The 56,888-nt window shown below is 46.2% G+C and carries 57 protein-coding genes, 2 tRNA genes and 1 pseudogene (1 of these 60 running past the window's edge); 30 read left to right on the forward strand and 30 right to left on the reverse strand.

What is annotated here, in order from left to right:
• Nucleotides 1-223: 223 nt before the first annotated feature.
• Nucleotides 224-1,195 carry a hypothetical protein gene (locus tag ACP2WE_RS19420; RefSeq protein WP_425217197.1) on the forward strand — a complete coding sequence of 324 codons (972 nt, stop codon included), beginning with the start codon at nt 224-226 and terminating at the stop codon, nt 1,193-1,195.
• Here ACP2WE_RS19420 and ACP2WE_RS19425 read toward each other — a convergent pair.
• Nucleotides 1,188-2,312 (reverse strand): hypothetical protein, encoded by a 1,125-nt coding sequence (locus ACP2WE_RS19425; protein ID WP_425217198.1) that lies wholly within the window; start codon nt 2,310-2,312, stop codon nt 1,188-1,190. The genes ACP2WE_RS19420 and ACP2WE_RS19425 overlap by 8 nt on opposite strands.
• A 147-nt stretch (nt 2,313-2,459) precedes the next feature.
• Complete coding sequence (locus ACP2WE_RS19430) at nt 2,460-2,654, reverse strand: hypothetical protein (protein WP_425217199.1); 195 nt, start codon at nt 2,652-2,654, stop codon at nt 2,460-2,462.
• Nucleotides 2,655-2,656: 2 nt separating this feature from the next.
• On the opposite strand from ACP2WE_RS19430, the gene ACP2WE_RS19435 reads away from it, so the two are divergent.
• A complete protein-coding gene (locus ACP2WE_RS19435) occupies nt 2,657-3,265 on the forward strand; it encodes an AAA family ATPase (RefSeq protein WP_425217200.1) in 609 nt (202 codons plus the stop codon).
• 42 nt (nt 3,266-3,307) lie between these two features.
• Here the strand turns inward: ACP2WE_RS19435 and ACP2WE_RS19440 are convergent, their stop codons facing one another.
• Together ACP2WE_RS19440 and metK are read right to left on the reverse strand one after the other, a co-directional pair.
• Nucleotides 3,308-4,381, reverse strand: a complete 1,074-nt coding sequence (locus tag ACP2WE_RS19440) for an NADH:flavin oxidoreductase/NADH oxidase (RefSeq protein ID WP_425217201.1) — start codon at nt 4,379-4,381, stop codon at nt 3,308-3,310.
• A 623-nt stretch (nt 4,382-5,004) separates the two neighbouring features.
• Complete coding sequence (gene metK, locus ACP2WE_RS19445; RefSeq protein WP_425217202.1) at nt 5,005-6,243, reverse strand: methionine adenosyltransferase; 1,239 nt, start codon at nt 6,241-6,243, stop codon at nt 5,005-5,007.
• Nucleotides 6,244-6,512: 269 nt separating this feature from the next.
• On the opposite strand from metK, the gene ACP2WE_RS19450 reads away from it, so the two are divergent.
• Nucleotides 6,513-6,938 carry a hypothetical protein gene (locus tag ACP2WE_RS19450; protein WP_425217203.1) on the forward strand — a complete coding sequence of 142 codons (426 nt, stop codon included), beginning with the start codon at nt 6,513-6,515 and terminating at the stop codon, nt 6,936-6,938.
• A gap of 14 nt (nt 6,939-6,952) precedes the next feature.
• On the opposite strand, the gene ACP2WE_RS19455 is transcribed toward ACP2WE_RS19450, so the two are convergent.
• A complete protein-coding gene (locus ACP2WE_RS19455) occupies nt 6,953-8,173 on the reverse strand; it encodes a glycosyltransferase (protein ID WP_425217204.1) in 1,221 nt (406 codons plus the stop codon).
• 178 nt (nt 8,174-8,351) lie between these two features.
• Between ACP2WE_RS19455 and sat the strand changes: the two genes are divergently transcribed.
• The 10 genes from sat to ACP2WE_RS19505 all read left to right on the forward strand — a co-directional run bounded on the left by sat (nt 8,352) and on the right by ACP2WE_RS19505 (nt 18,349).
• A complete protein-coding gene (sat, locus tag ACP2WE_RS19460) occupies nt 8,352-9,554 on the forward strand; it encodes a sulfate adenylyltransferase (protein ID WP_425217205.1) in 1,203 nt (400 codons plus the stop codon).
• Nucleotides 9,555-9,827: 273 nt separating this feature from the next.
• Nucleotides 9,828-10,487 carry a ribonuclease H-like domain-containing protein gene (locus ACP2WE_RS19465; RefSeq protein WP_425217206.1) on the forward strand — a complete coding sequence of 220 codons (660 nt, stop codon included), beginning with the start codon at nt 9,828-9,830 and terminating at the stop codon, nt 10,485-10,487.
• A 178-nt stretch (nt 10,488-10,665) separates the two neighbouring features.
• Nucleotides 10,666-12,561 (forward strand): tetratricopeptide repeat protein, encoded by a 1,896-nt coding sequence (locus ACP2WE_RS19470; RefSeq protein ID WP_425217207.1) that lies wholly within the window; start codon nt 10,666-10,668, stop codon nt 12,559-12,561.
• 236 nt (nt 12,562-12,797) lie between these two features.
• Complete coding sequence (dapB, locus tag ACP2WE_RS19475; RefSeq protein WP_425217208.1) at nt 12,798-13,619, forward strand: 4-hydroxy-tetrahydrodipicolinate reductase; 822 nt, start codon at nt 12,798-12,800, stop codon at nt 13,617-13,619.
• A 142-nt stretch (nt 13,620-13,761) separates the two neighbouring features.
• Entirely contained in the window at nt 13,762-13,986 is a 225-nt protein-coding gene (locus tag ACP2WE_RS19480; protein WP_425217209.1) for a hypothetical protein, read from the forward strand.
• Between the two features lie 54 nt (nt 13,987-14,040).
• A complete protein-coding gene (locus ACP2WE_RS19485; RefSeq protein ID WP_425217210.1) occupies nt 14,041-14,403 on the forward strand; it encodes an NINE protein in 363 nt (120 codons plus the stop codon).
• A gap of 34 nt (nt 14,404-14,437) precedes the next feature.
• The gene (locus tag ACP2WE_RS19490; protein WP_425217211.1) at nt 14,438-15,154 is read left to right on the forward strand and encodes a helix-hairpin-helix domain-containing protein; all 717 of its coding nucleotides are present in this window, start codon (nt 14,438-14,440) and stop codon (nt 15,152-15,154) included.
• A 74-nt stretch (nt 15,155-15,228) separates the two neighbouring features.
• Nucleotides 15,229-16,998, forward strand: a complete 1,770-nt coding sequence (locus tag ACP2WE_RS19495; protein ID WP_425217212.1) for an ABC transporter ATP-binding protein — start codon at nt 15,229-15,231, stop codon at nt 16,996-16,998.
• A 75-nt stretch (nt 16,999-17,073) separates the two neighbouring features.
• Entirely contained in the window at nt 17,074-18,114 is a 1,041-nt protein-coding gene (locus tag ACP2WE_RS19500) for an NADP(H)-dependent aldo-keto reductase (RefSeq protein ID WP_425217213.1), read from the forward strand.
• Nucleotides 18,077-18,349: a hypothetical protein gene (locus tag ACP2WE_RS19505; protein ID WP_425217214.1), complete on the forward strand. Its 273-nt coding sequence runs from the start codon at nt 18,077-18,079 to the stop codon at nt 18,347-18,349. The genes ACP2WE_RS19500 and ACP2WE_RS19505 overlap by 38 nt, the downstream gene beginning before the upstream one ends.
• Nucleotides 18,350-18,407: 58 nt before the next feature.
• Here ACP2WE_RS19505 and rnc read toward each other — a convergent pair whose 3' ends face one another.
• The gene (gene rnc / locus ACP2WE_RS19510) at nt 18,408-19,088 is read right to left on the reverse strand and encodes a ribonuclease III (RefSeq protein ID WP_425217215.1); all 681 of its coding nucleotides are present in this window, start codon (nt 19,086-19,088) and stop codon (nt 18,408-18,410) included.
• Between the two features lie 44 nt (nt 19,089-19,132).
• On the opposite strand from rnc, the gene ACP2WE_RS19515 reads away from it, so the two are divergent.
• Genes ACP2WE_RS19515 through ACP2WE_RS19530 form a run of 4 tightly spaced genes read left to right on the forward strand, consistent with a single transcriptional unit; the run spans nt 19,133 to nt 22,371 of the window.
• A complete protein-coding gene (locus tag ACP2WE_RS19515; protein WP_425217216.1) occupies nt 19,133-20,284 on the forward strand; it encodes an aminotransferase class V-fold PLP-dependent enzyme in 1,152 nt (383 codons plus the stop codon).
• 60 nt (nt 20,285-20,344) lie between these two features.
• Nucleotides 20,345-21,262, forward strand: a complete 918-nt coding sequence (locus ACP2WE_RS19520; RefSeq protein ID WP_425217217.1) for an NAD(+) kinase — start codon at nt 20,345-20,347, stop codon at nt 21,260-21,262.
• A 9-nt stretch (nt 21,263-21,271) separates the two neighbouring features.
• Nucleotides 21,272-21,823: a restriction endonuclease gene (locus tag ACP2WE_RS19525; protein ID WP_425217218.1), complete on the forward strand. Its 552-nt coding sequence runs from the start codon at nt 21,272-21,274 to the stop codon at nt 21,821-21,823.
• Nucleotides 21,820-22,371, forward strand: a complete 552-nt coding sequence (locus tag ACP2WE_RS19530; RefSeq protein WP_425217219.1) for a hypothetical protein — start codon at nt 21,820-21,822, stop codon at nt 22,369-22,371. Before ACP2WE_RS19525 ends, ACP2WE_RS19530 begins: the two co-directional genes overlap by 4 nt.
• 57 nt (nt 22,372-22,428) lie before the next feature.
• Here the strand turns inward: ACP2WE_RS19530 and ACP2WE_RS19535 are convergent, their stop codons facing one another.
• The 6 genes from ACP2WE_RS19535 to ACP2WE_RS19560 all read right to left on the reverse strand — a co-directional run bounded on the left by ACP2WE_RS19535 (nt 22,429) and on the right by ACP2WE_RS19560 (nt 27,072).
• Nucleotides 22,429-23,559: a 5-(carboxyamino)imidazole ribonucleotide synthase gene (locus ACP2WE_RS19535; protein WP_425217220.1), complete on the reverse strand. Its 1,131-nt coding sequence runs from the start codon at nt 23,557-23,559 to the stop codon at nt 22,429-22,431.
• A gap of 72 nt (nt 23,560-23,631) precedes the next feature.
• Entirely contained in the window at nt 23,632-24,093 is a 462-nt protein-coding gene (locus ACP2WE_RS19540; RefSeq protein ID WP_425217221.1) for a hypothetical protein, read from the reverse strand.
• 200 nt (nt 24,094-24,293) lie between these two features.
• Nucleotides 24,294-25,040, reverse strand: a complete 747-nt coding sequence (locus ACP2WE_RS19545) for a Uma2 family endonuclease (RefSeq protein WP_425217222.1) — start codon at nt 25,038-25,040, stop codon at nt 24,294-24,296.
• 126 nt (nt 25,041-25,166) lie between these two features.
• Nucleotides 25,167-26,240: a fatty acid desaturase gene (locus tag ACP2WE_RS19550; protein WP_425217223.1), complete on the reverse strand. Its 1,074-nt coding sequence runs from the start codon at nt 26,238-26,240 to the stop codon at nt 25,167-25,169.
• A gap of 3 nt (nt 26,241-26,243) precedes the next feature.
• Nucleotides 26,244-26,459 (reverse strand): hypothetical protein, encoded by a 216-nt coding sequence (locus ACP2WE_RS19555; RefSeq protein WP_425217224.1) that lies wholly within the window; start codon nt 26,457-26,459, stop codon nt 26,244-26,246.
• 259 nt (nt 26,460-26,718) lie between these two features.
• Nucleotides 26,719-27,072 carry a hypothetical protein gene (locus ACP2WE_RS19560; RefSeq protein WP_425217225.1) on the reverse strand — a complete coding sequence of 118 codons (354 nt, stop codon included), beginning with the start codon at nt 27,070-27,072 and terminating at the stop codon, nt 26,719-26,721.
• A gap of 379 nt (nt 27,073-27,451) precedes the next feature.
• On the opposite strand from ACP2WE_RS19560, the gene pipX reads away from it, so the two are divergent.
• Together pipX and ispE are read left to right on the forward strand one after the other, a co-directional pair.
• Nucleotides 27,452-27,721, forward strand: coding sequence for a transcriptional coactivator PipX (gene pipX / locus ACP2WE_RS19565; protein WP_425217226.1), 270 nt, complete (start codon nt 27,452-27,454; stop codon nt 27,719-27,721).
• Nucleotides 27,718-28,638, forward strand: coding sequence for a 4-(cytidine 5'-diphospho)-2-C-methyl-D-erythritol kinase (gene ispE / locus ACP2WE_RS19570; protein ID WP_425217227.1), 921 nt, complete (start codon nt 27,718-27,720; stop codon nt 28,636-28,638). The genes pipX and ispE overlap by 4 nt, the downstream gene beginning before the upstream one ends.
• A 78-nt stretch (nt 28,639-28,716) precedes the next feature.
• Here ispE and ACP2WE_RS19575 read toward each other — a convergent pair whose 3' ends face one another.
• Nucleotides 28,717-29,169, reverse strand: a complete 453-nt coding sequence (locus tag ACP2WE_RS19575; RefSeq protein ID WP_425217228.1) for a universal stress protein — start codon at nt 29,167-29,169, stop codon at nt 28,717-28,719.
• A gap of 158 nt (nt 29,170-29,327) precedes the next feature.
• Between ACP2WE_RS19575 and ACP2WE_RS19580 the strand changes: the two genes are divergently transcribed.
• Both ACP2WE_RS19580 and mutT read left to right on the forward strand, forming a co-directional pair.
• Nucleotides 29,328-30,335 (forward strand): cysteine synthase A, encoded by a 1,008-nt coding sequence (locus ACP2WE_RS19580; protein ID WP_425217229.1) that lies wholly within the window; start codon nt 29,328-29,330, stop codon nt 30,333-30,335.
• Nucleotides 30,332-30,742, forward strand: a complete 411-nt coding sequence (gene mutT, locus ACP2WE_RS19585; protein WP_425217230.1) for an 8-oxo-dGTP diphosphatase MutT — start codon at nt 30,332-30,334, stop codon at nt 30,740-30,742. The genes ACP2WE_RS19580 and mutT overlap by 4 nt, the downstream gene beginning before the upstream one ends.
• A gap of 31 nt (nt 30,743-30,773) precedes the next feature.
• Here the strand turns inward: mutT and ACP2WE_RS19590 are convergent, their stop codons facing one another.
• Both ACP2WE_RS19590 and ACP2WE_RS19595 read right to left on the reverse strand, forming a co-directional pair.
• Nucleotides 30,774-31,436: a glutathione S-transferase family protein gene (locus ACP2WE_RS19590; RefSeq protein WP_425217231.1), complete on the reverse strand. Its 663-nt coding sequence runs from the start codon at nt 31,434-31,436 to the stop codon at nt 30,774-30,776.
• 37 nt (nt 31,437-31,473) lie between these two features.
• Entirely contained in the window at nt 31,474-32,076 is a 603-nt protein-coding gene (locus ACP2WE_RS19595; protein ID WP_425217232.1) for a Uma2 family endonuclease, read from the reverse strand.
• Between the two features lie 397 nt (nt 32,077-32,473).
• Between ACP2WE_RS19595 and ACP2WE_RS19600 the strand changes: the two are divergent.
• A pseudogene (locus tag ACP2WE_RS19600) lies at nt 32,474-33,082 on the forward strand (DedA family protein); the annotation flags it as partial.
• Nucleotides 33,083-33,359: 277 nt separating this feature from the next.
• On the opposite strand, the gene ACP2WE_RS19605 reads toward ACP2WE_RS19600, so the two are convergent.
• Nucleotides 33,360-33,444: transfer RNA gene (locus tag ACP2WE_RS19605), tRNA-Ser, on the reverse strand.
• A 110-nt stretch (nt 33,445-33,554) separates the two neighbouring features.
• On the opposite strand from ACP2WE_RS19605, the gene ACP2WE_RS19610 reads away from it, so the two are divergent.
• Entirely contained in the window at nt 33,555-34,643 is a 1,089-nt protein-coding gene (locus ACP2WE_RS19610) for an AI-2E family transporter (protein ID WP_425217233.1), read from the forward strand.
• A 167-nt stretch (nt 34,644-34,810) separates the two neighbouring features.
• Nucleotides 34,811-36,208 carry an aspartate ammonia-lyase gene (locus ACP2WE_RS19615; RefSeq protein WP_425217234.1) on the forward strand — a complete coding sequence of 466 codons (1,398 nt, stop codon included), beginning with the start codon at nt 34,811-34,813 and terminating at the stop codon, nt 36,206-36,208.
• Nucleotides 36,209-36,291: 83 nt separating this feature from the next.
• Here ACP2WE_RS19615 and ACP2WE_RS19620 read toward each other — a convergent pair whose 3' ends face one another.
• Together ACP2WE_RS19620 and ACP2WE_RS19625 are read right to left on the reverse strand one after the other, a co-directional pair.
• A complete protein-coding gene (locus tag ACP2WE_RS19620; protein WP_425217235.1) occupies nt 36,292-36,858 on the reverse strand; it encodes a hypothetical protein in 567 nt (188 codons plus the stop codon).
• A 35-nt stretch (nt 36,859-36,893) separates the two neighbouring features.
• Complete coding sequence (locus ACP2WE_RS19625; RefSeq protein WP_425217236.1) at nt 36,894-37,298, reverse strand: NIL domain-containing protein; 405 nt, start codon at nt 37,296-37,298, stop codon at nt 36,894-36,896.
• A gap of 144 nt (nt 37,299-37,442) precedes the next feature.
• On the opposite strand from ACP2WE_RS19625, the gene tftA reads away from it, so the two are divergent.
• The gene (tftA, locus tag ACP2WE_RS19630; protein ID WP_425217237.1) at nt 37,443-38,813 is read left to right on the forward strand and encodes a hormogonium tapered terminus morphoprotein TftA; all 1,371 of its coding nucleotides are present in this window, start codon (nt 37,443-37,445) and stop codon (nt 38,811-38,813) included.
• Nucleotides 38,814-39,043: 230 nt separating this feature from the next.
• Nucleotides 39,044-39,520 carry a hypothetical protein gene (locus ACP2WE_RS19635; protein ID WP_425217238.1) on the forward strand — a complete coding sequence of 159 codons (477 nt, stop codon included), beginning with the start codon at nt 39,044-39,046 and terminating at the stop codon, nt 39,518-39,520.
• Nucleotides 39,521-39,539: 19 nt separating this feature from the next.
• On the opposite strand, the gene ACP2WE_RS19640 is transcribed toward ACP2WE_RS19635, so the two are convergent.
• Genes ACP2WE_RS19640 through ACP2WE_RS19655 form a run of 4 tightly spaced genes read right to left on the reverse strand, consistent with a single transcriptional unit; the run spans nt 39,540 to nt 42,733 of the window.
• Nucleotides 39,540-39,743 carry a DUF8621 family protein gene (locus ACP2WE_RS19640; RefSeq protein ID WP_425217239.1) on the reverse strand — a complete coding sequence of 68 codons (204 nt, stop codon included), beginning with the start codon at nt 39,741-39,743 and terminating at the stop codon, nt 39,540-39,542.
• A 47-nt stretch (nt 39,744-39,790) separates the two neighbouring features.
• A complete protein-coding gene (locus ACP2WE_RS19645) occupies nt 39,791-41,356 on the reverse strand; it encodes a pyruvate kinase (protein WP_425217240.1) in 1,566 nt (521 codons plus the stop codon).
• A gap of 45 nt (nt 41,357-41,401) precedes the next feature.
• Nucleotides 41,402-42,454: a CHAD domain-containing protein gene (locus ACP2WE_RS19650; protein WP_425217241.1), complete on the reverse strand. Its 1,053-nt coding sequence runs from the start codon at nt 42,452-42,454 to the stop codon at nt 41,402-41,404.
• Between the two features lie 42 nt (nt 42,455-42,496).
• Complete coding sequence (locus tag ACP2WE_RS19655; protein WP_425217242.1) at nt 42,497-42,733, reverse strand: hypothetical protein; 237 nt, start codon at nt 42,731-42,733, stop codon at nt 42,497-42,499.
• 16 nt (nt 42,734-42,749) lie between these two features.
• Between ACP2WE_RS19655 and ACP2WE_RS19660 the strand changes: the two genes are divergently transcribed.
• Nucleotides 42,750-42,878 (forward strand): hypothetical protein, encoded by a 129-nt coding sequence (locus tag ACP2WE_RS19660; RefSeq protein WP_425217243.1) that lies wholly within the window; start codon nt 42,750-42,752, stop codon nt 42,876-42,878.
• Between the two features lie 138 nt (nt 42,879-43,016).
• On the opposite strand, the gene ACP2WE_RS19665 is transcribed toward ACP2WE_RS19660, so the two are convergent.
• From ACP2WE_RS19665 to ACP2WE_RS19690, 6 genes are all read right to left on the reverse strand, one after another.
• A tRNA-Pro gene (locus ACP2WE_RS19665) sits at nt 43,017-43,090 on the reverse strand.
• A gap of 461 nt (nt 43,091-43,551) precedes the next feature.
• A complete protein-coding gene (locus ACP2WE_RS19670) occupies nt 43,552-44,151 on the reverse strand; it encodes a Uma2 family endonuclease (protein WP_425217266.1) in 600 nt (199 codons plus the stop codon).
• Between the two features lie 46 nt (nt 44,152-44,197).
• The gene (locus ACP2WE_RS19675; protein WP_425217244.1) at nt 44,198-45,082 is read right to left on the reverse strand and encodes an acyl-CoA desaturase; all 885 of its coding nucleotides are present in this window, start codon (nt 45,080-45,082) and stop codon (nt 44,198-44,200) included.
• A 158-nt stretch (nt 45,083-45,240) separates the two neighbouring features.
• Entirely contained in the window at nt 45,241-45,840 is a 600-nt protein-coding gene (locus ACP2WE_RS19680; protein WP_425217245.1) for a Uma2 family endonuclease, read from the reverse strand.
• A gap of 544 nt (nt 45,841-46,384) precedes the next feature.
• Complete coding sequence (locus ACP2WE_RS19685; RefSeq protein ID WP_425217246.1) at nt 46,385-49,081, reverse strand: CBS domain-containing protein; 2,697 nt, start codon at nt 49,079-49,081, stop codon at nt 46,385-46,387.
• A 53-nt stretch (nt 49,082-49,134) separates the two neighbouring features.
• A complete protein-coding gene (locus ACP2WE_RS19690; RefSeq protein ID WP_425217247.1) occupies nt 49,135-51,009 on the reverse strand; it encodes an AAA family ATPase in 1,875 nt (624 codons plus the stop codon).
• Between the two features lie 289 nt (nt 51,010-51,298).
• Between ACP2WE_RS19690 and ACP2WE_RS19695 the strand changes: the two genes are divergently transcribed.
• Nucleotides 51,299-51,883 carry a dihydrofolate reductase family protein gene (locus ACP2WE_RS19695; RefSeq protein ID WP_425217248.1) on the forward strand — a complete coding sequence of 195 codons (585 nt, stop codon included), beginning with the start codon at nt 51,299-51,301 and terminating at the stop codon, nt 51,881-51,883.
• Between the two features lie 51 nt (nt 51,884-51,934).
• Here the strand turns inward: ACP2WE_RS19695 and ACP2WE_RS19700 are convergent, their stop codons facing one another.
• Nucleotides 51,935-53,047 (reverse strand): ABC transporter ATP-binding protein, encoded by a 1,113-nt coding sequence (locus ACP2WE_RS19700; RefSeq protein ID WP_425217249.1) that lies wholly within the window; start codon nt 53,045-53,047, stop codon nt 51,935-51,937.
• A gap of 182 nt (nt 53,048-53,229) precedes the next feature.
• Between ACP2WE_RS19700 and ACP2WE_RS19705 the strand changes: the two genes are divergently transcribed.
• Together ACP2WE_RS19705 and ACP2WE_RS19710 are read left to right on the forward strand one after the other, a co-directional pair.
• Nucleotides 53,230-54,912 (forward strand): ABC transporter permease, encoded by a 1,683-nt coding sequence (locus ACP2WE_RS19705; protein ID WP_425217250.1) that lies wholly within the window; start codon nt 53,230-53,232, stop codon nt 54,910-54,912.
• A 168-nt stretch (nt 54,913-55,080) separates the two neighbouring features.
• Complete coding sequence (locus ACP2WE_RS19710) at nt 55,081-56,187, forward strand: Fe(3+) ABC transporter substrate-binding protein (protein ID WP_425217251.1); 1,107 nt, start codon at nt 55,081-55,083, stop codon at nt 56,185-56,187.
• A 407-nt stretch (nt 56,188-56,594) separates the two neighbouring features.
• On the opposite strand, the gene ACP2WE_RS19715 is transcribed toward ACP2WE_RS19710, so the two are convergent.
• Nucleotides 56,595-56,888, reverse strand: partial view of a sensor histidine kinase KdpD gene (locus ACP2WE_RS19715; RefSeq protein ID WP_425217252.1) — the final stretch only. It continues 891 nt past the right edge of the window; 294 of the gene's 1,185 nt are visible here — the last part of the coding sequence; its start codon lies beyond the right edge, outside the window; its stop codon occupies nt 56,595-56,597.

A 56,888-nucleotide genomic window follows, 5' to 3' on the forward strand; every position in this document is an offset into this window, starting at 1 on the left:
GCCATTTAGCTTCTAATTCTCTTTTCATGTTTGAGCTTGACTTAGCCTTTGCAATTTCTTGCTCTATTTTCTCGTGCCTTTCTGTTGCTCTTGCCTTGCTGCCGATTAGTCCAAACTAAAGTATATTGGTTCAGGTGGAAATATTGTCGTTGATTCGGTACGTGCGGATAGTATCGGCGGTAGAGGTGGAGATATCAGATTAGATGCTAGTAAGACAGTTAGGGTGACAAGTGCTTTCTCGGTTAATGGTAAGGACTATAGTCTCTATACTGACTCAGTAGACGACGCTTCTGCTGCGAAGGGTGGGACTGTCACGATTCTGCATAGCTCTGGAATAACGAACACACTTTCACTATCACCCTTTATTATTGGAGATGCAAGTGTAAATGGAACCTTTGCTGGCGTGTCAGATGGCGTTTTAGGGCTTGTGACAAAGTCGGGTTCAGTTCATACAATTTCAGGAAGGTACACGTTTGACAATATCAAAATCATTGCTCCAGAAATTTTAGCGTCAGCAAATCCTCTAATCCCTGTAGAAAATATCAAAGATTTTGATATTTTTATTGGCTACGTATTTGACACCATTACCCTAACTGCTCGCACGGCTGCTTTTATTGCAGAAGGAACCCCAGGATTTACATTGCAACAGTTAATAGATATTGCAAAAGATGCTCCAGGCGGTGAAGTACTTCCTTCCCTAGATCAAAGTAATGCTCAGAAACTTCTTAATAATGGATTAGATCTCTATATGTACTTGTACGATATAACTACCCCTAGAACTAAGGGACAATTTATTGCTCAATCGTTAGCTGAAACTGGAAGTTTTCAGAATTTTTTTGAGATCTCAGGTCCAGGGCGAGGTCTTTTACAGCTAACTTTAGATGAAAATCTTGAGAGATTTGGTGAATATGTTGGAATTTCAGGTTTGTCAAAAAGGAAAGATATTGTAGCAAGTAACCTTGCATTAAATATTATGAGCGCAATGTGGTTTTGGTCCGTATTTGGCAAGGGGGGGAGTGAAGATTTAAATGCGATCGCGCAAAACGATCCACCAAATGCAGTTACGGTTGAGAAAATCTCCCGAATAGTTCGTGGAGATAGTCGTGATCCCAATGACCCGATACCAAATGCTGCTCACCTCCCAAGAAGGATAGAGTATTTTACAAATGCAGTAAATGTCCTAAGTATTACTTAGCTGGTTCTAGTGGAATGTTAGGAAATAAGATTGGATCGACAGCATAGCGAAAATCATCACATTCTTTTAATCCACCTTCTCTATGCCTAATTAGATCAAGTTTATCACCACCAATTTTATAGGTAGATATAGTTCCACAAGAACCTTTTCCCATATAAATACTCAAAGTCCTTTCTGCTGACTTAAAGAGATGCTCCATAGCAGGGGTGACAGTACTTTGGATATCTGTCAAAGCAACATAACCATTTTCTCCTATAATTGGCTTTCCACTTTTATAACGAGCAATTTTGGGAATATTCAGCAATTTGTAATTATATACATGATCTGATTCGGCGATCAGAAAGAAATTCAGTGCAAGGGCATATGCTCCTGGCCGGCAAGCTAGCTCTAAAAAGTATTTCTTATTATCAATTTTCCATAATCTAGAAGAAAAGTAGGCTGTATCCTTTCTGGCATCTATTGACTTACAAGCACCGAGTTTATCTTTGTTTTCAAAGATATAATTAATAAATTCTTCCCTTTTTGATTCATCTGACAATTTTGAATCTACTCTGCGCGTCAGTTCATCTGCTCTATTTATTTGTTTAAATCGATTTATTGCGTAGTAATTCTGAATACCCTCTTTCAACACTACTGGAGTAAATTCTTTTCCTGATAATATTGACAAGTTGAATTCACTAGAAGACGGCATTCGCAATCGGTAGCCATATTTCTCATCCATTCCTACAAACGAATCTTCTCTCCAACCCAACTGGGCTTTTCCCTCAATTTTTAAACTACCATCCTTCTTTGCTATTTTGATAAATGCAGGAACCTGTCTGTTGTTCTTGTCAGCACAGACACTAACTTTATAGTTTTGAGTATCGGCATAGACGATGGTTTCACCAACATCATCACAAGTTTTATCGTCTTTCAGTTCGCTGATATCTCCCACTTTCAACGCTGGCTTCTGCTCGTCAGTCTTTACAGGCTGCGTACTCTGCGCTATTGTCATTGACCGCTCTTGAGTTGCCAAAGCAGGGGAAGGTATCTGAGCCAAGTTTGTTGGGTTTGTGCCACATCCAGCAACAGTGAACCCAATACCTCCAAACAGCGATACTAAATGCAATAGTTTCATATCAAGTTGATTAGCTTCTTTGATACGATCTATTTTAGATGATTCTCACAAATAATAGACAAGTACACTCTAACAATGTTGGTACGGGTAGATTCGACAAAGATGACATCCATGCGATCATCAGCCCAAACTGAACATCATCAGGATTCACACCGATCGATCGCAGATAAACGGCAAGCCTCTCTTGTTGCTGATGCTCTTGAGTAGCGCCGCTTCAGTATCATTCTTAAAGCTGTGCTTGGCGTAACTACCCAAGATCTGAATACCAGTCAGTCCAGTAGCGATTGTCTTGAAAGACTTTACGGCACATGGAACTCGAATTCCATTCTGTCGTAAAGTCAAGTATGAATGGTATTATACATTTCATGAATATTGGGTTATGTGGCGGTCATCGCACGGGAAAGTCAACCTTAGCCAAGGCGATCGCAGATCGCATCGATAAACCATTTGTGGGCACGACCACCAGTCAGGTTTTCCAACAAATGGGGCTAGATCCAGCCAAGCCTATGGATTTTCCTACGCGGTTGCGCGTACAGCATCAGGTTTTACTCGCCGCAGAACAAGTATGGCAAGCAGAGCCAAACCCATTCATTACCGATCGCACGCCGATTGACATGATGGCATACACCCTAGCCGACATTCAGGGAACCACAGAAGTAAATTTTGTCGAGCTAGAAGCCTACATGCAGCGATGTTTTGTCAGTGCTAATCAGTTCTTTTCACAATTGTTCGTCGTACAACCTGGGATTCCGCTCGTATATGAGGTAGGGAAAGCCGCGCTCAACCAAGCCTACATCGAACACATTCATACCTTGGTGTTGGGATTATGCAGCGATCTGCGCCTTACCTGTCCGTTTTACTGCCTAGAACGCCAGGTAACTGACTTGGAGGAACGGATTCAAACAATCCTTACAGTTCTTGAGAATCTAGGTGATTGCCAACCCACAAAATAGCGAAGGTTAAGAAGCAGTGTTCTGGTACTTAACCTGATGTCTTTAAATCATAGAAGCATATTGTATGGGCAGTGTATTGACATCCTTTTTATGGAGTTCTTGGGCAGCGCGATAAGGCCAGTAAGGATCTCGCAGAAATTCTCTCGCCAAAAGAATAATATCGGCACGATGATTGCGAATGATTTCATCTGCCTGCATGGCATTTGTGATATAACCTACCCCTGCTGTGGCAATTCCAGCTTCCTTGCGAATTCTTTCTGAAAGAGGAATCTGCCAGCTCGCACCAAATGGGTATTGCTTATAGTCAGATGAATTGAACCCAGAACTACAGTCGATCAAATCTACGCCTTCAGCTTTGAGATGCTTCGAGAGTTCCACCGAATCTTCAATCGTCCAGCCCCCCTCTACCCAATCAGAACAAGACAAACGTGCCGCTAAAGGAAGCCGTTCGGGCCATACTTCTCTGACTGAGCGCGTTGTCTCTAAGGCAAAGCGAATGCGGTTCTCAAAACTGCCACCATAGGCATCAGTACGTTGATTTGTAAGTGGGGAATAGAAGCTATGTGCCAAATAGCCGTGAGCAAAATGGAGTTCTAGCCATTCATAGCCTGCTGCTAAACTCCGAATCGCCGCTGCCCGAAAGGCATCTTTGACTGTTTGAATATCCTCAAGGGTCATTTCCTTAGGAACTCGCCACAGTTTATCGCCAAAAGCGATCGGACTCGGTGCTAGAGTTTCCCAGCCACCTTCTCGATCTGCGAGCGAGCTATCTCCCTCCCAAGGGCGTTGGGCACTGGCTTTGCGACCAGCATGGGCAATTTGAATACCCGCGATCGCACCCTGAGATTTTAAAAACTGATTAATGCGTTGTAAAGGCTCAATATGGCGATCTGACCAAATGCCTGCATCTCCTGGCGTGATCCGTCCGCGTGGTTCTACCGCTGTAGCTTCCGCAATTACCAGTCCTGCGCCGCCTGATGCCCTCGCCCCTAGGTGAACGAGATGCCAATCATTTGCCATTCCCTCTTGAGAACTGTACTGACACATTGGGGAAACCCCAATACGGTTGCGCAGGGTAATGTCTTTAAGTTGATAGGGTTCAAATAAGTGTGGCATGAGTTTTTATTCCTACTAGCTTTATTCAATAGTTCGATTTTATTGAATGATTAGACTATAAACGAGCTAGTGAAATAATGCAACCGATGAAGTGTCTGGGGATACGGCGATCGCGATTTAACACTCAGGATACTCGATGATGCCCAAATTTCAGGATCGCAAGTTCTTTAAATATTGCGGCGCGATCGGGGCTTCTTATATATCTGGGTAGGGATACGCCGAAATTATGGCAAAAGCAACGGCATTTTCTGGTTTCTTTCCATTGAAGTGGTTGGAATAATGAGCGTTACTTGATTTCTTCTCACAATTCCGATTTATACAGAAAGCAATATGGCTAACCGTCTTAAGTGCTCGCAATGCGAAGGGGAATATATCTATCGAGTTAGACGCCGCTTTTGGGACAATTACATTTCTATTTTTTGGATTTTTCCCTACTATTGTTCAGACTGCGGTCACAGATTTTATGCATTTGGTCGCAAAAATGGACAGAAAATGAGCCGGACATTCCCTATCCATTTTTAAACGATAGAAACAATAAAATTTCCCCCCTTAAAGAGTTCAAGGGGGCTGAAGGCGCAAGTAGGAGATATAGCGTTTCAGATTTTATTAATTGCTAACTAATGTTAAACAGATTTTTGTAGCAGTTCTACTTTGTCAGTTTTTTCCCAAGGTAAATCTAAATCAGTACGTCCTAAGTGACCGTAGGCAGCAACATCCTGATAAAAACGCCCACCACGCTCGCCTGGTAATTTCTGTAGATTAAAGTTCTTGATAATTGCCGCAGGACGCAGATCGAAATGATCTTTCACCAGTCGCAACAGGGTTTCATCGGGGACTTTACCTGTGTCAAACGTATCAATATGCAGACTTGTGGGGCGTGCCACACCGATCGCATAGCTAATTTGCAATTCGCACATGGTTGCTAAGCCAGCCGCCACAATATTTTTGGCAACATAACGACAAGCATAGGCAGCACTACGATCTACTTTCGTGGGGTCTTTGCCAGAAAATGCACCGCCACCATGCCGAGAGTAACCACCATAGGTATCGACAATAATTTTGCGTCCTGTTAGACCTGAGTCACCTTGAGGTCCACCCACCACAAATTTGCCCGTTGGGTTGACTAAAAATCTAGTTTCTCGATCGGGAAAAACCTGAGAATCTGCAAACACAGGCAGGATCACTTTTTGCCAGAGATCAGCTTTGATTTGTGCCTGTACTTCTTTTTCGTCCGTCACGCCATCGATCTCAGCCGTATGTTGGGTTGAGACTAAAATCGTGTCGATCGCAACGGGGACGCCATTTTCATAGACGATCGTGACTTGGGTCTTGCCATCAGGGCGCAGGTAAGGCAATGTCCCATCTTTGCGAACAGCCGCTAGTTGACGCGCAATGCGATGGGATAAAGCGATCGGCATGGGCATCAGTTCGGGGGTTTCGTTACAGGCAAAGCCAAACATAATGCCTTGGTCACCTGCACCGATTGCCTCTAAAGCCGCATCGTCATCTAACCCTTCTCGCTTTTCCATGGCTTCATTAACGCCTTGGGCAATGTCAGGGGACTGCTCGTCTAGGGCAAGTAAAACCGTACAACTATTGGCTGAAAATCCGTTTTCGGCATGGGTATAGCCAATTTCAGCAATCTTTTTGCGGGCAAGCTCTACAAAATTCACATGGGCTTTGCTAGTGATTTCACCCGTGATCAAAACCAAACCTGTGTTGACAACGACCTCAGCTGCCACACGCGATCGGGGATCGGCAGTAAGCAGGGCATCTAAAATTGTGTCTGAAATTTGGTCACAAATTTTATCAGGGTGACCTTCTGTTACAGACTCCGATGTAAACAAGAAGCGACCAGTCAAATGTTTTTCCTCCGAGGCAAATACACGAACTTTATTGCACCCATGCAACATAGCATAGGTATTCAGAACACTTTAGCAAAATTACCTATGCACGCGTAGTAATGCTTTTTCACAGGATTTATAAAAGTTTGGTGCGTAAATCATGAGTTTTCGATCGCATTCTGCAAAGCAGCAGATATCAATTTCCTGATGAATATGTCATGCTAGGCAATATAATTGCGAACTTGTAACCCCGCCCTATTGAGACTACTGACCTCAAGTTACAACCAATGTCTCAACCTTTTCAACTCTATGCATCTTCTCTCACTGCCATTGAGAAATTGGTATTAGTGCAGTCTGACACCCTATATCTGGCTTTTTCAGTGAGACAGGTGCAGGAAGTATTGTTAAAAGCCTCTGTAACCAAACAGAAAACTAGTAGCGTTACACAATATAAAGACCACATTATTCCAGTTATATTCGGGCAACATGCTTGCCCAGAAACGGCTGCCATCTCTCTTGTTCTATTGCAATCAACCATGATTAAGGGCGGTTTGTTGGCGATCGCTTGCTCAGTACTGCCGAAACTAACGGAGATCGCTCCTCAAGACTGGATCGAGGTTCCCGCCCTACCCGCACCCTGGCAATCTAACGGCAAAGGTTGTGAATTCGAGCAGATTACCTATACCTTCACATCGGGAATCGGCAAAGGCTGAATAATTCTTTCGCTCTATTTTGTTTGTGTAACGCGCCAACTGAGTTTGAGATTAATCCAAAAATTCCAAATCGTCACCAGAGCGATCGCGATCAGATTTGCCAAATACTGATTGATCTTGAGGTAGTTATAAAGAAAGTTCAAGATTACGACATTCAGAAATACGCCTAAAAGGCAGACTAAGTTAAATTTGATAAAGCGTTTGAGGCGTTTACTCCAACCAGTCTGATGGCTAGAAATATCTCGAAACGTCCACAGGTCATTCCAGAGAAAGTTATTGAGAATCGCAAACTCAGCTGCAATCACTTTGCTACGCGTTAAGCCCCAATGCAATGTGGTTGGATCGCTGAGCAGATAAAAAATTGCCATATCGACAAACACACCACTAAAACCCACCAAGCCAAACCGCAAAAAACGCTTGATGGGCAAGCCATATTTTTGTCTAAATCTTGTAACTCGCCCGCGTGATCGCAGTTTCAACAGATGCAAAATATATTCCACATATTGCTTCCAAGTAACTTTGCTCTCACCCGCTTGGCGTTCTTGAAACACATAGCCAACTTCGGCAATTTCGCCCACATTGCCGCGCCCTAAAACCTCGATCAAAATTTTGTAACCAAAGGGGTTCATCTCGCAGCCTGCGATCGCACTGCGACGCACCATAAAGTAGCCACTCATGGGGTCAGAGACGCGCCCAATCACTCTTGGTAAAATCATTAGCCCTAGCAACTGCGCTCCACGCGAGAGCAGACGGCGCACAAAGCCCCAATCGCTTACACCACCACCTTCTATATGCCGACTTGCTACTGCCAGATCTGCCCCTTGCTCGATCGCTTGTAATAACTTCAGTAAGATCTCAGGAGGATGTTGCAAATCACCATCAATCACACCCAAGACATCACCTCGCGCAATCTGCCAACCCCGAATAACAGCGGTAGAAAGCCCCTTTTCCTGCTCGCGGCGCATTACCCGCAAATGCGAAAACTCAGGAATTAGCTCCTGTGCAATTTTCCAAGTGAGGTCGGGACTATTGTCATCTACCACGATCAGTTCGTAGTTATTAGGAATGAAGCGATCTAGTAAGTCCGTTAGGATTCTGAGAATATTCTCGATGTTCTTGCTTTCATTAAACGTGGGAATCACCAACGAAAAATAGCAATGCCCGTGCGTTGAGTTCGCAGAAAGCTCCTCAACTTGCAAAGCTCCAGATGGTACGGTTGCGAGAATATCAGTCATGATCGGTTTAGATTTTCTTAATATCTAACATCGTCTGAGGTCAATAAAGCCTTAACATAATGTAAAGGTACTCATGCAGAATGCGCGATCTTGCCCCTATTTAAACGGGGATTTTCCAGCAAACCGATCTGCTTTAGCTACCTTAAAAGCACTGGTATAACAGGAACAATTAACGTTAATGAGCCGGCAAATTAAGCAAATCGCACCTCACGGCGGCACACTGGTCAATCGCATCGTATCAGATCGGCAGCGGGAGGAATTTTTCAGCAAAGCAGATTTTTTACCTAGGGTGAGACTGTCTGAGCGATCGCTGTCAGATTTAGAACTCATTGCGATCGGTGGGTTTAGTCCCTTGACTGGGTTTATTGGCAAGGCAGACTATGAGTCTGTAGTCGTGAATATGCGTCTAGCCAATGGGCTACCTTGGTCAATTCCGATTACATTACCTGTAACTGAAGCCGAAGCTGAGCCCCTAAATATTGGTGCGACGATCAGACTAGATGACCCTAACGGTGAATTTATTGGCATCCTCGAATTGAGCGAGAAGTACACCTACGACAAACTCAAAGAAGCTTTACATGTTTACCGTACCAATGAAGACCGCCACCCAGGCGTTAAGGTGGTCTATCAGCAGGGAAATGTTTATTTAGCTGGGGATGTGTGGCTGTTATATCGTCGACCTCACGGTCTTTTTCCTACCTACCAAATTGACCCAGCCGAGTCAAGAGAATTATTTTTGCAAAAGGGCTGGCGCACCGTGGTAGGTTTTCAGACCCGCAATCCCATCCACCGCGCCCATGAGTACATCCAAAAATGCGCTTTAGAAATTGTCGATGGTTTGTTTTTGCATCCTCTAGTCGGAGCCACCAAAAGCGATGATGTGCCTGCCGATGTGCGGATGCGATGCTACGAGATCATGCTCGAACATTACTATCCTCAAGATCGGGTGATTTTGGCGATTAATCCAGCTGCAATGCGCTATGCAGGCCCCCGCGAGGCGATTTTTCATGCACTTTTACGTAAAAACTATGGCTGCACCCATTTTATTGTGGGGCGCGATCATGCTGGGGTAGGCGATTACTACGGCACCTACGATGCCCAGTATATTTTTGAAGAATTTGAGGCACACGAACTTGGCATTATTCCTTTGATGTTTGAGCACGCCTTTTTCTGTCTGCGCACAAAGACCATGGCTACGACCAAAACCAGCCCCAGTTTGCCAGAGGAACGCGTGCATCTCTCAGGTACAAAGGTTCGCGAAATGCTGCGACGTGGCGAAAGCCCACCCCCTGAGTTTTCTCGCCCCGAGGTTGCCGCAGAACTAGCCAAGATCATGCATGCCATGGCGATCGAAGAAGCAAAAACCGAGTTTCAAATTTAACCTGCGGTTCAATCAACCCAAATATCAAATTAAGAAAGGGTTAGAGGTTAGGCCTCAAGCCCTTTTTTGTGCTTTAGTGCAAGCAGTGGGTGAGATCGCAACTTTTGTGAATTCTTGATTGGGCACGATCCCATACCGTAGCTTTAGTGAATCGCGTCCTGCAAGGAAAGGGCAAAAGAGCTAAGATTTTTAAATGGTTAGAAGTTTAGGCGCGATCGCAGGGCAAGCCTTAGAGCGAGGGTCAGATCAAACGTAAATGCTGAATATAGTCGAATGTATAAGCAAGAATTTCAAGTTACTACAAACTATATCAACAACTTTTATGATGGCTCCATTCACGATTTAGTGTTTTTGGACTTGGAATGGTGTCGAGATTTTCGCAAAGAAGGGTTAGTGAATAACATGATCTTTGGCTATACCATCACGCGGATCTTAGAAGGTAGTAGCGAACAACATATAAAAATTCAGTTTATTGAATCGCGCCAACAAGAAAAACAAATCCTAGAAGATATTCTGGCTGATATTCAGTTTTTGCAGGGAAAATATTTTGTGGGATATGGAATTTCAACCAGCGATATTAGTTGCCTCAGAAAGAGGATATTTGATATGCGATTGCCCTTACATGTCAGAGAAATTAAGATACTCGATCTGCAAACAAAGAGTCGCAAAAAAGACCTAAATCAAGGACTCAATAGTTTATTTGAACATTTAGGTATTCAAATCAATAAAAAGATTAAAGGGGAATATGTCTATCGCAATGGTATTAAGGTATTGCGCAAAGAGATCGGTCACGAGCAGGTCTTAAACAATATTTATGAGTATTGTTTAGAAGACGCAACCAATTACTTCAACATTGTCACAAACTGGCAAGATCGCTTTCCATTAGTCCATCAAGCCAGTCATGTCACCCTACCACTTCGGTATAGTAATTAAACATAATAGATAAAAATACGCGATCGCAGCAGTCAAAACTTTCATGACAACTTCCCAGAAAATATTCTCAAAACCTGAATAGTTGTTCGATCGGACATACCATCAACTGCGCTCCTTGAAAAATCAAAACTTCCACCCTTTGATTCCATTCCCACTAGTTCCACTGATACAACGAACCATGTCAGATTCTTTAAGTGATTCGCCAAACCCAACAACGCACGATCGCTACATTGCCTTTATCCAGCAAACCATTACCGATATTAATACGGGCAAACTGCTGTCCAAGGAACATGTCTATCGCATTCTCAGCGATCGCCTAGAATCTGGAACGGGTGAAATCTTTGAGCGTGCGCTTGAAGAACAAACGAATGTGCTTCAGGCGCAGCTTGCTGCCCAAACCGACGAAGTCAAGCAAGCCAAGGTCAATCATAAAATCCGCGCTCTCAAAATTCTCAAAGATGCTTGGTCGCAGTGGCAAAAAAACTATCAAGTCCAAGATACCTGTGCTAGAGGTTTACAGACAATTCTCAAAGTAGAACCTCAAGAACGCCTATCTACGTTAATTCAAGTTCTCGACCCCAATCGTACGCCAGCCTTTGAACGCCAACATCTTCAACTGCTGGCGCAATTGTTGCAAAAATCAGCCGAAACCTTGCCAGAACAGTCTGAAGCCTTTGAACTGCGACAGTTTGCCCAAGGTCTAACCCGTGGCTTGGCTGACTTCGATCGCTTGGAAGGTTCCCTCGTTACGTGGCTGTATGGCGCACCCGCACAGGTTGGGTTTGAACCGACTAAAGTTGTTGGGCCTTGGCAAACTTGGTCGCAACAGGTTACGAGCCCTTTACCCAGAGAACTATTTGCGGGGCAGGCAAACAATCAATCAGCGGCAGCGATCGCCCAAGCACAACCGAGTATCGATGTCAGTGCTTGGGTTGAACTTTTAATCCTCCTGCAATACTTACAAAATGGTTTGGTGCGATGGTTCGATCGACAGCCCTATAATGCTCAGATCGGTCTACATATGGCGGGTGTAACCTTCGTTGCTTTTGCCATGATCTGGGGCGAACTCAATCAAGGCTTCCAACAGGCACAGCAGCTATCTGCCCGCGATCGCCAAACCCTCTCCAAAATTTGTTTCCGAATTAGCCTACAGATTTTGCGAACCTTTGCCCAGCGCGAAAATTTTCCACTCTATGGGGGCGTGTTTGCTTCCTTTTCGGGTGAGAGCTTCCGAGAAACGATCAACTACCTCGATCGCCCTCTCAAAGAATCTGAGAACACGCAGGAAAAAGCAAGAATTCTCACTGTTTTAGGCTATTCGCAAGCTTGGATGGGCGATCGCGAACGAGCGATTTCGCTCCATCAAGAAGCAGTCAACCTTGCCCGTGAAGTCGGCGATCTTCGCTGCGAAATCGCTAACCTCAATCATCTCAGCCGAATTTGTCTGTATCAAAAAGATTTCAGTATGAGCGAATCTCACGCACAAAGAGCCACGATCTTAGCGAGACAAACAGGCGATCGCCAAGGCGAAGCGAATGCTCTTGCCAACTTGGGCTATAGCGAAGTCACGCTCGCGCGGCAACAGGAATCCGTAACACCAGAAGACCTAGAAACCGCGATCGGTCATTTGGAACGGGGACAAAAACTATCCGAGAAGCTCAACGATCGGCAAAATCAGGCACTTTGTTGGGTTGGACTCGGCACTGCCTATGTTGCACTCCAGCAGCCAAGCCAAGCGCAGTTGGCTCTGGAGCAAGGATTGGCTTTAACCCTTCAGATCGGCGATCGTGATTTACAGGCCCTCAGTCATGCCAATCTCGGCGAGGCACTCTATCAGCTCCATCAACTGGAGGACGCAGTTTATCACGCCTGTTTGGGAATGTATCTTTTAGAGCAGCGGCATAGTAAGGCATGGCAGCAATCTGCGGCTTTGATCGCGATCTTGCAAGGCAAACTAGGTGCGGAGAATTTCTTTAGTCTATTACAACAGTTGCGATCGCCATTGATTTCCCAAATCGGTGTGGATGGATTTGACCACCTGCCAAATTTGATTGACCTCTATCGTCAAGGTTAGTTCGCTATCTGTGTTTAGGTGTACGCCATCCCATTGTGTTATTGCATAGAAACTACAAATTGCTATGGATGCGATCGGTTGCGAAATCACGAGTTTACCTTCAAGATGAGTGGAGAGGCGGGGTACCTATAATGGATTTTACCGTATAGCCGTCGAGCATCTTGCTCTCTGCGTCAAGGCGATCGCCCCACATAACTTAAATAAACTATTCACTGAATACCTGTTGGCTAATAACTATGTCTGAAAACCTACCTATTCCCGTTATTGTTGCTGGTGCGACTGGCAAAATGGGACGAGAAACGATCAAAGCGATCGCCAATGCCCCAGATATGACCTTGATCGGTGCGATCGATCGCACCCACATTGGTGAAGATATTGGCGAAGTGGTGGGGATCGGTGCTTTAGAAATTCCTGTGACCAATGACTTAGAGGTAATGCTTGCCCAAGGCGCGCAAGAGAAGCAACTGAGCGTGGTCGTAGATTTTACACATCCTGACGGGATTTACGATCGCACGCGATCGGCGATCGCTTATGGGGTGCGTCCTGTAATCGGCACGACGGGCTTAACCGAGGCACAAATTCACGACCTCACGATCTTTGCCGATAAAGCTAGCATGGGCTGTTTGATCGTGCCCAACTTTTCGATTGGCATGATTTTGTTGCAACAAGCGGCGATCGCAGCGAGTCAATATTTCCAGCATGTGGAAATTCTCGAACTGCACCACAATCAAAAGGCAGATGCCCCTAGCGGTACGGCGGTTAAAACTGCCCAAATGCTCTCAGAATTGGGTAAGACCTTTAACCCCCCTAGCGTCGTCGAAAAAGAGAATTTTGCTGGGGCAAGAGGCGCTGTGGTGGGCGAGAATATTCGCCTGCATAGTGTGAGATTACCGGGGTTGTTGGCGCACCAAGAAGTGATTTTTGGCGCACCTGGGGAAATTTATAGCTTGCGTCATGACACCAGCGATCGCGCCTGTTATATGCCCGGGGTACTCTTAGCAATAAGGCGGGTGCTGCAACTAAAGTCGTTGGTTTATGGTCTAGAAAAATTGTTGTAGGTTCGGTTCGGCTTTGCTCCCCAAATGAGTATGGAATAGTGAGCAGAGCTGCACCATGAAAATTGACCCACACTTGACGCTTCCAGTCAGTAGGATAATACTGAGGGTTATGATGAGATCTATGTAATCTAGCGTTTTAGGTATGACTGACCAAGCTACCCATAAAATCTATGGAATCGGAGCGCACAGACTTGCAAGTTTGCTGCGATCGCTGCCTTACTTAGTATTTGGTTTTGCTACGTTTACGATGATTTCTCGCATCGAGTTAAACCCAATTCTCAGTGCTTACTTAATCTTGCTGGAGGTGCAGACTGGCATTGCCTTGATTTTCTTTATTCAAAAGAAGCTGTCAAAGCGTGTCAACTAGTAAAATTCCTAGAAGCTCAAAATTACACTCATATTTTTAGGATCGCTACACTTTATGAAATCGAAAACCGCCGCCATTTTGCTTTGCTGGTTTTTGGGTGGAATAGGCGTACATAAGTTTTACTTAGGGCAAACAGGTGCAGGTGTACTCTATCTTCTCTTTTGCTGGACATTTATTCCAGCCATCATTGCCTTTTTTGAATTCTTTATGCTGATCTTTATGTCAGATGCGGAATTTAACCAAAGATTCAATGGAGCCCCAGCAACCAATGCCATGAATTCGTTTTACTCTGGCGGTGCCGTTTCGGCAGCCGATGCGACCAAGGCGCTATCCGATCTCAAAGGGCTGTATGATTCTGGGGTGATTACGGCTGAGGAGTATGAAGAGAAGCGTCAGAAATTACTTAAGCATCTATAAAGGCTTCGCAGTTCTATCTTAAACATTAGTGCCCATGTCAAAGTCTCCTTGGTTTCAGCAAACACCTAACTGGGTTTGGTATTCGTTCATCCCTTACTTTGGTGGATTATCGCTTGCCTATGCGGGTTCTAAAGCCAATGCGCCTACTTGGATCGGGGCGGGTGTAGGTTTAACTGTCATTTCATTCAGTATCGTGTCATTACCCACTGCAATTTTTACGCCCATATTTTTCGCGATTTGGGGCTGTCAAGTGGGGCTGGCTTTTTACTTAAAGCGATCGTTTCTGATCAAAACCTATCCTCAAGACTTGGCACTTCCAGCAGATCTGAGTTTGGCAAAAAGCCTTGCGGGTAGTCGTTCTAAAATCGACATCAATGCTTGCTCTAAAAATGACTTGGTGAATGGATTGGGCTTACCGATTGTCTATGCCAACGATATCGAGTCTTTACAGAATGAGGGCTATATTTTTACTAGTGCCGAAGAACTTATAGAAGTGGTGGGAATTCCACCCGCAACGATTCAACGCATTGAGCCATTAATTACGTTTAGCTATAACTACAGGCACGAAGCAGCGTTCTCATGGAAGCGCCTCAATGTACTCTCCGCCAGCGAATTGGTGGAAGTGGGGCTGACACCAGATGTTGCCGAAGCGATCGCTGCCGAAAGACAGCGACGGGGAGAATTTCGATCGCTCATGGATGTCAAAAAACGAACGGGTTTACCCTTGAGTTCCTATCGCCAACTTATGTAGATTTTGTTTGAATAGATTTTGCGTGAATTTCTCGATCGCATGTTAGAACCTTTATTCAATTCCTATCACCCTCTATGAACGATCGCCCCATTCTGTCTGTCAATCAGTTACAAGTGGACTTTAAGAGCGATCGGGATATCGTTCCTGCGGTCAGAAGTGTCAGTTTTGAGTTGATGCAAGGACAGACCCTAGGGATTGTCGGCGAGTCAGGTTCGGGTAAGTCGGTTACAGCCCTAGCGATTATGGGGTTGCTAGCCCAAACGGGGAAGATTACCCAAGGTGAGATTCTATTTGATACGGGTACGGAACAGGTCAACCTCGCTAATATGCCCTCAGAAAGAATGCGGCAGTACAGAGGCGATCGCATTTCCATGATTTTTCAGGAGCCCATGACTTCTTTAAATCCTCTGTTTACCTGTGGCTATCAGATTATCGAGGTGCTGCAATTACATCAGCATCTTAGCAAGCAAGCCGCTACAGGCAGAGCGATTCAGCTATTTACCGAAGTCAAACTTCCCAATCCCGAACAGATGATCAAACGCTATCCCCACGAGCTATCGGGCGGACAGTTGCAAAGGGTGATGATTGCGATCGCGATTTGCTGCAATCCGATGATTCTGATTGCCGATGAGCCGACTACTGCCTTAGATGTCACCGTGCAAGCCAAAATTTTAGACTTGTTGCGCCAACTTCAACAAGAACGGCAGATGTCCATCGTGTTTATCAGTCACGATCTGGGCGTGATCGCGCAAATTGCCGATCGCGTCGCCGTCATGTACAAAGGACAAGTCGTAGAGTTTGGACAAACCCAAGCCATTTTTAGGGAACCTCAACATTCCTACACCAAAGGATTGGTTGCCTGCCGACCCCAACCAGCGCTGCAACTCAAGTATCTGCCCACGGTCAGCGACTATATGGAAGAGGTGAACGGCGAAATTATTGCCCTAGAGCCCAATTCCCCTCGCATTAAGGAAGTGGTGACCCTCGCCGATAGTGAGAATCGTTTGAAAGCCTTGGAATCTCAACCCGCTTTACTCAAGGTCAGAGATTTGCGCGTTGACTTTCCCATTCGCGGCGTTTGGGGTGAAACGCGACGCTATTTTGTCGCAGTCAACAACATTAGCTTTGATGTTTATCCCGGCGAAACCCTAGGACTCGTAGGTGAGTCAGGTTGCGGTAAAACCACTACAGGTCGGTCAATTTTGCGCCTGATCAAGCCCACGGGCGGCGATGTCTGGTTTGAAGGCAAAAATGTCACCACTATGGGAGCAGAAGAACTGCAAAGACTGCGTTGCGAAATGCAGATTGTGTTTCAAGATCCCTATGGTTCGCTCAACCCGCGCATGAGCGTAGGCGATGCGATCGCGGAACCTCTAGAAATTCACGCCCATCAAGAACAGTTTAAAAGTTATCAGTCGGCGCTCAACCGTAAAAACCGCGTTGCCTATCTTTTGGAACGGGTAGGACTCGATCGCAGTGCCATGCGTCGCTATCCCCATGAATTTTCGGGCGGGCAACGGCAGCGGATCTGTATCGCCAGAGCCTTGGCACTCAATCCTAAGCTGATTATTGCCGATGAGTCGGTATCGGCGCTCGATGTATCGGTACAGGCACAGGTGTTAAATCTCTTAAAAGAGTTACAGGCAGAATTTGGATTGACCTATATCTTTATTTCCCATGATTTGAGCGTGGTGAAGTTTATGAGCGATCGCATTGTCGTGATGAACAAGGGCAAAATCGAAGAAATGGGTGCTGCCGATGCGATCTATAACCATCCCCAACAGCCCTATACCCAAACCCTAATCGATGCTATTCCCACGCTCGATCTCGCCACGACGGAATAAACCGCTGGCGAATCAAGTAGGGTAAAGCATTCAAGTATCAATTATTATGCACTCAATGGAGTCTAAATCGTTTTCATGAAATATAACCAACTCGGCGAAAGTGACTTAAAGGTGTCAGAGATTTGTCTTGGCACGATGACCTACGGACAGCAAAACACGATCAATGATGCCTATCAGCAACTAGACTACGCGATCGCGCAGGGGATTAACTTCATCGACACCGCTGAGATGTATCCCGTGCCCCCTCGCCAAGAAACGCAGGGCTCAACCGAGTCCTATATTGGGGAATGGTTGGCGCATCAACAACGCGATCGCCTCATTCTTGCCACCAAAATGATTGGAGCAGGACGTGCTTACAAATGGATGCGAGATGATTCTCAATCTGCGCTCAGTCGCCAAAATATCCTGCAAGCCGTGGATGATAGTCTCAAACGCTTGCAAACAGACTATATCGACCTCTATCAGATTCACTGGCCCGATCGCTATGTGCCCATGTTCGGTCAAACCATATTCGATCCGACGCAGGAACGGGAATCGGTTCCCATTGCCGAACAACTAGCCACGTTTGCCGAAGTGATGCAAGCAGGGAAGATTCGCTATTTGGGCGTGAGTAATGAAACTCCCTGGGGTGTATGTCAATTTAGTCAAGCGGCAGCTCAGTTGAAGCTGCCCAAGATTGTCTCAATTCAGAATGCTTACAACCTGCTCAATCGCGTCTTTGACTCAGCTCTAGCGGAAGTTTGCTATCGCGAAAAGGTGGGCTTATTAGCCTACAGTCCTCTAGGATTTGGAACGCTCTCAGGGAAGTATTTACAAGCTCCTCCCGCAGGCGCGAGGTTAACGGAATTCCCAAATTTTGGACAGCGCTATAACAAGATCAATGTTAAAGAAGCCGTGGGTGAATATGCCGCGATCGCGAAGCAATATCAACTCTCCCCATCCACACTAGCTTTAGCCTTTGTCCGCAGCCGTTGGTTTGTTACTAGTTCCATTATCGGAGCTACAACCCTAGAACAATTACAAGAGAATATAACCAGTGTGAATACCACCCTCACGCCAGAGATTTTGGCAAAAATTGATGAGATTCATCGTCGCTATCCCAGCCCTGCGCCTTAATAACCTTAATGTAGCAATCCTAACTGAGTTGTTATTAATTTGTAGTACAGGCATTTTGCCTGCAAGGACTGGAAGCCCATATACTCAAAAAAACTGTGATGCCAGAGTTAGTTCTTCAGAAGTAGCTGAGCTGAATCTCTACGAACAACTGGACGCACTCATGACCATGCTAAAGGTAAGAGCCCACGTCGCCCAAAACCATCAAGGCACTTCCAGCGTTCCCAACCCAGCATGACTTCCTACATTTCTGCTGCACTGCGACAATTAGTGTGCGATCGCGAATCCAAATTGGTTCACATTCCTAACTTTGCGATCGCATCCATTGCCGCTTGTTTTTCAGCTTCCTGTTTATTTCCGCAAGGTTTTGTACTCGTACCATAGAGTTCTGCATCCACATAGACCTTCGCTATAAACTCAGGCGCGTGATCTGGACCTCCCACTCTCTCAACCTCATACCTAGGATTTTTATGAAGCTTCGCTTGCACCCATTCTTGAAATCGTTTTTTTGCATTAGAATCTCCGCGGGATTTGAGGATATCCTCAGGAATGAGGTCAAACAACTGATGAATTAAAGGTCTGATTACATCAATATTCGAGCCTTGATCTAGGTAATATGCTCCCACTAATGCTTCAAAAGCACTACTTAAGAGATTATCATTTCGAGATTTTCTTTCTTTCTCTGCTCCTTTTCCAAATCGAATTTTGTGCTCTAATCCCATGCTTAAAGCGAACTCGGCTAACTGTTGCTCATCGGTGAGGGCACTACGATAATCATTTAAGACGCCTTCAGCCTCAGTTGGATAACGAGCGTAGAGATAAGAAGCACACAAGAAATTTAAAATCGCATCTCCCAAAAACTCTAAGCGTTCGTTATCTTGAGATTCCATTGGATTCTCGTTAGCATAGGAGCTATGGGTAAGCGCCATATTTAAGAGTTTTGGATCGCGAAAGGTTAAAAGCTTTAGCAGTTCCATGTTAACTTTCTCAGCAAAGATATTACCTCAAGCATAAATCAACTATGAACTTTGGCAGGGAAGTGCGATCGCAGTGGTTATTAGACCGAAACTGTATTTTTCTCAATCATGGCGCGTTTGGCGCAACACCCAAGGTCGTGATGGAAGCGCAGAACGCATGGCGGCAGAAACTGGAATCGCAACCTTTGCTATTTATGCAAGAACTCGCAACCCATATTCGCGCGGCTGCCAACGAACTCGCCCAATTTGTTGGTGCTAAAGGCGAAGATTTAGTCTTTGTGGACAATGCCACCGCAGGCGTTAATGCTGTCGTGCGATCGCTAGATTTTTCGCCCCAAGATCGAATTGTGGTCACCAGCCACGGCTACGCCGCCGTGCGTAAAACCCTGACTTATATTAGCCGCCGCACGGGAGCCGAAATCGTCGAAGCCAAGGTTCCCTTCCCGATTCACAGCGAGCAAGAAGTTATCGAAGCGATCGCGCAGGCTTTAGATCCCAAGGTCAATCCCAACGTGAAACTTTTGGTGCTCGACCATATCACTTCTCCTACTGCCCTGATTTTCCCCATAGCAGAATTGGTCAAACTGGCAAAGGCACAGAATATTCCCGTGCTGGTTGATGGTGCGCACGCCCCCGGTACGCTCCCCCTCAACCTAGTCGAACTCGATGCTGACTGGTATGCGGGGAATTGCCATAAATGGCTCTGCGCCAATAAAGGCTGTGGCTTTTTATATGCCAAGCCCTCACGCCAAGCCGACTTGCACCCCAATGTAATTTCCCACGGATTTGATAGCGGGTTTCTAGCCGAATTTGACTGGACGGGGACGCGCGATCCTAGTGCTTGGTTAACCGTTACTGATGCGATCGCCTTTCACCAACATTTAGGCAGCGATCGCGTCAGAGAGCACAATCACAAATTAGTTTTATGGGCTGCGCAAATGTTAGCCACAACATGGCAACAAACCCTCCCCGCACCTGAGTCTATGCTCGGTGCAATGGCTACGATTCCCCTCCCACCGCAGGTTACATCAAAGTACGCCGTCAGCGACTACCAAAAACTCCATGACGAAATTTTAGCGAAACACCAGATCGAGGTGCCAATTATTCCCTTTGGCGATCGCCTGTGGGTGAGAATTTCGGCACAAGTTTATAATGAAGCTTGGGAGTACGAGCATTTAGCCGCAGCTTTCAGGTAATTAGGGATCTATAATGACCAAACATTACTCATTTTCTAATCGTTTAGGTGGTTTGTAACCGTGCCAAAAGTAGGCATTATTTTTAACGATGCAAAACCCACTGCCCAGAGAGTCGCACTGGAAATGCAAACTTGGTTTGATAAGCATGGCTGGCAAACTGTCTTAGCAACAGGTAGTGGTGGCATTTTGGGCTATGCCAAGCCTGACAGTCCCGTTTGTCATACCCCGATCGACAGTTTAGTTCCCCATGGCTTCGATCGCAGCATGGCCTTTGTGGTGGCGTTGGGTGGCGATGGCACAGTTCTATCCGCCTGTCGGCAAATTGCCCCCTGCGGGTTGCCCCTGTTAGCGATTAATACGGGACATATGGGCTTCTTGACCGATACCTATTTGACCCACTGGGAAGAAACCCTCAGCCAGATCGTCGAAGGGAGATATGTGGTCGAGCAGCGATCGATGATGGCTGTCCGAGTTTACGATCGAGAAGGTCTACTGTGGGAGGCCCTGTCTTTAAATGAGATGGTCTTACACCGCGAACCCCTCACAAGTATGTGTCATTTTGAGGTCAAAATTGGCAGACATTCCCCTGTAGATATTGCAGCGGATGGGGTGATTATCTCAACACCTACAGGCTCAACGGCTTATGCCCTATCTGCGGGGGGCCCCGTGATCGAGCCAGGCATTCCCGTATTTCAACTTGTGCCGATCTGTCCGCATTCCATGGCATCTCGGGCTCTGGTGTTTGCCAATACCGAAACGGTGATGGTTTATCCTGCCAATCAGCATCGCTTAGTGCTGGTAGTTGATGGCAATGCAGGTTGCTATGTTTACCCTGACTATCACATCAAAGTCGAGCGATCGCCCTATCCCGCCAGATTAATCCGATCGCATCATGGTGAGTTTTTCCAAGTTCTACGCGAAAAACTCGGTTGGGGCTTACCACACATTTCTAAACCCACCTCCGTCGAGTTACCTTAGGGAGGAGAATTGGCAACACCAGCAGAATACGAAATTAAGATCAAATCGCTGCAATGGGATGGGTTGCGATCGCTGTGGGATAATATTGAAAAGCGCAACACTCCAGAATGGGAAGCTGGCAAAGCTTTTGAGTACTTAGTCATACGAGCATTTCAACTCGATGGTGCGGAGGTAAGATATCCTTACAGCGTGGGACTGTTTGACGAAGAGATTGAGCAAATTGATGGCGCTATACATAGTTCTGGGCTTTCTTGTTTAATTGAAAGCAAAGACTTTACAGACAAAAAAGTTGACATCGCACCTATTGCCAAACTCCGCAATCAACTTTTACGCCGTCCCGCAGCAACAGTTGGATTAGTTTTTAGTCGAACAGGCTTTACAGATCCAGCTCGTAATCTTTCACATTTTGTGTCTCCACAAGCAATCCTGCTGTGGGATGGAACTGATATCAAGCATGCATTAGATAAGGAAAATATCTGCGAATTATTAGTCCTGAAATATCGCGTATGTGTAGAAGATGGACTTCCTGATTACAACGTTATAGAGAGAGAGATCCCATGATTGCCTACATTATCTGTGAAGGTGCTTATGATAACCAGCTACTCAAAGCTGTTCTTCCACCGCAATTACTCAAGCAAGTAGAAGTCGTTTCTGCTGGTGGAATATCCTCTGTTAAGTCACTTGCACGTTCTCTCGTTGTTCGTAGGCAAGCACCAGTCGCTATTGTTGTTGATGCAGATTCAACAGTGCCAGAATTAATCCAAATGCAAATTAGAGATATTACGGAAATAGTTGAAAGCGTGTCTGTGAATACTCCAGTCAAGGCTATACTTTTTGTACCTGAAATGGAAGCTATCTTTTTCCAAGATCCTGAATTGCTCGAAAGATTACTTGGATATCGTCCATCCCAAGATTTGCTCGGTCTGGCAGTTTCTCAGCCACGCAAAGCATTGGAGCAAATGCTTGCTCAGTCAGAAAAAGTCCATAATCAATCGCAGTTGATCGATCAATTAGCGCATGAAAATCTTGAGATATTGCGCAATGCTCCAGTTATTCAAGAGCTAATCCATTTTCTTGAGTCAGTACGCGAACCAGTAAAAGTTCTATAAGCCCTTGTCGAGTCACCAGTCTAACAAATCACTTTTTTTATAGGGTTCTCGTTCTAGTTATTGCCAAATCTGGTTGACCCGATCGCCGATCGCTAATCCCTGCTCGTATGTTTCAGCCAAAACTGTGACATGACCTAACTTGCGACCGACTTTAGACTGGGTTTTGCCATACCAATGAACGTGGGTATTTGGAAGTTGTGCTAAAGCTTGACGTTGTAAGGCATAATCAGAAATCTTATCTTCAAATCCTAAAAGATTAATCATGACGGCTACGGGACTGGTCATGGCGATGCTACCTAGTGGCATTCCACTGACAATCCGCAGCAATTGCTCAAACTGAGAAGTAGCGCAGGCTTCGATTGTGTAATGCCCTGAGTTGTGCGTGCGTGGTGCGATTTCATTGACGCTAACTTTACCGTCTTTGGTGAGAAAGAATTCTATCCCAAACACTCCGATCGCATTCAAACTGGTCAACATTGTTCCCGCGATCGCTTCCACTTGTGCTGCTACGCTTGGCTGGATTCGAGCGGGAGCAAGCACGCGCCGACACACCTGATTTTCTTGCTCTGTTTCTACGACAGGATAGATGGCTACTTCTCCAGATTCCGATCTGACTGCAATGGTGGCTAACTCTCGCTCAAAGGGAACAAATTCTTCTAGAATCGCTGCTGCCTTTGCCATGCTTGTCCAAGCTTCTAGTAGCTCGGATTCGGATTTTACTACCCATGTGCCCTTGCCATCATAACCATTTCGTCTTGCCTTCAGCACGAGTGGATAGCCCAGCGATCGCGCGGCAGTTAAGAGTTCTACTTCACGATCGACTTGAAAAAACTTGGGCGTAGGAATGCCTTGTTGCTGAAAATGCAGTCGTTGCAAATATTTATCTACGCAAGTTGTTAGTGTCTCTAGGCTGGGTAAGAATTTTACGCCTTGGCTTGCGAGTTTCTGGAGCTTCTCAATATTGACGAATTCATTCTCAAAGGTGATGACATCGCTCAATGCTGCTAATTGCTCAGTGGCGGCGAAATCATTGACTGCCCCTAAAACTAAGCGATCGGCAGCTCTAACCGATGCATCCTCTTGACTCCCAGCCTGTACGACCAATTGCAGATGGATCGGCTTCGCGGCGATCGCCATCATCCAAGCCAACTGACCGCCACCAATGACCCCAACCCGCTTTACTTTCAAATTTAAGTCCAAATTTAAGTCCAAATTTAACACCTTCAAAACCTAGGCAGAGATTCCCTTTTCTAAAACTATCTATCGGGTTTGATACGGGTTCGGCGAATTCACGCGAAATGGAGGAGCACCTAAAGATGGAGGTTCCATTTTCCAGCTATCGTTAATGACGATGTACTCAGCCAGTTTGTTGTTTCTGTTATCTTTCAATAACACACCATAAGCATCTTCCTGGGCGGTAGTACCAAGCTTATAGAGAAATTCATACCTGCGAATATAGTCTGCGGCAAACCAACGCGATCGATTTAACGTAATTACGACTCTTTTGGCATCGGGATCGATGGCTAGATTATCTACCCAACCATCTTCGAGTCGCTGTACCATCCACCATAAACTCGGTCTGACTGGCTCTAAAGGAATATTTACAGATTGCAACGTCTGTGAAGAAGCAACTATGTTTGAGCTTACATCGATCCCCATGCCAAAGCCTAAACTCAAAACTAATCCTAAATTGATTCCGACTCGCTGGTGGATCGATGCCATAGGTTTCATAGGCGTTAAAGCTTCAACATGCTTTTGTATGCTTTCATCGTAAAGCAAATATTGCTCTGCAAACAATAAGGACGTTTTATGTCAAATAAATGTTCGAGCTAGGATAGCTAGCAGTCTATTGATGCTCGTTGCTAGGTGGCTAAAAAACTGATTGCCTTGCCCAACAAAGCTTTGAAAATGCTAACAGCAATTTATTTAGCTATTTGCTGTGAAAACCACAAGGCTACTTCGGTATTTGTCTGTGTCTTCATCTGTGCCAGCGATCGCTCTAATAAATCAATCTCCAAATTTGGCAAGACTTGGGAAGTCTCACATTGTTGATATGTTCCTGTTTCGTCTAATTGAAAGGCAAACAGGCGATCGCTTAGCACGTCAATCACCCAATATTCAGAAATCCCCAAATCAGCATACAGGCGTTTTTTCTGATCGAGATCGATCGCTAGGGTTGTATCCGAAATTTCGCCCACCAGATCGGGCGATCGCCATTTGTCCAAACTTATAAAACGCGATTCCCCCTTCTCCCATACTGGAATATCCTCACCAAGATAGACAACGATATCGGGGGCTGCTGCCCGATACCCCGTTTTTTCGATCTGGCATCCTCTAAATGAAGCAAGTCGATACTGAGGGTTTTGCATCACCCACATCGCAAAGATCATTTCAAACAAAGCGCTAAACTGTGCGTGATTAATTCCTTCTGCACCCATCTCTATCCAGAGCCGTTGATTGTGATAAAACAACTTGCAGCGGCGGGACGCATCTCCACTTGCATCATCTCTTACCGTCTCATAATCTGACCAAGTTGCTTGCTGCCATTGTTGTGGTTTGATTGCGACAATCATTTTTTTGTCCTCATGATGTCTGGCAAGTTTCATACTGCGATCGTAGCGCAATCTGATCGCGCTCAGCGCGTTATTTTCAAAAAGATGCGTTGTCATTTTTTGAAAATGGTATAAGATCCTGCAAATTTCAAATGCAATAAGAAAGGGATGTAGTTTTCTACATCCCTCAAAAATTTTGAATTTATATTTTGAATTTATATGGAGAATTTATTGTGAAGCTGATTAAGCTTCTGTTTTGACTGCTTCAGGCTTAAAAGCTTCATCGAAGCTCTTATAGAAGTTTTCTCGATCGAAGATGTGGCAGCGATCGCCGATCTCTTTCATTAAGCCCCAAGAGAATTTTGTGGTGTAGAGATATTCACCCCAGTTTTCCACAAGAGACTTATGTGCCATTCTCAGATTGTAAGAGGGAATTCCCGTTGAGATATGGTGAGGAATATGCACGTTGATGTCGTGGCATAAAACTTCTACCCAAGCTGGATAGTCACAATGTACCGTACCCGTTAGCTGATCGGTGGCAGCATGCCAGTCTTCTTTTAGCTTAAATTGAATGTCGGGCATGGTGTGATGCACGATCGTGAATGTGCTCATCCAGAAGTGATAGACCAACCAAGGCATTAAGAAGAAATTTACCCAACCAAAGATGCCGCCTGCAGCAATCATCAAGGGGAAGGCGATCGCCGCATAAGCGATCGTTAAACCCGCTGAAAAACGCACTTGGTTCTTTTGTTTCTCAGGGTAGAGATTGGTGTTGTAATGCAACACAGCCCAGTGGATAATCGAGCCGATCCACCAAAATCTGCCCCTAATTAGACGGTAGATAGATTGCTCGTAGGGCTTGACGCTATCGTACATTTCAACAGTGAAGGGATACCATGCATTGTCTTCACCCATTTTATTGGTATGTGCGTGGTGATGATCGTGCTTAATTCGCCAAGGATGAAATGGATAGATCAGAGGCAAAAACACGAGATGACCGATTAGGTCATTTACCCATAATTTGTTAGAAAAGGAACGATGACCGCAGTCATGTCCAACTACAAAAAAGCCTGTAAGGGCAGTGCCTGTAAAGATCCAAGCAAATGGCAGTAAATACCAAGGGGAAAAAACTAAGCTGACATAACCTAGTGTGACAGCAACAACACTCAAGGCAAGACCTAAAAATGCTTTGGCATTATTTTTGGCAAAGCACTCAGGTGGTAGGGTTTTGATAATATCTCGAAGCGTTGTTTCAGGTGTGAGCTTGTGTGGAGAAGCTTGAGGCTCAGAAATACTGGTTTCGCGGCTGGCGAGCATTAGTTAGTGGCTCCCCGATTCAGTTAACGAGCCGCTGAGTGATTCGGTCAAACATTCACTTAGACGTTGGCGGCTGAGGCTTTGCAGTTGCTTAAAGAGGAGTTCGGTATCTGACTGTAGCTCTAGAAGTTCGGCGTGCAGTTCATCGTTGTAGAGCTTCTTAGTCGGAGCAGCCAAACCTGAAACTTCCTCACGAGGCGAATCAATCTTATTACTCATACTATCTTTTTAAAGGTTTATGTCACACCAAGATTAACAGTGGCATTGTAGCTTAGTTTTTAGATACATTTGTTTACCTATTAGGATTTACTATAGGTAAATATGCTAGGTGGTAATTATATCTATTGCGTTTTATGTATTTCTATGTACATAGATGTATTGACAGATACAGACCGACACAAAATAATCTGAAATTAGGGTCAATATCCAAAAACACAAGGTAAATACTACTTGCTTTAGCGTTAATTGACCGCTCGGTTTAATATTTTGTTCCGAGTGGGGTGTCGGCAAATAGGATCGGTGCGATCGCTGCCGCAGAGCCAAGTCGGGTATCGAGATTGTCTTCGAGGCTAAAATACTGATCGATGCGATCGCAAAGCCCCTGAGGGGTAAGACTCTGAACGTTATGGCTGATGATGTAGCTTTGAGAGGGTGAGCCCCGAAACGCGATAAAGGCTTCTTTGCAATAGGCTAGTTTAGACTCTGGTACTGCCTCCAGCCAAGCGTCGCCTCGGATTGTACCGCTTAATAACTTTGCGCCATGCTCTGGTTGAATGGGACGACGAGGGGTTGCGAATGCAGGATCGGTACCTATAAAACTCAGGAAAATCAACAGTATGCAACATGCAGTAACAAATGATGCAAAGAAGTACCGCATAACTTTAAAATTAGTGTAGAAAATTTGGATAGGGTTGAGTTCTGATGATTTCACAGACTTTTTCCATTATCTCAAACATTTAAATTTTTCTGGGATCGAGCCTTATTCACTTGACTTTTGTATATCTATAATATTCAGATATTCAAATCAAACGACTAGGGTTGATTACAGGCTAATGTGTTTATATATACAGAAGTTTGTCTAAATTCCCTACATCTGACGTGGATTCTTACGTTGCGTTTCGATATCGAGGTTCGGTATCGATACTTTGATTTAGGTTGACACAAAATTACTTCTGCATTATTTGAACCCTACTTATTTGCCAGCATGCCAGATGTCTGAAAACTATCTCAATCACCCTACCTTTGGCTTGCTATCTCGTGTCTGTGCTGTTGACGAATACCGAAGCCTATTCACGACACTCTATGCACAAAGATTATTCTTTTTGATCACCAATAGTCCTACAGGTGTTCAGTTTGAGCCTGTTTCTCGTGCTGATGCCAAATTGCTGGTGGAAAATCGCTTACGTGCTTTGCGCCGTGTTGGCCCCCTTGACGAGCATGATGTTTTGCAAAATGTTTACAAACGTACATTTGCCCAATGACCTCCAGCATCTCGCTTAAATCTGCTGCCAAAATCAACCTATATCTGGAAATCACTGGAAACCGCCCAGATGGTTATCACGAACTTGTGATGGTGCTGCAGAGTATCGATCTCTGCGATCGCTTAGACCTTCGCACCATTGGCTCAGATGCTATCTATATTTCTTGCGACAACGAGCAAGTCCCCACAGACGAGACCAACTTGGCATTTAAAGCGGCGCGGTTAATGCAGCAAAACTATCCAGGTTTGGGAGGGGTAGAAATTGCGATCGCCAAGCAGGTTCCCATGGGTGCGGGTTTAGCGGGGGGATCGGGGAATGCGGCGGCAGTATTGGTGGGACTCGATCGCCTTTGGGATCTCGGACTCACCCAATCGGAGCTTTGCGATCTTGCCGCGCAGTTAGGCTCTGATATTCCTTTTTGTGTGGGTGGGGGAACGGCTTTGGCAGTAGGAAGGGGAGAAGTGCTGTCGCCCTTGCCCGATTTGCAAAACTTAGCACTGGTAATCTGCAAACCTAGGGATCTATCTATTTCTACGGTGTGGGCTTATCAAACCTTTCGATCGCAGGGATTATTAGCAACTAGTCCTGTACGGGATCGGCACAATTCCAGCCAGATGTTGGCAGCGATCGCCGCGCGCGATGAGACTACCCCGACGCGAGTGGGGCGTTTGTTATATAACGATTTAGAGCGGGTGGTGCTGCCTGCCCATCCTCGCATTGCCGATCTCAAAGCCTCGCTTCAACAACAGGAATGCCTGGGTGTGCTGATGTCTGGTTCGGGATCTACGGTGTTTGCGATCGCCCAAGATTTAGGACAAGCTGAACGAATTGCTGCCAATTTAAAAGCTGACACCAACCATAGCGACCTCGATATTTGGGTCACGACGAGCGCGATCGGTGGCATTTTGGATGTCTAGGAATTTGTTGGCTGAGCGGAGTCGAAGCCAACGATGAATTCCTAGACCAATCGCGACCGATGGTCAGCGATCGACAGGTCACCGCACAACTACCACAGCACAACTTGAGTGGTGAATCACATAATCACTGACGCTCCCCAGCATCAGGCGCTCAACGGAGCCTAGCCCACGAGAGCCTATTACTAAAAAGTCAGGAGCCTCATCTTTCACGATTTGGCAGATCACATCCCGCGGTAACCCCATTTCCAGTCTTGTTTGGGATTGGACATTTACGGCTGCGCACGCTTCCTCTGCTTTTTGTAAAATCACCTGTCCTGCCGCCAAAATTTTCTTTTCCAGTTCAATATCGGGAAATCCGCGTAAACCAACCCAATCTCCCGTAGGCATCATAACCTCAGGAATATAGCTACTCAGAGGCTCTACAACGGTCAGCAGCACCACAAGGGATTGCGTTGGTGCTGCTAGGCTCAACCCTTTTTCTAGAGCGCGTTCGCTGGCTTTCGAGCCATCAATGGCAATAAGAAGTTTCATAATCGTTAAAAATAGAGATTTAAAAGATAATCATTGGCTGTTCGCGATCGATGAATGTTTGGGGATCCAAACACTGACAACTGATAACTGACTGCTATATATTCATGATCGGGTTCAAATCTGTAAATATCTTGATTGTTCATCTCTTTTAACATCTCATGACAAGCGATATTCGTGTTGGTTTTGCAGCGTCGGTCGGAAATACCCCACTGATTCAAATCGAGTCTCTATCTCAGGCGACAGGTTGCAACATTTTAGGCAAAGCCGAATTTCTGAATCCTGGAGGTAGTGTCAAGGATCGAGCGGCTTTGTTTATGGTGTTACAAGCGGAAAAAGAAGGGAAAATTAAGCCGAATGGCACAATCGTCGAAGGTACCGCAGGCAATACGGGTATTGGGCTCACCCTAGTGGCGAATGCTAGGGGCTACCGCAGTGTGATTGTGATGCCTAGCAACCAATCTCAAGAAAAAATTGACCTGTTGAGAACTTTGGGTGCAGAGGTAGAACTGACTCCCCCCGTGCCATTTGCAGACCCTAGAAACTATTATCATGTCGCCCGCCAACGCGCTGAGGAGCTAGAAAATGCCTTTTGGGCAAACCAATTTGAAAACCTTGCCAATGCCGAATCGCATTACCAAACCACTGCACCAGAAATTTGGCGGCAGAGTGGCGGCGCGATCGATGGAGTCGTCATGTCGTCAGGTACAGGGGGGACGATTGGTGGCGTTACGGCGTATCTCAAAGAGCAAAATTCTAAAATTGCCACCTATTTAATCGATCCGCCTGGTTCGGGGCTTTATAGTTTTGTTACTACGGGAGAATTAAAAGCAGAGGGCAATTCGATTACAGAGGGCATTGGCATCAATCGAGAGACCGCAAACTTTCGCCGAGCCAAACTCGATGGGGCATTTCAAGGAAACGACCAAGAAGTGATTGAGATGGCGCATTTTTTACTCAAGCATGATGGCTTGTTTATTGGCAGTTCTGCCGCGTTGAATGTAGTGGGGGCTGTGAGATTGGCGCGTCAACTGGGTGCGGGGCATACGATCGCAACCATTCTCTGCGATGGTGGTGGTAGATACCAAAGTCGTATGTTTAATGCGGAATGGTTAGCTGAAAAGAATCTCACCCCTATAGCAAAAGGACTGGAGTTTTTAGATTCATGAGTATTCCACTGGCTAAAAAGCACAAGCAGATTGGCGTAGCTGTGATTTGGGATCGCGATCGCCACAAAATTCTCATCGACCAGCGTTTACCCCAAGGGGACTTTGGCGGCTATTGGGAGTTCCCTGGTGGCAAAATCGAAGAGGGGGAAGATGCGATCGCTTGTATTCGTCGTGAGATTAGAGAGGAACTAGGAATTGATATTGAAGTTGGGGCGCAATTGATCGCGGTAAGCCATGAATATGAAAAATTTATTGTGAGCTTGATCGTGCATCACTGCCACCACATTTCAGGGGAACCTCAAGCGATCGAATGCGCTGAAATTCGCTGGGTGGAGATATCGGAGCTAGAGAACTATCGATTGCCAGAAGCTAACTATCAAATTGTGGCAGCTTTGAAAGGAATTTAAAATTTTCTAGAATTCTGGGCTAGAAAACGAGTTATTTAGTGAAAAGCTCAAATTGAGGAATAATCTCGGTTTCTACTACTCCTGCGTCGATCCAAGCTTGGGTGGCTGGCAGGGTTAGGATCGCTTGATAGTAGGCTTGACAGACAGGATCGAGGGGAACACCGTAGGTCATAAATCGCAGGACGACTGGAGCGTACATGGCATCTGCGATCGTAAATCTACCAAACAAAAACTCGCCCTTCGTACCGAACTCTTGACGACATTCTTTCCAAATTGTGGTGATGCGATCGATATCTTTTTCCACTTCTGGTGTCAGTCCTTTTCCAGGTAATTTAGCGCGGCAGTTCATACCCATATTTTGCCGCAAAGCTTGAAAGCCAGAGTGCATTTCGGCGCTAATCGAACGCGCAAGGGCTCTAGCAGCTCTATCTTCTGGATACCAATGGAATGAGGGAAAAAGCTCGGCGAGATATTCACAAATCGCCAGAGAATCCCAAATCACTAAATTGCCATGTAATAAGGTAGGAACTTTCCCAGAAGGTGAGTATTGGCGAATCTGAGCAGGAGTCTCAGGTGTATAAAGGGGAATTCTCACTTCGTCAAACTCTAATCCAAACTGGCGCATCGCTAGCCAGGGACGAAGCGACCATGATGAGTAGTTCTTATTCCCAATTACAAGTGTAAGGTTTGTCATGTTTGAGCTTTTATCCTGTTTGGAATTGTCAGTATTTTTAGGTTCCAAAAGATTGATAATCTACCAAACGGGGGAAAACCTTAGATAGATCGAGGGATGGTGCATCTGGTGCGAAGGGCAAGGGAGCCGATCGCTCCGCCAGAATATACTTTCTTTGGGCATAGCCATATTCCCCCTGAAAGTCTTTATAGGGCTCGCTATAAGCCTCTAAACGATAGTCCACCAAATTAAAAAGCCAATAGTTGCTAATTCCAGCCTCAGCATAGAGCTCTGCCTTAACGGTTTGGTCGTAATCTAGTGAGGAATCAGCAACTTCAATCACCAGCAAAATATCGGCAGGTGTGGGATGCCCAGACAGGTAATTATCGGGCTTGGGATTAATAATCACAAAATCTGGCTCAGGCTCACTTCCTGAAGGAAGCAAAATGGGGTCTTGGCACTGAAACTTGGCACGTCCTTGAAGCAGTGAGGGAAGTTCGTCCAGAAGGCTTCTGCTGCAAAATACATGGGAAGTCGTTTTGGGAGCCATTTGCACGATTTCTCCGCGTACCAACTCAATGCGATCGCCTTCAGCAAAAAATCGCAAATCGATCAGGCGATGATATTCTTCTAGGGTGAAGCGCTTGGTATTGGAAAGCATAACGGCTGCCAATCAGAATATGAAATTATTCCAGCATTGTAGCTGCGATCTGAACATCAGGGATATGGTTCTATATAAAAAAATAATGAGAACCTGATAAAAAGCTCTTGTAAACCTTAGTCTGGCAAAAAATCTGGAATTCCTAACTCAATGTCGAAGGGCTTTAACAGGTGTTTTTCTGCATCCGATCTGGATCTATGGTTGAATTCCTATGGTAAAAAATTCAGGTTTTCAACATAGATAAGATTTACACACAGGTTTCAGACAGGTTTTTAGATAGGTTTTCAGATAGGTTTTTAGATCGTATTTTCAGAACCTAAGACAGATACTTGCTCTTAACCTTCAACCTCTATAATGGATATGACACAAAAAGTAATAAATAGCTAAGGCATAGCGAATGTCCCTTGAGATTATTTCCTTAGAGACGATTCAAGATTGGGCGGGTCAGTATGGTTACTGGCTAATCTTTTTTGGCATTATGGTGGAAAATTCAGGTATTCCCATACCTGGTGAGACGATCACGATTGTAGGTGGGTTCCTAGCAGGTAATGGCGAGCTTTCATACCCTTTGGTACTTCTGAGCGCGGCTTCGGGGGCGATGATTGGGGATAGCAGTGGCTATTGGATCGGTAGATTGGGCGGTTTGAGTGTTTTAGAAACCGTAGGCAAGGTTTTCCGTATTCCTTCTGGAGAAATCGCGCAGGCAAAAGAAAAGTTTAGTGGCAATGCCGATCGTGCTGTGTTTTTTGGTCGCTTTATTGCCCTCTTGCGCACCTTTGCCAGTCCGATGGCGGGGGTGTCGGGGATGCCTTATCCTCGCTTTCTGTTATTTAGTATTACAGGAGCCATGACTTGGGCAACGGGAGTCACCTGTCTTGCTTATTTTGCTGGACGGTTTATCGCCTTAGAGAAATTGGTTAGCTACATTCTGCGCTTTGGAATTTTTATCTTGGTGGCAGTTGCTAGCTGGTTTCTCTTGCCGATGATTTGGCGAGCAGCCAAGAAGTATTGGGGTATCGGCCCAGTGGAGCCAGACATTACCTCTAATTCTGCTGCCACAGAAGAACCTAGTTCTGAAAAATCTGGACTCTCTAGTAATTTAAATTTGGATGACGCGATCGCTCAATCTGTAGCAAACCCACCCTCTTAACTTCAGCTAAGATGAATTTCACGGCATAACAAAGCATTCGCACCAAAGAATCAACCAATCTCGCCAGATTCTTCTATGCTAGTGCTTTGCCTCTAAATATTTTGGGCTTTATTTTTGGTTTTACCAGCAGCTACGGAGAGAGGGGGATTCGAACCCCCGGTCACTTTCGCAACACTCGATTTCAAGTCGAGCGCATTCGACCACTCTGCCATCTCTCCAACTGCACATTCTAAAGCATTGTCTACACACCTACAAGCACTTAGTTATCAGTTGTCAGTCTGAAAACCGAAAACCGATAACCAATCACCCTTTACCTTAAATCTGCGCTATGGCAACGGATAACCCACTTCTGAAACGATTAAATTTTTGGCTGATCTTCCCGTTGATTATTCTCAATGGTTGGTTAGTGCTGAAAACGTTTCAGTTTTTCCAACCAATCGCCAGTATTTTAATTACGGCTGCCATTCTTGCCTTTTTGCTCAATTTTGCCGTACAGCTCTTGGTCTCGCGGGGTGCAAAGCGCAGCAATGCCGTGATTTTGGTGTTTTTGCTAGCTTTATCGGTTTTCATTGGTGTGGGGATTACGGTGGTTCCGATCGCGATCGGGCAGTTGAGCGAACTGGTAAAGCGCTTGCCGAGTTGGCTGGATTCAGGAGCCTTTCAACTTACAGCCCTCCAAGCTTGGGCGGATTCTCAAAATATTCGCGTTGACCTCAGCGGGATTGCCATTCAAATTACCGATCGCCTGTCAGGACAGTTGCAAACCTTTGCAGGCAAAACCCTTGGCATAGCTTTAGATACGGTGGGCAGTGCGGTTAATGTGTTACTGACTCTGGTTCTAGCCTTTTATTTTCTTTCCAATGGCGATCGCATTTGGCAGGGGATCTTTCAGTGGTTGCCTACCCACCTAGGGACGCAGGTGCAAACATCGCTACGACAAAACTTTCAAAACTACTATGTCGGGCAGGCAACGGTGGGCACGTTGAATGGGGTTTGTCTCACCCTTGCCTTCTTACTATTAGATGTACCCTTTGGCATTTTGTTTGGTTTTGGCGTGGGTTTGACTAGTCTGATTCCCTTTGGTGGGGCATTTACGATCGGTCTGGTCACCTTGTTGCTCGTCTTAGATAATTTTTGGTTGGGGATTAAATTTTTAATTACGGCTGTAGCCGTCGATCAGATCATCTCTAATCTCGTGGCACCGAGAATTCTTGGCAATCTCACGGGACTAAATCCTGCTTGGATCTTGGTGTCTTTGCTTCTGGGGTTACAGCTTGGGGGACCCTTGGGTCTGGTGATTGCCGTACCGATCGCCAGTGCGATTAAAGGCGTAACCGATAGCCTACGGGCGGAACGATCGGCGGAAAAAGCGCTTCAAGGAGTTTCCCCTACCCCAGAACAGGTTGTCCCCCATTAAAGAAATACAAAGGAAATATATAAGAATTATTTCTGAATACTTAAGAATTCCAATCTAGCCCAGTCCATCCTTGACGATCGCAGCATAAAAACTTGAGAATGAGAATGTTCTGGTCATTAGCTTTCTGATTGCTAAGGGCTGATAACTTGGTAGGCGATCGCAAAAACATGAACGCATATAGAATCGAACGCGACTCAATGGGGGAAATGCAGATTCCCCAGACTGCTTATTACGGAATTCAAACTGCTAGAGCGATCGCAAATTTTGAGATCAGTGGCATTAAGCCTCTGCCCGTTTATATCGATGCTTGTCTCACGATCAAAATGGCAACGGCACTAGTAAATGCCGAACTGGGCTGCATTCCGATTGACATGGGCATGACGATCGCAGCCGCCTGCGATGAGATTTTAGATGGCAAGCTCCGCGATCAGTTTGTGGTGGATATCTACCAAGCGGGGGCAGGGACTTCCCATCACATGAATGTGAATGAAGTGCTGGCAAATCGCGCCTTAGAGATTTTTGGGGATGTCAAGGGTAACTATGCCCGCATTAGTCCCAACGATCATGTCAACTACGGACAGTCCACTAATGATGTCATTCCTACGGCGATTCGGATTGGTGCTTTGATTGCCCTTGAGCGTTATCTTTATCCTGCCCTTTCTAACCTGAGTAACGAACTGCATCTCAAAGCGATCGAGTTCGAGGACGTAATCAAGTCAGGGCGTACCCATCTTCAAGATGCCGTACCCGTGCGTCTGGGTGACGAGTTTCTTGCCTATGCCCAGATTATTGGCAGTCACTACAAACGCATTCAAGCTGCCGCAGACGATCTAAAGCGACTGGGTTTAGGAGGCAGTGCGTCGGGAACTGGGCTAAATACCCATCCTAAATATTGCGATCGCGTTGCCGAGAAGCTATCAGAAATTACAGGCTTTGAACTGCGTCCAGCGACAAACTTGATGGCAGCCATGCAAAGTATGGCTCCTTTTGTGGCGGTGTCAGGCTCGTTGCGCAATCTTGCCCAAGACTGTGTAAAGCTCGCGAACGATTTACGCTTGATGGATTCGGGACCCAAAACTGGCTTAAAGGAAATTCAACTTCCCCCCGTGCAGCCAGGTTCCTCAATCATGCCGGGCAAATACAATCCCGTAATTGCCGAAATGACGAATATGGTCTGCTATCAAGTGATGGGCTATGATGCCGCGATCGCAATGGCAGCCCAAGCAGGTCAGCTAGAACTAAATGTGATGATGCCGCTCATTGCCTACGATCTGATCCATAGTATTGAGATTTTAGGAAATGCGCTCGATAGTCTGGCGATCAAGTGTGTAAATGGAATTACAGCGATGCGCGATCGCTGCCTTGACTATGCCGAGGGAAGTCTATCTCTGGTGACTGCGCTCAATACCCACATCGGCTATCTCAACTCCGCTGACATTGCCAAGGAATCTCTTTCTTCGGGCAAATCGCTGCGGCAAATTGTCCTAGAACGCGGTCTGATGTCAGAAGCACAGTTGGCAGAGGTGTTGAATCTAGAGCAAATGAGTCGCCCCAACGAACGCTAAATGTCATACCAATTTTTCTTAAATTTGCGACAGATCGAGGTTTAGGTTCCGCGCAGAGTGCGGTCTTTTCCAAAAAAGCTTCGTTATTCATCTTCTGGGGTCTGAGGACGCGGACTATTCCAAGCGTGATAAAAGCCGACGAACACGGCTAACCCATAGACCAAGAAACCGAGGAAATGTACGAAGCCACCGATCGCCTTGTCATGGGCAAGCAAATTCATTTTGCCAAACAGATACCACCAATCATGGGTAACAAATTCACCACCGAGTAAGGGCAACTCTTGCGATCGCGCGTCTTTCATATATCGCGAGATATCAAACAAATTAACGGCAATCCAAAAGAGGGTGACGCCGCCTTCAAAGTTTTGCTTATTAAAAAAGAAGTAAACGGCGATCCCAATCGGAACCAGTAACTGCATCAAGGTGCCACCTAAAAATTGAACAAACTCGCCAAATATGCGAAAAATTGCGTGACCCGCTTCATGAATAATCAAGTCAAAGTTATGCAGAAACCAGAGAGATTCATAGTTGATTAAGCCCATAAAGCCATAAATACTGATAAAAACCATGAATCCCAGCTTGAACGGATCGACCGCAGTTCTGGGCGAAGGTGGGACAGAAGATCGGCTGGGTTTTGGCTCTCGGTTCATGCCTAAATCCGCTTATTACAAATAGATTGATAAATTTACAAATTAATCGAAATTGCATTGACAGGGCAGGCGGCAATACATTGCTCGCAGACAATGCAACGCGATCGCAAAAACTCTAACTGAAATGTTTTAGGGTTGAGCGTCATGGCTCCAGTTGGGCAAACCCCCGTACATAGACCGCAATCGACGCAGGTGTTTTCATCAATTGCGATTTCGCGCCCATGCAAAGAAACATCAATATCTTGCGATCGCATCCACTCGATGCCAGCCTCTAGCTGATCGATGTCGCCTGATAGCTCTAAAACCATTTTTCCCACCTTGTTGGGATCGACCTGCGCTCGAATAATATTCGCCGCTACATTAAAGTCTTTGGCAAGTCGATAGGCCACAGGTACATTAATCACGCGTTTAGGAAAGGTTAGGTTTACTCTTTTTTTCATTTTTTCTTAGAGGAGATCCTCAATTTATTGGGGGAGGATAAAAATTAATTGCGCTATTAAAAGGCTTTTGCTGTATAAAATTGCTAAACTTACGGCAAAATATTGTGCTTACTGTCGGTACTCGCAGGAATATGAACTAGGCAAATGGGCAAAATCTTTGTTTCAGCAGGTCATGGTGGGTTTGAGGGCACATTTCGCGATCCAGGGGCGATCGCAGGTGGTACGACCGAAGCCGCCGAATTAATTGCAACCAGAGATCTGATCGTAGCAGAACTCAGATCGCGCGCTTTACCCGTCGAAGCCCCAGGCGACGATCTCAGTTTAGAGGATACCGTCAACTGGATCAACGCCAGAGCCACAAGGCAGGATGTTGCTCTTGAGATTCACATGGATGCTTTTAACAATCCCGATGCACGAGGAGCCTCCACCTACTATATTGCCAACAATGATATTCGCAAACGCCAAGCCGAGTTATTACTAAACGCTTTAGTGCGGCGCGTACCCGAGATTCCCAGTCGAGGGGCTAAACCCGATACCAGCACGGGTGTAGGTAGACTCGCATTTTGTCGAGATATCGTCCCCGCCTCGATTTTGATGGAGTTGGGCTTTTTGACCAATCCTCAAGACCGTCGCTTGATCCAGACCCGTCGCCGCGACTATGCGATCGGCATTGCTGATGGGTTACAGATGTGGTTGAGCAATGTTGGAGGCGTAAGTCCCACCCCTTCTCCTTCACCGACCCCAGTTCCTACGACCTATCCTGAGATCGGCATTAATCTAAATGGGCAGGCTTACGAAGAAAAAGGCATCATCGTCAACGGTAATGCTTACGTTCCCTTCGATCTCGTCGATCGCTTGGGCATTAGCCTCGATCGCGCCCCTAATATTCGCAAGATTCGCTATCAAAACATTGTATTTGTGCAAGCGATCGGGCTGCGCGATCTAAATGTATCGGTAACTTGGGATAACTCAACCCGCACCGTCAATCTCAAGACGATCTTTAAGGTTTGCCCAGAAAACATCGATCGGATTATGGGTGTAGGCAATACCTCTGAGTTACAACTACTCATGTTTCTTAAAAATAACAACGAGATGGCTTTAACCATCTATGGCGATCTGCCCAAACTCTATCGCGAAGAAGCCGCCTTGGAAGGCGTAAATCATGATGTTGCCTTTAGCCAAATGTGTGTAGAAACTGGCTTTTTGCGGTTTGGGAATGATGTCGCTCCCAATCAAAATAACTTTGCGGGGATTGGTGCGATCGGGAATAGTGCCCATGGAGCCAAATTTCCCGATCAGCGTACGGGGGTAAGAGCGCACATTCAGCATCTTAAGGCCTATGCAAGTACAGCTCCGTTGATTCAACCGCTGGTCGATCCGCGTTTTCAGTTTGTGACCAGAGGAATTGCGCCTCTTTTGAGCCAACTCACGGGACGATGGGCAACTGATGCACTATACGATCGCAAGATTCTCGCCACAATTAGACGTTTGTATGAATCTGCGGGCATTTTGTAGCGATTACATCATACTCAAACGCAGGCTGCAAAAGTCAAGTTATGCGATCGTGTCGGCAATTACAGACTAATTACCGCTGTTAACGTAAAGTAAGAGTTCTATCCGCTTCTGCGGTCTAACTTGATTCATCTTTAAAATATAAAACCTCAGTCAAGAGTCGCACAAACTTAGTAAGCGGTTCGGGTGACTTGGTCAACAGTCAAGCAAGCGTTGTCAGGAGTTCGGTTGACATGAATTTCCCATCCCTAATAGAACAGTTCACAGACGCGACTTTTAAGACTCTTGGTTTGCAAGTTTGGATCGCCCAGTATAGAGGGCTAACAATTCCGTCTGAAACAATTTTCGACCAAGGTGCAGAGCTACAGCAAGAGGCAAATCTTCCTATTATTGAGGGTCAGCACTTGCATGTGTGGACTGCCTTGATAGACAAACTCGTCCTTGGTAATACCTTGGCTCAAAAGATTAGCGATTTGGTAGCAGATGCCTATCGCGATTGTTATCAAGACAACTCGATAACTGTCGAACAATATCAAGCACAGGTAGACGAGATTAATAAAGCCTGGGCTAGCGAAGCGGTCGTTAGCGCTAATCAAGCATGGCATTTGTCCCATGATGGCGGCAAGACATGGCGCAATGTAAAGACTTTTAGCGACCCACACGAAGATAGCGTTCGATATAGAATCACTTTTGTAAGTTTAGGCGATTAGAAAATACAGGTTTAAAAGACTAGACAGAAGCGTTTGATCCATGAGCTAAAATCATCGCCTTAACCCGTACTTTTTGACGTTCCTTGTCTGCATCAAGTACCAACCAGTTAAGAGGTTTTCCATATTTTTGTAATTCCTCCTGAATTGCTTGGTGTAGGGTTGATACGGTGTAATGCTCTTTAAGATCGACTTCTATTTCTATTTGGATTGACTGCATAACCATAACTCATTGCTCCAAAACTAGCGAAATTCGTAAGATCTATCTTCGGCTTACCACGATCGCAATGCCCGTAATTGCGGCGTTTTTTTCAATTGATGGGTTTCCATGCGCGTGAGCACGTCATCCAAAATGGTAATGGCTTCGGCAATAAACGGACCTTTGTTTAACATGACGCACTCAGCACGTTCTGCCATGGCGGCATCGGTCATTTCACCACGGGAAGGCGCTCCATCTTTTACCAAGCTTTCTAAAACTTGCGTTGCCCAAATTACAGGAACGTGAGCTGCTTCGCAGATCCAGAGGATTTCTTCCTGAATCTCGGTTAAGCGCTGGTAGCCAATTTCAACTGCCAAGTCACCTCTAGCGATCATCACACCAAAGGACTGTTTACCTGCGGCGTGAACGATCAATTCGGGCAGGTTAGACACTGCGATCGCTGTTTCGATCTTGGCGACGATCGCAGGTCGGTCGATCCGCCCCGCAGAGCGTTTCTCCAATTCCTGTTGGAGCAGATCGATATCCTCAGATCGTTGCACAAATGAGTAGCCAATAATATCGGCGTGGGTGGCGACAAAATCTAAGTCACGTAAATCTTTCTCTGTCAACGGGTTGAGCGGTAAGACGGTGTTTGGAAAGTTTAATCCCTTTTCAGGCTTGAGTTTGATCCCTTTGGGACTGGCATGGGTAACTTGCAATAAAATGCCCATCTGCCCATCGGACAATGGGTATTGCGGATCGATTACGCGAGTCCGAATTTTGCCATCATCGATATAGACTGTCGTACCAGTTGTTAGCAGATCGAGAATTTCAGGAACCGTACAGCAGGTTTGGAAATGCTCCACGGGCGAGGGAATCGCCTCATCTGAGCCAGATTTGATTCCGATCGCAGGTTCGCCACGTACAAGAATGATGAGATCGTCTCGGAATACTCGTTTTTTATCAAACGGTGCGAGCACAGAACTCGTGCGGATTTTTGGTCCCCCTAAGTCCATCATGATTTTACAACTTTTGCCTGTTTCCTGTTCGGCTCGACGCACGCGATCGATCGTGCGTTGCCATATTTCTGGGGAATCGTGGGCGCAATTAATGCGCACGCAGTTTGCCCCTCGCTGGACAACTTTTCGCACCAGATCGTAGTCAGTGGAAGCTTCAGTCGGTAGGGTAACCATGATTCTGACTCGACGATTGGGACTGGTCTGCCCAAATAGTTCTTCTGTATGTTGTTGGAGCAAACGGTTGCCCTCAAAAAAAGCCTCTATGGGTGGGCGGCTTTGGCTTTGGGCAGATTCTACTCCGCAAATAACTTCTAGGGTGGCAATCACTGCATCGAGGTTGGGCATGACGCGTGCTTCAATTCGCCCCAGTGAAGACAAGCCCCAGGGCATCAGTGCTGCTTGCAGCGATCGCAAGTCGTGTCGCCTTAGTGCTAAATATTGCGCTAGATTCAGAGAACTTAACAGAAATTCAGGGCGTTGAATGTGCGATCGCCATCGATCGAAGATGTCTTGTCCTTCACGTTCGACGGTCTGACGAAGTTCTTTCAGTGTCGATAGCAAGACTTGGGGGCTATCGAGATTAAGGGGTGGAAAAATTACTTCTGGTGCTGAACTAATCATATAAAAACGCTAGGATCGCTCGTTATTTTAGGGTTTAATAGCTTTTCAGTTTGAGTTCAGAGGATTATCTTCGGATGACGTGCTACCTTTAGCTTTCTTTTTGCTTTTTTGGGATACCGTTGTTGCTGAATTCAACGGGGTTGTGAGCAGCGATCGCAACGACTCGCGAAATTCTAAAGAGAGATAAGATTGCTGAAGGGGTTGCCAATTTTGCCAAAAAGCAGTCTCATCCTGCTGCATTTCTCGATCTATCGTGGGTAGAACCTTTCCCAAATCTGCATTCAAGGTGGATTCTAGAAACTGACGCAGGACGACGCGATCTTGAAACTGACCCAAGATTTCTTGAATCGCCTTAAATTCTGCAATTCTTTGCATGTAGGAAGGTTCATAAAAAGCAGCAAAAAACTCTGCTTGATAGCGAACTCCTTTTATTTGCTTGCGCAAGCTATGCAGCAGATCGCCAAATTGCCTCAATTGTTGATTTAGTTCCTCAACATTCTCAATGGGGATCGATGCAGCTTTCCCTGCTTGAATCCTCGTTCCAACTAGCCAGCCTGGATGGAGAAAAAGCTCGCAAATCAATGGCAATAGCAAATCGGGCAAAATTTCTAAGATAGCTAGATTCCCTACAGGGGTGTAGGTGGGCTTCTCGATCCAAGCTTGGATCGATCGCTTCAGTTTTTGATAGCGATCGCCATTTAGCGTCTTCTTTAAGTCAAGAAAGCTCTGTTCGCGTTTCTGGTGCAGATGTTTGAGAACCTTATCGAACTTAGACTGCTCGGTTTTCGGCAACAAAAGCTGATAGCGGTTTGTCAGATCCAGTTGCAACACATCTAAATCTCGCGTTTCTCCAAGACTTTTGGCAATTACCCCAATAGATGAATGGCTAACGCCTTTGGGTAGGACGATCGCCGTACTAAATATTCGCACAGCCGTTCTCAATTGCCGCATGCCAACACGCATCTGATGTAACGGCTCGGGATCGTTATCTTGGAAAACAGATTCTTCGCGATCGACAAACCTTTGAAAGTTTTGGCAAATGATTTGGTGAGCGTATTCACCCAATGCGATCGAAAGATCTAACTGATGCACCTTCATCCAATTTCACCTTGTGTGATGGGCTTTTCAAAAAAGACTAACCTACTTTGGAGGCTTAACTAGACAAGTCCATTTTCCCACTTCTACCGATCCTGCGATCGGGATGACATGAAAACAAATTATTTTGTAATATGTTGAATAAGGCAATTCTAGATTTTGCTTGCTACCTTCACGAGTCATAGCCCTCGCGATCGCTTGCTGTTGTCTATCTTCCGTGTTAAGGAAGTAATCTATCTCGGTCAATTCATGGTCAGTCTTGAGCGATTGTCCAAATTTCACAAGAAGGTTACAGTTTATGGAACGTTTGCGATCGGCATCTGATTCTTATGCCTTTGGTGCTGGCAAAGCGATCGCTGAGATTATTAAGGGGCAAGAGACAGACTTACCGATTTCGTTTTCACCTGCTCGCTTTTTTAATCGTTGAATGAGCAAGCGAAGTGAATGCCACAGCAGTTCCTCGAAGTTGGCGTAGTACAGAGTCCTGCGACGCGATCCAGTGATTGTCAAAAACGACATTCATTTGCTAGGAGGGAATTTTAATTTGCGAATGTGAAAGTACAAGTCGGGATGAAAGGATTTGAACCTTCGCCCCCCTCGTCCCGAACGAGGTGCGCTACCAAGCTGCGCTACATCCCGGCAACATTCTAGATCTGCCACTTTTGAGTAAGTGTACTTTACTCATAGGTTTGTTACTATTTTACAGCTTTGTCTGGTCATTTAAATCTACCCCTAGCAATTCTCATTTTGGCTTGTAGGCTGCCTCAATTGTTAAATCTTGGGCGAAGACAAAGGCTTTTTAAGAGTTGCTATTGTGGCTATGGAATCCTGTGAGGTGAGTTTAAGGGCATCGAGTTTTCTGCAAGTAGGCAACGGACAAAGAGTTAAAATATAGGTAAGGGTATGATTTGAGAGGTAGACATATATGCAAAGCCTTATCTCGTTCTTAGCTCTGGTACTTTTTACGATCGCGATTTTTTGCATGGCACAAGAGATACTCAATTTTCTTGAGGACTGGTGACGATCTCCTGCTGGGGTCACTCTTGTAAGTATATTTACTTATCTAAGTAGGTAAGCATCAGCTTGCTGACAAATTATATTTACCAAAGAAGCGATAGGTCTAATACAAAATCGGGTAACACCCCCTCGCCATTGATGGAATTTGGGGATTCAAGTATTTCTACTTCCTTCCCTAAGCGGTAGATCTCAACGGTACGATCTTGGGGATCGATCAGCCAGCCTAATCGCACGCCATTCTCTTGGTATTCTCTCATTTTGGCTTGGAGATCGGATAAGCGATCGCTTTCCGAGCGCAACTCAATGACAAAATCTGGGGCGAGAGGTGGAAATTTCTTGCGCTGTTCCACAGTTAGAGCCTCCCAGCGATCGAGTTTAACCCAAGCAACATCAGCCGATCGCTGACTGCCCAAGGGCAATCGAAAAATTGTTGAAGAACTAAAAGTTTTCCCTAGCTTGGTCTGACGATTCCAGATCCCCAAATCGATATCGATTTCCGACTCGCGATTTCCACTTTCACCGCCTACTGGAGCCATAACCACCAATACCCCTGTCGCTGTTAGTTCTAACTTCTTTTCAGGATTCTGCATGCACAGCAGATAGAATTGCTCGTCAGTCAACTTGACGGTACTAAAATCTAGTAATAAGGGTTCTGAGAGTGTAGTTTCTACAGTGATGGTCATACAACCTCCGAAAGCTTNCAGNNATTCGTTTTTTTATTTTATTTTTTTATTTTAGCATCCCCATCGATTCTGTTTGATTCCTCGCACTAGCCAGCAGATCTAACTCAGAAGGCACTCTTAACTTGGATGCTAGCCCCAAAAACTCCAGCATTTTGATGAAGCCGAAAGTTGGATCTAGAAGATAGACAATCTCTCCATTTCGAATGGTGATGCCATGCCGAGATGACGACTGAAAAGCATGATGCAGATTGTGCCAACCTTCACCCAAGGTCAGAAACGCGACGAACCCGCTATTTCTACTGAAATCGTCGGTGACGAAGGGGCGATCGCCAAAGAGATGGCTGAGGGAGTTGACCGTAGCAACACCGTGAAACAGGAGAGTCGTGCTCAGAAAAAACGCCCCGAGATATTCCATGCCCCCGATGAAGTAAGAGATGGTACCGAGCGCAAGCGTTGGGATGAAATGCAACCGATCCACCATCTTTAAAACGCGATCGCTTTCAACATCCATCGGCAGTTTGGCAGGGAAAAATTGCGGTACTAATAGCCAGCCCGCTTGAGACCACCAAAATCCTTTGAGCCCTTGGAAAGGAATGTGTGGAGAATGGGGATCTGGTGATCGATCTGAGTGTTGATGGTGGTTCATGTGGTGCGCTTTCCACCAACTCGGCCCCATTTGCCCCGCCGAAGCCGCCACGATACAACCAATCCATAAAACAATTGATGGCGCTTGATAGCTCTTGTGGGTCAGTAAGCGGTGGTAAATGCCCGTTGTGGCAAGCATGCGTATGAGGTATAACCCTATTAGCCATAAGACTGCGCCCCACGATAAGCCCGTCGCGATCGCGAGAAGAGATCCGAAATGACTGACTACGATCATTGTAGGCCCGAGGATATAAGAAATAATTGTGAGGGGAGGGTACTGCTTCATTGGGCTTTTATCGTCCTTACGCTTTAACATACAAACAAAATGCGAACGGGACGTTAAGTTTAAAAAACTGCCCGCCAGCATTTAACATCCTACCAAGTTGCGAACTTCATGGAGGTCGAGATCGATCCCGTAAGTGGTTTAAGCGAGTTAGGGGATATTTACCAAAGTGGCGATAGGTTTAAGACAAAATCGGGTAACACGTCCTCGCCATTTAAAGAGTTGGGCGATTTAAGAATTTCTACTTCTTGACCGCATCGATAGATCTCAACGGTTCGTTCTTGGGGATCGATCAGCCATCCCAATCGCACTCCATTCTCTTGATATTCTCTCATTTTGGCTTGGAGATCTGATAAGCGATCGCTTTCCGACCGCAACTCGATGACAAAATCTGGGGCAATGGGTGGAAATTTCTTGCGTAGCTCTAAAGTTAAAGCTTGCCACCGATTGAGCTTAACCCAAGCAACATCAGGCGATCTTTGACTGCCGTTAGGTAACTTAAAAATCGTTGAGGAGCTAAAAACTTCACCTAGCTGGGTATCTTCGTTCCAATTAAAAACTTTCGCATTCAATCTCGCTTCCTCTTTTCCACTTTCGCCACCCACTGGAGCCATAACAATCAATACCCCTGCTGCTGTTAGTTCTAACTTCTTTTCTGGATTCTGCATACACAACAGATAGAATTGCTCGTCAGTCAGCTTGACGGTACTAAAATCTAGTAACAAGGGTTCTGAGAGCGAAGTTTCTACAGAGACGGTCATAAAACCTCCGAAAGCTTGCAGCTATTCGTCTTTTCACTTTTCTATTTTAGCACCCTCATCGATCCTATATTTTTTCTGGTGTGAGTCTAGCGATCGCACAGTTGAAATCGGATGAGCTAAGCAGGGAAAGGTGTAACATGAACCACCCGCAGGTTTTCCGTATCGATTGCGTAATGGATGCCGTAATGGGGTTGAGACATGCGATCGAATATGAGATATCGCGGCAAGGCTCATGCGAGTCCAGAAAGTCGTTGAGATTCTAATTTGTCTGCTGCGATCGCGCAATTTTTTGCTAATATAGTAGTGGGATTGCAGCAAACTTCTACTATAGCATTCTGTAGCAACACCCCTCTCAAAGGTAAGGCTAGACCTAAATCTGGAAGATATAGCTATGAGGAAAATAGGAAGTCTGCAAGTCCAGTTCGGTTCACTATAGATATGTGAATGGAGGTCGTTCTGAAAAACAAAGAAAAAGAGTTAACGGGCTGTGTCTTGTGTGGCAAAGCCCGTTAACTTTTGGAACTCCTCTTCGTTGGGATCTTCGTTAGGGCAAGGGGAATTGCTGTTTGACAAATGTTTCGGCTTCAGTCACCGTGGTGATTTCTCGATCCAAAACCTTTTCCCGCAGAGCATTGAGAATGGTTTGGTAGTGCCGTCCTGGCTTATACCCCATTTGCTTGAGTTCGCGACCGCCAAGGGGCATCTTAATCAAGTTCCAATCGCTGAGATAGCGGTACAACAACCTGCGGATAGAAGCAGGAGCTACAGCCGCTAGGGCGATCGCTTCGGTAATATTCAATCTTTCTAGCAACTTAGCTACCTGACTGGGCGCTAGATCGGCAGTGAGTTGGGGAAATAGGCGATCGCGCCAAGCATGGAAATTTGCCAAACGGTTGAGTCCCGCTTGATTGAAATGCAATCTTTCCGCCACCTCTACTGCCTCTGGATAGGGTGCGATCGCGATTTCTAGTCGCACTTGCCAGATATTATGCCGCTCTATGTCTGGGTAGATGCGAGAGAAGTGGAACAACCACGATCCCACCCGTCGCAATTGTTGTACGAGTTCTGGGGAAATCGCCAAATTAGGATGCAAGTATTGCAAAGCTCCCAGTTCATCTAGTTGATATAGTGCCTGCACCCAATAGCTGGCAGTGAGAACGTAGCGCAACTCTTGCTTTAATCTTGTATTTTGGTATGCCCAGATGCCTTTACTGCGATAGCGCTGGACGAGACTGCTAGCCGATTGGGCATATTCGCGCGTGCGCCCATCGAGCTGAAAGCCCAATCGCACAGCAAACCTCACAGCCCTCACGATTCGCGTCGGATCTTCGATAAAACTATTGGGATGCAAAACCCGAATCGTGCGATTTTCTAAATCTTCCAATCCGCCAAAAAAATCAAGAATTTGACCTGCATGGGAACCATTTAAATGCAAAGCTAAAGCGTTGATCGAAAAGTCGCGACGATAGAGATCTTGTTGAATGGAACTGGCAGCAACTTCAGGCAATGCAGCGGGATAGGGATAGAATTCCGTGCGAGCGGTGGCGATGTCAATCCAAAGACCGTCGGGCCAAGTCAGGGCAGCCGTTTGGAATTTTCCGTGAATCTCTAGTTTGGTCTTGGGATAAATTGTTTGCAGCGATCGCGCTAGCTTTACGCCCCATCCTTCTGGTTCTTCGCCATTTGTGACGAGGGGATGGTTGCCATCAACCACGAGATCGAGGTCGTCTGTGGCGAGATTTAGGAGGAAATCTCGCACGGTTCCCCCGACCAGATATAGCTGTAGATTCATCCAATCCGCTGCCTTGGCTGCCTGTTGCAAGATATCCCGATAGCGTGGCGAAAGTAGTTTTTGCATCTGCACCTGCAAGCGATTCCTTTCAGGATGCGTCCCGTCGCTTACCTTGCTTTCCTGTTTGGGTTCTGTAGTGAGTCGGTGCAGGTGACGCAAGACATCGGTGCGCGTAACAATACCGACAAGCTTGCCATCCTCGACCACAGGCAAACGACCAATATCCCATTTCAGCATCAAATCTTGAATTTCAGACAGGGGCGTTTGGGGCGCGATCGCATGTACGGTCGTCGCCATATATCCCCTAACTGGAGCGTGCCCGAAGCCATGATGTAGTGCTAAATCGAGATCGCGGCGGGAAATGATTCCAACCAACCGATCGCGATCGTTCACGATGGATAGCCCCGAATGACCGTAACGCAACAACACCCGCTGCGCCTCATCAATTGTCGTGTCAGGGCGAATCGTGCGCACGGGCGAAGACATTAGGGTCTGGGCAATAACAACTTGAGGAACGCGATCGCGCAATACCTGTTTAATTTCTGCGATTAATGCTTTTACATCAAAGGGTTCAGTCGTTTTTACTTTTATGGAAGCAGAAGCTGCCCAAGCATGACCGCCGCCTCCATAGTGCTGCATCAGGGTATGCAACTGGGCAAAATCGTGACGCGATCGCCCGATCAAGCTGATCCGATCGGCTTGCCAAGCCACTACGATCAAGATATCAATCGCCGTAAGTTCCATCAGCCGCTCGACCACGCCTGAGAGCCCCGTGAGAAACTGCTCGTACTGGAGCGACCACACCGCAACCTGATACCCCTGCATCGTTTCTGTCTGTGCGGGTAGCTCCGCCAAACCTCGCGATAGAACTTCCTGCATCAAGGGTGACATGGCGTAGTCGATATAGGTAGAAAGTACCTTGAGGTTCACACCCTGTTGCATCAACCATGCCAAGGCGATCGCATCCCGTGCCGTTGTATGTTCAAACGTGAGCGAACCTGTGTCCACATGCAGTCCTAAAGCTAGGGCTGTGACCTCAAAGGTCGTCAGTGGAATTACTTGAGCTTGGAGACGTTCGATGATTAACGTGCAGGTAGATCCAACTGCCTCTACGCACCATAGGGTTGCATGAAAGTTAGGCTGAAGATTGCTGGGATGGTGATCGTAGACATGAATGTCCACATTTGGCAAATCCAACCATTTTGCCGCGTTTCCTAGATTGCTGGGCAATTGCGTATCCACCAAGATCAGTCGCTGAATTGATTCAGGATCGACCGATCGCATCTCGATCAAAGGATATTCATCTCGGTATAGGGATAAAAATTCGCGCACGGGCAATTGCATCCCACCTGTGAGGACGATACGCGCCCCCGCATACAGGCGTGCTGCACCCACTGCCGCCCCAAGCGTGTCAAAATCTGCCGTCGTATGACAGAGAATTATATCCATGACGCTACGTTCCCTTGCATACGCGATCGCTTCTCTGGCTAAAGCAAAGTTTCCTATTCCCGTTGCTGGCTAATTTCAGCCAACGCCTGATCGAAGTCAGCACCCGTAATGTGGAGATTGGTCAAGATGCCATCCCCATCGAGTTGATGGCGGCGGATCGCAAAAATGGCGGCGCGATTGCTTAAAAATGCTAGATCGGCTCCATTCCATCCTTCCGTTAGCTCTGCCCACCGCTCTAAATCTAAATCTTCAGCCAAAGGACGTTCGCGGTTATGGACAGCGAGAATAGCGCGACGACCGACGCGATCGGGCAATCCCACCATCATATGCAGCTCAATTCGTCCCGATCGCAACAGGGCTGGGTCGAGCGATTCTTTCCGATTGGTCGCAGCAATCACCAAAATTCCCTCCGCCGATTGAATGCCATCCAGTTCGGTTAAAAGCTGCCCGATCACGCGATCGCTGACACCACTATCGCCCTGATAACTGCCTCTAGCTGGCGCGAGGGTATCGATTTCATCAATAAAAATCACACAGGGAGAGGCTTGTCGGGCTTGGCTAAACAATTGACGAATCGCTTGCTCGGAAGCCCCCACCCATTTAGTCAAGAGTTCGGGACCCGCGACCGCGATAAAGTTTGCCTGGGCTTCCGTCGCCACTGCCTTTGCCAATAGGGTCTTACCCGTACCAGGTGGGCCATAGAGCAGCACACCTCTAGGCGCACGGGCTTGGGCGCGCGCATAGAGTTCAGGATCGAGCAAAGCCCCTGCCACAGCTTCTTGTAGGGTGTGCTTAATCCGATCGAGTCCACCAATTTCTGACCAACGCACATGTGGGGCTTGAATTTGTAGCGATCGCAAGACAGCGGGATGTACTTGTTTGAGCGCAAAATCAAAATCAGCTTTGGTGACTTCGAGGCGATCGGGGACTTGCGATAGATTGGGCACTTGACGCTGTAGCGCCTGCATAGCAGCGGTTTGACAGAGTCCTTTTAAGTCAGCGCCGACAAACCCATGGGCTCGATCGGCGATCGCATCCAGATTGACATCCTCGGCTAGGGGCATGGGTCGGGTATGAATGGCAAGAATCTCTCGTCTAGCATGGCGATCGGGGATAGGGAACATAATTTCGCGATCGAAGCGTCCGGGACGGCGCAGGGCTGGATCGATCGCATCGGGGCGGTTGGTTGCCGCTAGCACGATCACACCCTTGGTTGCCGCAAACCCATCCATCAGACCCAATAATTGTGCCACCAAACGCTTTTCGACTTCGCCTTCGACAGAAGCACGGTTGGGCACGAGGGAATCAATTTCATCGATAAAAATCAAACAGGGAGCTGATTTTGCCGCCTTTTCAAATACCTGCCTCAATCGGGTTTCCGCTTCACCATAGAACTTGCCAATGATTTCGGGTCCCACGATCGCAATGTAGTTGACACCTAAAGTATTTGCTAGCGATCGCGCCGTTAAGGTTTTGCCCGTTCCTGAGGGTCCCACCAGCAGTACGCCTTTGGGTGGCTCTAGACCTAGTTTCGCTAAAATATCGGGTCGCTTGAGTGGAATTTCGACCAGATCGCGCAACTGTGCCAAGGTATTCCCCAAACCTCCCACCGTCCGATCGAGGGAATGTGCTGTGTTTTTAGGTTCGGGTGGTGTTACCGAAGGTGTATTCGATTCGTAACTCGATCCATCCCCACCAGGTTGTGTTGCAGTGCGAGGACTGCTACGGGGAATATTGCCCTGTCGCGGAATATTGGAAACGCGGGTGGAAAACTGCACTTGGGTTTTGAGATCGCCTGAGTCCGCTTTTTGCTCGATCTTTTGTGCCAGATCGATGAGTTGCTCTAGATTGAGTAGCTGCTTGACCTCATCGACAAGAGACTCTAGTCCCTTGTTCCGAAAAGAAAAGTTCCCTTCATCGTTACTCATGTGCGAATTACCCACGTTATGAATACAAACCGCGAATTTGCCTGCATCAATTTTAGTCGCATATCGCAGTCAGTAGTCGTTTGTCAGACCATTTTCAAAAAACTAGTATGCCGAGATCCTGCGTAACTCAGTCTGAGAGCATTCTATATTGCGCCATCAATAAGATTTTTAAAGAAGCATTGTGCCTAACCGAATTGAAAGCCTTGGGCGTAACATAAGTTAGTTATCTGCGAATTATCAATACAACTCATTTGGGATTGCTATTGCTAGCAAATAAGGAGGAATTCTTGTGAGTACAAAGTCATCTGTGTTTATCGCAACTAGCCTTGACGGCTATATTGCTCGTACTGATGGTAATATCGACTGGCTCGATCGCGCGAATGGAAGCGTTCCAAAGGGTGAGGACTGTGGATATAACGATTTCATAAAATCCGTAGACGTGCTCATAATGGGCAGAAAAACCTTTGAGAAAGTACTCTCCTTCGATGAGTGGCCCTATCACGCGAAGTCAGTAGTGGTGCTCAGCCGAGGGCAAATCCACATTCCAATATCTATCTCAGGCAGCACTTCCATATCTTCTGAGCACCCACGGGTGCTTGTCGAACGTCTTGCAAAAGATGGAGCAAAGCATCTTTACATCGATGGGGGGCTTGTGATTCAGAGCTTTTTACGAGAGGGATTAATTGACGAAATCACGATCGCCTTGATTCCAGTGCTTCTTGGATCTGGCAAACCGCTTTTTGGAACCCTCGACAAAGATATTGAGCTTACTCATGTAGTAACGAAAGCCTATGATTTCGGCTTTGTCCAAAATAAATATCGCATAGAAAAAACGCTTAACCCACTAGCACTAGCGGATACGATCTCCTCGTAAAGATATGGTAGTTTGATGAATCTTGAGAATGATAAAACTTTGCAGACAGAATCAAGAAATCGTGAGAGGTAGTTTTTGTAAAGCTTTCGCATGGATTGGGAACGCATACAAAGCAGTCTCTTCCACGGTTACTTTTACAGGCATTCCCACAGGCAATAGCATTTTACTGGTCGTGCGTGCAACCAGTACCTGACCAGAAGCAGTTCGCAAATGGTAAATCAGTTCGCGTCCTAAAAAAATGCGATCGCTAATTACAACATCAGCCTGTTCGTCGGGGTGAATCTGCAAATCTTCTTGGCGAATCATCAGTTCGACTTGGCTTCCCTGCGGAATATCCTGCTGTGAAAGATCGGGTAAGGCAAAACTGCCCAATTCGGTTTCCCATAGCCGACCTCGATATTGGGCATTCACAAAATTTGCTTGGGTGACAAATTCAGCTACAAAACGCGATCGCGGCATTTGATAAATCTCGATCGCTGTTCCTATTTGCTCGATATGACCGTTTTGCATGATGGCAACGCGATCGGAAATCGCAAAGGCTTCCTCTTGGTCGTGGGTAACAAAGATGGCGGATGTTCCTGCTGCTTTGAGAATATCGCGCAATTCTTGCCGCAACTTTAGCCGAATTTGGGCATCAAGGTTGCTAAGCGGTTCATCAAGCAATACTAAGGCAGGACGAGGTGCTAGGGCACGCGCCAAAGCCACGCGCTGTTGTTGTCCCCCTGACAGTTCGTGAGGATAGCGATTTTCTAACCCTTCTAAAGAAACTAGTGAAATTACTTCGGTGACTCGGGATGCAATTTGGTGTTTGGCCTCAAAATTTTTATTTCCTTGCCGTAAACCAAAGGCAATATTTTTTGCCACCGTTAGATGCGGGAACAGGGCATAATCTTGAAACACCATGCCGACATCCCTTTGCTCTGGGGGGATCCACTGGTTATGTCCTGCAACGATCTGGTCGTTAATCTCGATGGTGCCAAGTTGAGGCTGCTCAAAACCAGCGATGAGCCTTAATAATGTGGTTTTACCGCAGCCAGATGGCCCTAAAAAAACCAAGATTTCACCTGCATTCAAGGTCAGGTTTATGGAAGCGACAGCAGGTGCGATCGAAGGCGAAAACTGCTTTGTTACCCCTTCTAGATGCAGAATTACAGATGGATGCATGAATTACAGAAGTTTTAGAGAACCTTAGGAACAATTCATGAATTGCCCCCACTACAAATCAAACAAATCAAATCGGATTGCGATACCTTACTATAATAGTAATTTACTGCTACTAATTCCTATTAAAGTTTAGCGGTTTTCAAAATTATTTACTTCTTATTGCCAAAGTTTTATCGCCCTCTATGTTTGCCATACTCCCACGGGAAAAATTAGGGAAAAAAGTGTTGCGCCGATCGCAGGTTAATCTTTGGATCGCTGTCACTGTCGCGATCGCGGCGCTAATTGCTACCCCCGTAATCGCTGTGCTGAGCCAGATTTTTACAAATTCAGGGGATGTGTGGCAGCATCTAGCTTCTACGGTTTTAGGGACTTACATAACAAATTCCCTATGGCTGATGCTGGGCGTTGGCTGTGGCGTTTTGCTGCTTGGGGTTACAACCGCATGGTTAGTCACGATGTGTCGGTTTCCAGGGAGTCGCATGTTTGAATGGATGTTGCTTTTGCCCTTGGCGGCTCCCGCCTATCTACTTGCCTATGTTTACACTGAGTTCCTAGAGTTCTATGGTCCCGTGCAAACTGGGTTGCGCCAGATCTTTGGTTGGCAGAGCATGGGTGACTATTGGTTTCCCCATATTCGCTCTATGGGGGGTGCGATTTTTTTATTAAGCCTGACGCTTTATCCCTATGTTTATTTGTTGGCAAGGGTGGCTTTTTTAGAACAGTCCATCCGCACTTTAGAGGCAAGCCGTTCTCTGGGTTGTAACCCTTGGCGCAGTTTCTATGCGATCGCCTTGCCACTCGCCCGTCCCGCCATTAGTGTCGGGCTATCTCTAGCGCTGATGGAAACCCTAAATGATTATGGCACCGTGCAGTTTTTCAGCGTGGATACCTTTACCACAGGCATTTACCGCACTTGGTTTGGCATGGGAGAACAGGCCGCTTCTGCCCAATTGGCGTCGATGTTGACGCTCTTTGTGCTGTGGCTAATTTTGCTAGAACAGTGGTCGCGTCGCCAAGCGCGTTATTACCAAACCTCTAGCCGCTATCAGCAGATCTCGACTTATAAACTGCAAGGTATGCGGGCAATCTTGGCAGGTTCTGCCTGTCTCATTCCCATCACTTTGGGATTTTTGCTGCCCACGGGGCTATTGGTTTACATGACTGCGACCGCTGCCCAATCATCCATTAATGCTGACTTTTGGGAATTGAGCAAAAACAGCTTTTTGCTTGCAGCCGTGACCGCTGGACTGAGCGTCGCGATCGCGTTGGTTCTAGCCTATGGAGAAAGACTATGTGCCAATTGGAAAATGCAGTTTGCCGTAAGGATTGCTGCCATGGGCTATGCCATTCCAGGTTCTGTGATTGCCGTGGGCATTATGGCGGCGCTGGGAGGGCTAGATCGGGCGATCTCTAGTGGGCTACAGTCAGCCTTTGGCATATCGACGGGACTCCTATTTAGCGGCACATTGGTTGCTCTGATCTTTGCTTACCTAGTCAGATTTCTAGCGGTTTCTTACAGTGCCATTAGCGCTAGCTTAGGCAAAATTAAGCCCAACCTCGATGATGCTGCCCACAGTCTGGGACATGGTTCGACCAGCACCTTACTCAAAGTCCATGTGCCGATGCTATGGGGTGGGCTATTGACCGCAGCCATGATGGTTTTCGTCGATGTCATGAAAGAACTCCCCGCTACCGTAATTATTCGTCCACCCTTTAACTTTGATACCTTAGCAATAAGGGTTTACAACTACGCCTCGGATGAACGGCTAGCAGAGGCAGCTGCTCCTGCTTTGGCAATTGTTCTCGTGGCATTAATTCCTGTGATTTGCTTGAGTTGGCAAATCTCGCGGCGAAACGCATCCTGAGCAGAATGCTTATCGGGATGGGGCGAGCAGGATCGTCCATGCATGGACATCATAGATTTTTTCTGATATTACCTATCGATTAATCACTTGGCAGTATGTGTCACTATCCAGTAAGATTACTTTTATTAATTAGGAATTACTAGCATTAGCGTAATCAGTTTTAGAGTGATGAAAAAAAATTTTTGGTATAGCTTACTCGCTACGATCACCGCAGGGCTTGTGGTTTTTGGATGTAGCCCCTCAACAGAAACGACGAAACCCACGACAACGCAGTCAGCTACGCCTCAAGCGATCGCACCCGCAACGACAAATCCATCGGCTAGTCAGGTTCTCAATATTTATACGGCTCGTCACTATAGCTCAGATGCCGCTCTCTATGAAGGCTTCACCAAAAAAACAGGTATCAAGGTGAATAAACTCGATGCCGAAGCTGACAAGCTCATTGAACGGATTAAGAGTGAAGGCAGCAAAACTCCCGCAGATATTTTAATTACCGTTGACGCTGGCAATTTGTGGAGAGCCCAGGAAGCTGGATTGCTACAACCGATCCAATCAAAGACCCTAGAAACAGCAATTCCTGAAAGTTTACGCGATCCGCAGGGAAACTGGTTTGGGTTTTCTAAACGGGCGAGGGTAATTGTCTATAACAAGGATAAGGTCAAGCCTAGCGAACTCTCCACCTACGAAAATCTTGCCGATCCCACATGGAAAGGTCGCCTGATTATTCGTTCTTCTGGCAATGTCTATAACCAGTCTTTGGTTGGTTCGATTTTGGCTGCCAGTGATGCGGCAAAAACTGAGACATGGGCAAAGGGAGTGGTTGCCAACTTTGCTCGCAAACCTGAAGGAAACGATACCGCCCAAATTAAAGCAGTTGCTTCGGGAGTTGCCGATCTTGCGGTGGTAAACACCTACTACCTCGCTCGTCTGGCAGCGTCAGCTAAGCCCGAAGATAAGGCAATTGCTGAGAAAGTTGGGATGTTTTTTCCCAATCAAAGCGATCGCGGCACCCATGTCAATATCAGCGGTGGTGGGGTCGTCAAAACTTCACCCAACAAAGAATCAGCGATTAAATTCTTAGAATATTTAGTCAGCCCCGAAGCTCAGGAAAACTTTGCGAAGGGAAATAACGAATATCCTGTTGTGGCGGGAGTCACTCCTGATTCAGTTTTGGCAAGCTTTGGCGAGTTTAAAGAAGATAAGCTCAATGCTGCTACCTTTGGAAAAAATAATGCTGAAGCCCTCAAAATTATGGATCGATCGGGCTGGAACTAGTTGTTATCAGCACAAATAGGGATTACTTGTTGATAATTGAAATCCTATTTGATTTATCCGTAGGGGCAATTCATGAATTGCCCCTACGGGATTTATAAATGAAAACGCGAATTCGACAGCCTTATATTTTACCTCTCCCCAACCCCTCTCCTCGCAGGAGAGGGGCTTGAAAACCCCATTTTTTCTTGCTCCTCTCTCGCCTTTTAGGAGTGGGAGGCTGGGAGGGAGAGGTTCATTGAATTCACGTAAATGAAAGAATCTCTTATACCAATTTAAAGACCGAGGGTAACAGATCTAGCATGTAGTTAAGGATTACAGTGTCTTGCATTTCCTATCTGTTGCTTTCACCAATTAAATTGGTATTACCTATGATTCCTGATTGCTATAGTAGAAATCCCTTTACTTCTCTACACATCCCGATCGATACCAATGATATGTAGGTCGATATGTTTTAGCGATCGCACGATGTTTTGCGTGAGAGAACCTTTTAAAAACATTTCCCAGCGTGATTTGAGACTCTCCCCGATCACAATTTGCGTAATATGATACTTATCTGCCATATCGATAATCGCTTTGGTAACATCGTGGCTGCTTTGCCGTAAGAAGGTTCCATTAAATTCGCGACATAGGCGTTCGCAGGTCTCAATATGTAAGCTCTCTTCTTTCGTGAGAAAGCGATCGGGGTTCTCGACAAATAGAAT

The sequence above is a fragment of the Tumidithrix helvetica PCC 7403 genome, assembly GCF_965232925.1.
Classification (GTDB): Bacteria; Cyanobacteriota; Cyanobacteriia; order Pseudanabaenales; family Pseudanabaenaceae; genus Tumidithrix; species Tumidithrix helvetica.

Bases quoted from the DNA above. Each gene is read 5' to 3' on its own strand.
- ACP2WE_RS19550 (WP_425217223.1), bottom strand. From the start codon at position 26,240: ATGCTCGCCAGCCGCGAAACCAGTATTTCTGAGCCTCAAGCTTCTCCA.
- mutT (WP_425217230.1), top strand. From the start codon at position 30,332: ATGAGTATTCCACTGGCTAAAAAGCACAAGCAGATTGGCGTAGCTGTG.
- ACP2WE_RS19450 (WP_425217203.1), top strand. From the start codon at position 6,513: ATGTCTCAACCTTTTCAACTCTATGCATCTTCTCTCACTGCCATTGAG.
- ACP2WE_RS19660 (WP_425217243.1), top strand. From the start codon at position 42,750: ATGGAACGTTTGCGATCGGCATCTGATTCTTATGCCTTTGGTGCTGGC.
- ACP2WE_RS19625 (WP_425217236.1), bottom strand. From the start codon at position 37,298: ATGAAAAAAAGAGTAAACCTAACCTTTCCTAAACGCGTGATTAATGTA.
- rnc (WP_425217215.1), bottom strand. From the start codon at position 19,088: ATGGAACTGCTAAAGCTTTTAACCTTTCGCGATCCAAAACTCTTAAAT.
- ACP2WE_RS19610 (WP_425217233.1), top strand. From the start codon at position 33,555: ATGGCAACGGATAACCCACTTCTGAAACGATTAAATTTTTGGCTGATC.
- ACP2WE_RS19435 (WP_425217200.1), top strand. From the start codon at position 2,657: ATGAATGGTATTATACATTTCATGAATATTGGGTTATGTGGCGGTCAT.
- ACP2WE_RS19485 (WP_425217210.1), top strand. From the start codon at position 14,041: ATGAAATCGAAAACCGCCGCCATTTTGCTTTGCTGGTTTTTGGGTGGA.
- tftA (WP_425217237.1), top strand. From the start codon at position 37,443: ATGGGCAAAATCTTTGTTTCAGCAGGTCATGGTGGGTTTGAGGGCACA.
- ACP2WE_RS19505 (WP_425217214.1), top strand. From the start codon at position 18,077: ATGAGATTCATCGTCGCTATCCCAGCCCTGCGCCTTAATAACCTTAAT.
- ispE (WP_425217227.1), top strand. From the start codon at position 27,718: ATGACCTCCAGCATCTCGCTTAAATCTGCTGCCAAAATCAACCTATAT.
- ACP2WE_RS19670 (WP_425217266.1), bottom strand. From the start codon at position 44,151: ATGACCATCACTGTAGAAACTACACTCTCAGAACCCTTATTACTAGAT.
- pipX (WP_425217226.1), top strand. From the start codon at position 27,452: ATGTCTGAAAACTATCTCAATCACCCTACCTTTGGCTTGCTATCTCGT.
- ACP2WE_RS19700 (WP_425217249.1), bottom strand. From the start codon at position 53,047: ATGCATCCATCTGTAATTCTGCATCTAGAAGGGGTAACAAAGCAGTTT.
- ACP2WE_RS19425 (WP_425217198.1), bottom strand. From the start codon at position 2,312: ATGAAACTATTGCATTTAGTATCGCTGTTTGGAGGTATTGGGTTCACT.
- ACP2WE_RS19545 (WP_425217222.1), bottom strand. From the start codon at position 25,040: ATGACAACGCATCTTTTTGAAAATAACGCGCTGAGCGCGATCAGATTG.
- dapB (WP_425217208.1), top strand. From the start codon at position 12,798: ATGTCTGAAAACCTACCTATTCCCGTTATTGTTGCTGGTGCGACTGGC.
- sat (WP_425217205.1), top strand. From the start codon at position 8,352: ATGAGCCGGCAAATTAAGCAAATCGCACCTCACGGCGGCACACTGGTC.
- ACP2WE_RS19595 (WP_425217232.1), bottom strand. From the start codon at position 32,076: ATGCTTTCCAATACCAAGCGCTTCACCCTAGAAGAATATCATCGCCTG.
- ACP2WE_RS19490 (WP_425217211.1), top strand. From the start codon at position 14,438: ATGTCAAAGTCTCCTTGGTTTCAGCAAACACCTAACTGGGTTTGGTAT.
- ACP2WE_RS19495 (WP_425217212.1), top strand. From the start codon at position 15,229: ATGAACGATCGCCCCATTCTGTCTGTCAATCAGTTACAAGTGGACTTT.
- ACP2WE_RS19465 (WP_425217206.1), top strand. From the start codon at position 9,828: ATGTATAAGCAAGAATTTCAAGTTACTACAAACTATATCAACAACTTT.
- ACP2WE_RS19530 (WP_425217219.1), top strand. From the start codon at position 21,820: ATGATTGCCTACATTATCTGTGAAGGTGCTTATGATAACCAGCTACTC.
- ACP2WE_RS19685 (WP_425217246.1), bottom strand. From the start codon at position 49,081: ATGGATATAATTCTCTGTCATACGACGGCAGATTTTGACACGCTTGGG.
- ACP2WE_RS19480 (WP_425217209.1), top strand. From the start codon at position 13,762: ATGACTGACCAAGCTACCCATAAAATCTATGGAATCGGAGCGCACAGA.
- ACP2WE_RS19635 (WP_425217238.1), top strand. From the start codon at position 39,044: ATGAATTTCCCATCCCTAATAGAACAGTTCACAGACGCGACTTTTAAG.
- ACP2WE_RS19515 (WP_425217216.1), top strand. From the start codon at position 19,133: ATGAACTTTGGCAGGGAAGTGCGATCGCAGTGGTTATTAGACCGAAAC.
- ACP2WE_RS19645 (WP_425217240.1), bottom strand. From the start codon at position 41,356: ATGATTAGTTCAGCACCAGAAGTAATTTTTCCACCCCTTAATCTCGAT.
- ACP2WE_RS19540 (WP_425217221.1), bottom strand. From the start codon at position 24,093: ATGGCATCGATCCACCAGCGAGTCGGAATCAATTTAGGATTAGTTTTG.
- ACP2WE_RS19590 (WP_425217231.1), bottom strand. From the start codon at position 31,436: ATGACAAACCTTACACTTGTAATTGGGAATAAGAACTACTCATCATGG.
- ACP2WE_RS19620 (WP_425217235.1), bottom strand. From the start codon at position 36,858: ATGAACCGAGAGCCAAAACCCAGCCGATCTTCTGTCCCACCTTCGCCC.
- ACP2WE_RS19650 (WP_425217241.1), bottom strand. From the start codon at position 42,454: ATGAAGGTGCATCAGTTAGATCTTTCGATCGCATTGGGTGAATACGCT.
- ACP2WE_RS19580 (WP_425217229.1), top strand. From the start codon at position 29,328: ATGACAAGCGATATTCGTGTTGGTTTTGCAGCGTCGGTCGGAAATACC.
- ACP2WE_RS19690 (WP_425217247.1), bottom strand. From the start codon at position 51,009: ATGAGTAACGATGAAGGGAACTTTTCTTTTCGGAACAAGGGACTAGAG.
- ACP2WE_RS19640 (WP_425217239.1), bottom strand. From the start codon at position 39,743: ATGGTTATGCAGTCAATCCAAATAGAAATAGAAGTCGATCTTAAAGAG.
- ACP2WE_RS19675 (WP_425217244.1), bottom strand. From the start codon at position 45,082: ATGAAGCAGTACCCTCCCCTCACAATTATTTCTTATATCCTCGGGCCT.
- ACP2WE_RS19705 (WP_425217250.1), top strand. From the start codon at position 53,230: ATGTTTGCCATACTCCCACGGGAAAAATTAGGGAAAAAAGTGTTGCGC.
- ACP2WE_RS19575 (WP_425217228.1), bottom strand. From the start codon at position 29,169: ATGAAACTTCTTATTGCCATTGATGGCTCGAAAGCCAGCGAACGCGCT.
- ACP2WE_RS19615 (WP_425217234.1), top strand. From the start codon at position 34,811: ATGAACGCATATAGAATCGAACGCGACTCAATGGGGGAAATGCAGATT.
- ACP2WE_RS19710 (WP_425217251.1), top strand. From the start codon at position 55,081: ATGAAAAAAAATTTTTGGTATAGCTTACTCGCTACGATCACCGCAGGG.
- ACP2WE_RS19555 (WP_425217224.1), bottom strand. From the start codon at position 26,459: ATGAGTAATAAGATTGATTCGCCTCGTGAGGAAGTTTCAGGTTTGGCT.
- ACP2WE_RS19455 (WP_425217204.1), bottom strand. From the start codon at position 8,173: ATGACTGATATTCTCGCAACCGTACCATCTGGAGCTTTGCAAGTTGAG.
- ACP2WE_RS19440 (WP_425217201.1), bottom strand. From the start codon at position 4,381: ATGCCACACTTATTTGAACCCTATCAACTTAAAGACATTACCCTGCGC.
- ACP2WE_RS19680 (WP_425217245.1), bottom strand. From the start codon at position 45,840: ATGACCGTCTCTGTAGAAACTTCGCTCTCAGAACCCTTGTTACTAGAT.
- ACP2WE_RS19470 (WP_425217207.1), top strand. From the start codon at position 10,666: ATGTCAGATTCTTTAAGTGATTCGCCAAACCCAACAACGCACGATCGC.
- ACP2WE_RS19500 (WP_425217213.1), top strand. From the start codon at position 17,074: ATGAAATATAACCAACTCGGCGAAAGTGACTTAAAGGTGTCAGAGATT.